The organism is Halosolutus amylolyticus (assembly GCF_023566055.1).
GTDB lineage: Archaea > Halobacteriota > Halobacteria > Halobacteriales > Natrialbaceae > Halosolutus > Halosolutus amylolyticus.
Map to the genome: position 1 here is coordinate 54185 of NZ_JALIQP010000001.1, position 57362 is coordinate 111546.

Annotated in this window: 55 protein-coding genes (2 of these 55 running past the window's edge); 41 read left to right on the forward strand and 14 right to left on the reverse strand. The window is 66.7% G+C overall.

The annotated features are described in order from the left end of the window. Positions 1–4 precede the first annotated feature (4 nt). The 3 genes from MUN73_RS00315 to MUN73_RS00325 all read left to right on the forward strand — a co-directional run bounded on the left by MUN73_RS00315 (position 5) and on the right by MUN73_RS00325 (position 3612). Positions 5–1408, forward strand: a complete 1404-nt coding sequence (locus MUN73_RS00315) for an FAD-dependent oxidoreductase (protein ID WP_250138458.1) — start codon at positions 5–7, stop codon at positions 1406–1408. A 110-nt stretch (positions 1409–1518) separates the two neighbouring features. After that, positions 1519–2838: a TIGR00341 family protein gene (locus tag MUN73_RS00320; RefSeq protein WP_250138459.1), complete on the forward strand. Its 1320-nt coding sequence runs from the start codon at positions 1519–1521 to the stop codon at positions 2836–2838. Positions 2839–3003: 165 nt separating this feature from the next. After that, entirely contained in the window at positions 3004–3612 is a 609-nt protein-coding gene (locus MUN73_RS00325; RefSeq protein ID WP_250138460.1) for a hypothetical protein, read from the forward strand. A 177-nt stretch (positions 3613–3789) separates the two neighbouring features. On the opposite strand, the gene MUN73_RS00330 is transcribed toward MUN73_RS00325, so the two are convergent. From MUN73_RS00330 to MUN73_RS00355, 7 genes are all read right to left on the reverse strand, one after another. After that, positions 3790–5889: an IucA/IucC family protein gene (locus MUN73_RS00330; protein WP_250138461.1), complete on the reverse strand. Its 2100-nt coding sequence runs from the start codon at positions 5887–5889 to the stop codon at positions 3790–3792. Positions 5890–5952: 63 nt separating this feature from the next. Further along, positions 5953–6102: a hypothetical protein gene (locus MUN73_RS00335; RefSeq protein ID WP_250138462.1), complete on the reverse strand. Its 150-nt coding sequence runs from the start codon at positions 6100–6102 to the stop codon at positions 5953–5955. An 83-nt stretch (positions 6103–6185) separates the two neighbouring features. Continuing rightward, positions 6186–6848: a MaoC family dehydratase gene (locus MUN73_RS00340; RefSeq protein ID WP_250138463.1), complete on the reverse strand. Its 663-nt coding sequence runs from the start codon at positions 6846–6848 to the stop codon at positions 6186–6188. 172 nt (positions 6849–7020) lie between these two features. Further along, positions 7021–7848 carry an alpha/beta fold hydrolase gene (locus MUN73_RS00345; RefSeq protein WP_250138464.1) on the reverse strand — a complete coding sequence of 276 codons (828 nt, stop codon included), beginning with the start codon at positions 7846–7848 and terminating at the stop codon, positions 7021–7023. Between the two features lie 129 nt (positions 7849–7977). Beyond that, a complete protein-coding gene (locus MUN73_RS00350; RefSeq protein WP_250138465.1) occupies positions 7978–9585 on the reverse strand; it encodes a uracil-xanthine permease family protein in 1608 nt (535 codons plus the stop codon). A gap of 159 nt (positions 9586–9744) precedes the next feature. Then, positions 9745–9876 (reverse strand): hypothetical protein, encoded by a 132-nt coding sequence (locus MUN73_RS22520; protein WP_265339084.1) that lies wholly within the window; start codon positions 9874–9876, stop codon positions 9745–9747. A gap of 66 nt (positions 9877–9942) precedes the next feature. Further along, positions 9943–12129 (reverse strand): ATP-binding protein, encoded by a 2187-nt coding sequence (locus MUN73_RS00355; RefSeq protein ID WP_250138466.1) that lies wholly within the window; start codon positions 12127–12129, stop codon positions 9943–9945. Between the two features lie 34 nt (positions 12130–12163). Here MUN73_RS00355 and cobN point away from each other — a divergent pair, with 34 nt between their 5' ends. Genes cobN through MUN73_RS00370 form a run of 3 tightly spaced genes read left to right on the forward strand, consistent with a single transcriptional unit; the run spans position 12164 to position 17605 of the window. Further along, on the forward strand, positions 12164–16060 hold the full coding sequence (cobN, locus tag MUN73_RS00360) for a cobaltochelatase subunit CobN (protein WP_250138467.1): 3897 nt from the start codon (positions 12164–12166) through the stop codon (positions 16058–16060). Next, on the forward strand, positions 16053–16817 hold the full coding sequence (locus MUN73_RS00365; RefSeq protein ID WP_250138468.1) for a precorrin-8X methylmutase: 765 nt from the start codon (positions 16053–16055) through the stop codon (positions 16815–16817). The genes cobN and MUN73_RS00365 overlap by 8 nt, the downstream gene beginning before the upstream one ends. Further along, on the forward strand, positions 16814–17605 hold the full coding sequence (locus MUN73_RS00370) for a cobalt-precorrin-7 (C(5))-methyltransferase (protein ID WP_250138469.1): 792 nt from the start codon (positions 16814–16816) through the stop codon (positions 17603–17605). Before MUN73_RS00365 ends, MUN73_RS00370 begins: the two co-directional genes overlap by 4 nt. A 104-nt stretch (positions 17606–17709) precedes the next feature. On the opposite strand, the gene MUN73_RS00375 is transcribed toward MUN73_RS00370, so the two are convergent. After that, positions 17710–17880 carry a hypothetical protein gene (locus MUN73_RS00375; RefSeq protein WP_250138470.1) on the reverse strand — a complete coding sequence of 57 codons (171 nt, stop codon included), beginning with the start codon at positions 17878–17880 and terminating at the stop codon, positions 17710–17712. Between the two features lie 185 nt (positions 17881–18065). On the opposite strand from MUN73_RS00375, the gene MUN73_RS00380 reads away from it, so the two are divergent. The 25 genes from MUN73_RS00380 (at position 18066) to MUN73_RS00500 (ending at position 43556) form a co-directional block, all read left to right on the forward strand. Further along, positions 18066–19373: a cobyrinic acid a,c-diamide synthase gene (locus MUN73_RS00380; RefSeq protein WP_250138471.1), complete on the forward strand. Its 1308-nt coding sequence runs from the start codon at positions 18066–18068 to the stop codon at positions 19371–19373. 145 nt (positions 19374–19518) lie between these two features. Beyond that, positions 19519–20172, forward strand: a complete 654-nt coding sequence (gene cbiT / locus MUN73_RS00385) for a precorrin-6Y C5,15-methyltransferase (decarboxylating) subunit CbiT (RefSeq protein WP_250138472.1) — start codon at positions 19519–19521, stop codon at positions 20170–20172. Further along, positions 20169–20990, forward strand: a complete 822-nt coding sequence (locus tag MUN73_RS00390) for a cobalt-factor II C(20)-methyltransferase (RefSeq protein ID WP_250138473.1) — start codon at positions 20169–20171, stop codon at positions 20988–20990. Before cbiT ends, MUN73_RS00390 begins: the two co-directional genes overlap by 4 nt. After that, positions 20987–21883 (forward strand): cobalt-precorrin-4/precorrin-4 C(11)-methyltransferase, encoded by an 897-nt coding sequence (locus MUN73_RS00395; RefSeq protein ID WP_250138474.1) that lies wholly within the window; start codon positions 20987–20989, stop codon positions 21881–21883. The genes MUN73_RS00390 and MUN73_RS00395 overlap by 4 nt, the downstream gene beginning before the upstream one ends. Before the next feature lie 117 nt (positions 21884–22000). Then, on the forward strand, positions 22001–22999 hold the full coding sequence (gene cbiG, locus MUN73_RS00400) for a cobalt-precorrin 5A hydrolase (protein ID WP_250138475.1): 999 nt from the start codon (positions 22001–22003) through the stop codon (positions 22997–22999). Next, positions 22996–23877, forward strand: coding sequence for a precorrin-3B C(17)-methyltransferase (locus MUN73_RS00405; RefSeq protein ID WP_250138476.1), 882 nt, complete (start codon positions 22996–22998; stop codon positions 23875–23877). Before cbiG ends, MUN73_RS00405 begins: the two co-directional genes overlap by 4 nt. A 9-nt stretch (positions 23878–23886) precedes the next feature. Beyond that, positions 23887–24909, forward strand: a complete 1023-nt coding sequence (cobJ, locus tag MUN73_RS00410) for a precorrin-3B C(17)-methyltransferase (protein ID WP_250138477.1) — start codon at positions 23887–23889, stop codon at positions 24907–24909. A gap of 28 nt (positions 24910–24937) precedes the next feature. After that, positions 24938–25204 (forward strand): ferredoxin, encoded by a 267-nt coding sequence (locus MUN73_RS00415; protein ID WP_250138478.1) that lies wholly within the window; start codon positions 24938–24940, stop codon positions 25202–25204. Beyond that, positions 25201–25938, forward strand: coding sequence for a cobalamin biosynthesis protein (locus MUN73_RS00420; RefSeq protein WP_250138479.1), 738 nt, complete (start codon positions 25201–25203; stop codon positions 25936–25938). The genes MUN73_RS00415 and MUN73_RS00420 overlap by 4 nt, the downstream gene beginning before the upstream one ends. A gap of 19 nt (positions 25939–25957) precedes the next feature. After that, entirely contained in the window at positions 25958–27184 is a 1227-nt protein-coding gene (locus MUN73_RS00425) for a CbiX/SirB N-terminal domain-containing protein (RefSeq protein ID WP_250138480.1), read from the forward strand. 55 nt (positions 27185–27239) lie between these two features. Then, a complete protein-coding gene (locus tag MUN73_RS00430) occupies positions 27240–27611 on the forward strand; it encodes a DUF3209 family protein (RefSeq protein WP_250138481.1) in 372 nt (123 codons plus the stop codon). 2 nt (positions 27612–27613) lie between these two features. Beyond that, positions 27614–28927, forward strand: coding sequence for an outer membrane protein assembly factor BamB family protein (locus tag MUN73_RS00435; protein ID WP_250138482.1), 1314 nt, complete (start codon positions 27614–27616; stop codon positions 28925–28927). A gap of 180 nt (positions 28928–29107) precedes the next feature. Further along, entirely contained in the window at positions 29108–30142 is a 1035-nt protein-coding gene (locus MUN73_RS00440; RefSeq protein ID WP_250138483.1) for a DNA primase, read from the forward strand. Between the two features lie 2 nt (positions 30143–30144). After that, positions 30145–30627: a hypothetical protein gene (locus MUN73_RS00445; protein ID WP_250138484.1), complete on the forward strand. Its 483-nt coding sequence runs from the start codon at positions 30145–30147 to the stop codon at positions 30625–30627. Positions 30628–30680: 53 nt separating this feature from the next. Beyond that, positions 30681–31553, forward strand: a complete 873-nt coding sequence (locus tag MUN73_RS00450) for a hypothetical protein (protein ID WP_250138485.1) — start codon at positions 30681–30683, stop codon at positions 31551–31553. A gap of 47 nt (positions 31554–31600) precedes the next feature. Beyond that, entirely contained in the window at positions 31601–32440 is an 840-nt protein-coding gene (locus tag MUN73_RS00455) for a hypothetical protein (protein ID WP_250138486.1), read from the forward strand. A 68-nt stretch (positions 32441–32508) separates the two neighbouring features. After that, a complete protein-coding gene (locus MUN73_RS00460) occupies positions 32509–32985 on the forward strand; it encodes a type III secretion system chaperone family protein (RefSeq protein WP_250138487.1) in 477 nt (158 codons plus the stop codon). 108 nt (positions 32986–33093) lie between these two features. Beyond that, positions 33094–33519 (forward strand): universal stress protein, encoded by a 426-nt coding sequence (locus tag MUN73_RS00465; protein WP_250138488.1) that lies wholly within the window; start codon positions 33094–33096, stop codon positions 33517–33519. Positions 33520–33597: 78 nt separating this feature from the next. Then, positions 33598–34098: a universal stress protein gene (locus tag MUN73_RS00470; RefSeq protein WP_250138489.1), complete on the forward strand. Its 501-nt coding sequence runs from the start codon at positions 33598–33600 to the stop codon at positions 34096–34098. Positions 34099–34230: 132 nt separating this feature from the next. Continuing rightward, positions 34231–36225 (forward strand): acetate--CoA ligase, encoded by a 1995-nt coding sequence (gene acs / locus MUN73_RS00475; RefSeq protein ID WP_250138490.1) that lies wholly within the window; start codon positions 34231–34233, stop codon positions 36223–36225. A 132-nt stretch (positions 36226–36357) separates the two neighbouring features. Beyond that, entirely contained in the window at positions 36358–38571 is a 2214-nt protein-coding gene (locus MUN73_RS00480; RefSeq protein WP_250138491.1) for a bacterio-opsin activator domain-containing protein, read from the forward strand. Positions 38572–38882: 311 nt separating this feature from the next. After that, positions 38883–40859: an acetate--CoA ligase gene (gene acs, locus MUN73_RS00485; RefSeq protein ID WP_250138492.1), complete on the forward strand. Its 1977-nt coding sequence runs from the start codon at positions 38883–38885 to the stop codon at positions 40857–40859. A gap of 55 nt (positions 40860–40914) precedes the next feature. Continuing rightward, positions 40915–41370: a DUF4212 domain-containing protein gene (locus tag MUN73_RS00490; RefSeq protein WP_250138493.1), complete on the forward strand. Its 456-nt coding sequence runs from the start codon at positions 40915–40917 to the stop codon at positions 41368–41370. Next, the gene (locus MUN73_RS00495; protein WP_250138494.1) at positions 41367–43085 is read left to right on the forward strand and encodes a VC_2705 family sodium/solute symporter; all 1719 of its coding nucleotides are present in this window, start codon (positions 41367–41369) and stop codon (positions 43083–43085) included. Before MUN73_RS00490 ends, MUN73_RS00495 begins: the two co-directional genes overlap by 4 nt. Before the next feature lie 3 nt (positions 43086–43088). After that, on the forward strand, positions 43089–43556 hold the full coding sequence (locus MUN73_RS00500; RefSeq protein WP_250138495.1) for a universal stress protein: 468 nt from the start codon (positions 43089–43091) through the stop codon (positions 43554–43556). 341 nt (positions 43557–43897) lie between these two features. On the opposite strand, the gene MUN73_RS00505 is transcribed toward MUN73_RS00500, so the two are convergent. Next, positions 43898–44116, reverse strand: a complete 219-nt coding sequence (locus MUN73_RS00505) for a DUF8119 family protein (protein ID WP_250138496.1) — start codon at positions 44114–44116, stop codon at positions 43898–43900. Between the two features lie 67 nt (positions 44117–44183). Then, the gene (locus tag MUN73_RS00510) at positions 44184–44708 is read right to left on the reverse strand and encodes a cupin domain-containing protein (protein WP_250138497.1); all 525 of its coding nucleotides are present in this window, start codon (positions 44706–44708) and stop codon (positions 44184–44186) included. 115 nt (positions 44709–44823) lie between these two features. Here MUN73_RS00510 and MUN73_RS00515 point away from each other — a divergent pair, with 115 nt between their 5' ends. Continuing rightward, entirely contained in the window at positions 44824–45384 is a 561-nt protein-coding gene (locus MUN73_RS00515) for a tRNA (cytidine(56)-2'-O)-methyltransferase (protein WP_250138498.1), read from the forward strand. A gap of 90 nt (positions 45385–45474) precedes the next feature. Next, positions 45475–46809: a Trk system potassium transporter TrkA gene (gene trkA, locus MUN73_RS00520; RefSeq protein ID WP_250138499.1), complete on the forward strand. Its 1335-nt coding sequence runs from the start codon at positions 45475–45477 to the stop codon at positions 46807–46809. Between the two features lie 54 nt (positions 46810–46863). Here the strand turns inward: trkA and MUN73_RS00525 are convergent, their stop codons facing one another. Then, a complete protein-coding gene (locus MUN73_RS00525) occupies positions 46864–47064 on the reverse strand; it encodes a hypothetical protein (RefSeq protein ID WP_250138500.1) in 201 nt (66 codons plus the stop codon). 163 nt (positions 47065–47227) lie between these two features. On the opposite strand from MUN73_RS00525, the gene MUN73_RS00530 reads away from it, so the two are divergent. Next, complete coding sequence (locus MUN73_RS00530) at positions 47228–48772, forward strand: TrkH family potassium uptake protein (protein ID WP_250139591.1); 1545 nt, start codon at positions 47228–47230, stop codon at positions 48770–48772. A 131-nt stretch (positions 48773–48903) separates the two neighbouring features. Here the strand turns inward: MUN73_RS00530 and MUN73_RS00535 are convergent, their stop codons facing one another. Together MUN73_RS00535 and MUN73_RS00540 are read right to left on the reverse strand one after the other, a co-directional pair. After that, the gene (locus tag MUN73_RS00535; protein WP_250138501.1) at positions 48904–51210 is read right to left on the reverse strand and encodes an amino acid permease; all 2307 of its coding nucleotides are present in this window, start codon (positions 51208–51210) and stop codon (positions 48904–48906) included. 285 nt (positions 51211–51495) lie between these two features. After that, on the reverse strand, positions 51496–51939 hold the full coding sequence (locus tag MUN73_RS00540) for a universal stress protein (RefSeq protein WP_250138502.1): 444 nt from the start codon (positions 51937–51939) through the stop codon (positions 51496–51498). A gap of 153 nt (positions 51940–52092) precedes the next feature. On the opposite strand from MUN73_RS00540, the gene MUN73_RS00545 reads away from it, so the two are divergent. Genes MUN73_RS00545 through MUN73_RS00555 form a run of 3 tightly spaced genes read left to right on the forward strand, consistent with a single transcriptional unit; the run spans position 52093 to position 54081 of the window. After that, complete coding sequence (locus tag MUN73_RS00545) at positions 52093–52617, forward strand: transcription factor (RefSeq protein ID WP_250138503.1); 525 nt, start codon at positions 52093–52095, stop codon at positions 52615–52617. Beyond that, positions 52617–53303, forward strand: coding sequence for a DUF2110 family protein (locus MUN73_RS00550; protein WP_250138504.1), 687 nt, complete (start codon positions 52617–52619; stop codon positions 53301–53303). Before MUN73_RS00545 ends, MUN73_RS00550 begins: the two co-directional genes overlap by 1 nt. Before the next feature lies 1 nt (position 53304). After that, on the forward strand, positions 53305–54081 hold the full coding sequence (locus MUN73_RS00555) for a DUF5803 family protein (protein WP_250138505.1): 777 nt from the start codon (positions 53305–53307) through the stop codon (positions 54079–54081). A gap of 139 nt (positions 54082–54220) precedes the next feature. Here the strand turns inward: MUN73_RS00555 and MUN73_RS00560 are convergent, their stop codons facing one another. Further along, complete coding sequence (locus tag MUN73_RS00560; protein ID WP_250138506.1) at positions 54221–54697, reverse strand: chemotaxis protein CheW; 477 nt, start codon at positions 54695–54697, stop codon at positions 54221–54223. A 178-nt stretch (positions 54698–54875) separates the two neighbouring features. Between MUN73_RS00560 and MUN73_RS00565 the strand changes: the two genes are divergently transcribed. Continuing rightward, entirely contained in the window at positions 54876–55655 is a 780-nt protein-coding gene (locus MUN73_RS00565; RefSeq protein ID WP_250138507.1) for a chemotaxis protein CheW, read from the forward strand. Positions 55656–55780: 125 nt separating this feature from the next. After that, a complete protein-coding gene (gene cheY / locus MUN73_RS00570) occupies positions 55781–56143 on the forward strand; it encodes a chemotaxis protein CheY (protein WP_250138508.1) in 363 nt (120 codons plus the stop codon). Continuing rightward, a protein-coding gene (gene cheB, locus MUN73_RS00575; protein WP_250138509.1) for a chemotaxis-specific protein-glutamate methyltransferase CheB crosses the window boundary here: on the forward strand, positions 56140–57362 show its 5' portion. It continues 1 nt past the right edge of the window; the window shows 1223 of its 1224 coding nt (coding positions 1–1223); it begins with the start codon at positions 56140–56142; its stop codon straddles the right edge of the window (only 2 of its three bases are visible, at positions 57361–57362). The genes cheY and cheB overlap by 4 nt, the downstream gene beginning before the upstream one ends. After that, positions 57356–57362: the 5' end (the start) of an Hpt domain-containing protein gene (locus tag MUN73_RS00580; protein ID WP_250138510.1), read on the forward strand. Its footprint extends 3578 nt past the window's final position; 7 of the gene's 3585 nt are visible here — the first part of the coding sequence; its start codon is at positions 57356–57358; its stop codon lies off the right edge, out of view. The genes cheB and MUN73_RS00580 overlap by 8 nt, the downstream gene beginning before the upstream one ends.

The window sequence follows — 57362 nt, forward strand, 5'->3', positions numbered from 1 at the left end:
ACCGATGACCCTCGCAACCGTTCCGCGATACGACGATCGGCTCTCCAGGGTGGGGAGGCGAGCGGTGGTCGTCGGAGCGGGGATGGCGGGTCTCGTCGCGGCCCGCGTCCTGTCGGACGCGTTCGACACGGTCACGATCGTCGACAAAGACCCGCTCCCCGACGAACCAGTCGCCCGTCGTGGGGTTCCCCAGGGCCGCCAGCCCCATCTGCTCTGGGAGGCCGGGCGGGCGACGCTGGACGACCTCTTTCCGGGCTACAGCGAGGAGTTGCTCGCGGCCGGCGGGGTATCGATCGACGGGCAGCGGGACCTCCGCCAGTACAGTCAGGGCGGCTTCCTCGCCAGCGGGACGACCCCGTTCCGGCTCTACCTGGCGACGCGACCGCTGTACGAACAGGTAGTTCGGCGACGCGTCTCTCGACTCGAGGGCGTTCACGTGCGATCCCGGTGCCGGTGTCTCGGGTACGTCACCGACGACGCGGCGACCGCCGTCCAGGGTGTAACCATCCGAAACCGAGACGGCGAACGCGAGGACCTGGCCGCAGACCTGGTCGTCGACGCCACCGGACACACGAGTCGGACGCCCACCTGGCTGGAACGTCACGGCTACGCGCCGCCGCCCATCGACGAGGTGCGTATCGATCTGGTCTACAGTACCATCGCTATCGAGCGACCCCCCAACGATCGCCGAACGATCGGCGTGCTGGCCGAGGCGCCTCGAACCCGCGGCGGCGCGGCGATGCCGGTCGAGGGCGATCGCTGGCTGGTGAACCTCCATGGCTTGCACGGCGATCGCCCGCCGACGGATCCGGCGGCGTTCACGGCGTTCGCGGCGAGCCTTCCCACGCCCGAACTGACGGCCCTCATCGAGGAGTACCCGTGGCTCTCCGAGGACGTCGACCGGTATCCGTTTCCGGCCAGCCGCCGGTACCGCTACGAGGACCTCGATCGGCTCCCCGAGGGCCTGGTCGTCACCGGCGACGCGATCGCCAGCTACAACCCGATCTACGGCCAGGGGATGTCAGTCGCTATACTCGAGGGGCTGGCGCTTCACCACGCGCTCGCAGAGGGCGGCCGGGAGGATCTCGCGCGGCGTTTTTTCCGCCGTGCCGCGGCGATCGTCGACGTCGCGTGGGCGATGGCGATCGGAGCCGACTTCGGATTCCCGCAGACGCAGGGTCGAAAGCCGCGCGGAACGGCCGTCTTGAACTGGTATCTGAAGCGGCTGTTCCGGACCGCTCAGACGGACGGCACGGTGACCGACGCGTTCGTACGGGTACTCATGATGGAAGAGCCGCCCAGTACGCTGTTGCGGCCGGGCGTGGCGTGGCGCGTCCTCGGTCCGTCCGGCAGCGTCGGGAAGCCGTTACGTGAGCGTATCACGGGTCGAAGCGACGTCGACGAGTAGGACCCCGTCTCGGCTCCCTCGTCGATGACGGATCGACGGATCGATCGATAGCAAGGATCTCATTCACTGGCCGGACGAACGTTTTTCCACGGTATCGTGGAGGTATGAGTATGCGCCTCGTGGAGATCCTGATCCCGAAACGAAAGCGCGACGCCGTCGAGGAGGTGCTGGAGGAGGAGGACATCGACTACACTCTCACCGAAGAGGAGAGTCGCAACGAGCCCTCGGTCGTCGTCACGTTTCCGCTTCCGGCGCCCGCAGTCGAATCCGTTCTCGACGACGTCCGAGAGACGGGGATCGACGAGGATTCCTACACCGTGATCGTCGAGGCGGAAACCGTCATCTCCGAACGGTTCGACGAACTCGAACAGCGATACGCCCGGAATACCGCACGTATCTCTCGCGAGGAGATGCAGGCGCAGGCGAAGGAGCTCACCCCGCGATTCAGCACGTACCTCGTCATGACGATCATGAGCGTGGTCGTCGCGACGGCCGGCCTGCTGCTCGATTCACCGGCGGTCGTCGTCGGGTCGATGGTGATCGCGCCGTTGATCGGACCCGCACTCGGTGCGAGCGTAGGTACGGTCATCAACGATCGCGCACTGTTTCGTCGGGGAATCAGGCTCCAGGCGATCGGACTCGGCGTCGGCGTCCTCACCGCCGCGGCCTTCGCCTTCGTCGTCAGGACGACGGGACTCGTCTCGCCGATGATCGACCTCTTCGCGATCTCGGAGATACAGGGCCGGTTACGGCCCGACGTGCTCTCGCTCGTCATCGCGATCGGTGCCGGCGTGGCCGGTGCGTGGACGCTCACTGCGGGGACGTCGGCCGCCCTCGTCGGCGTCATGATCGCCGCGGCGCTCGTGCCGCCCCTGGGCGTCGTCGGCATCGGTATCGCGTGGGGCCTCCCGAAGGTCACCCTCGCCGCGGGCGTCCTCGTCCTGGTCAACATCCTCACGATCAACGTCACCAGCCTCGGCGTCCTCTGGTACAAGGGGTATCGGCCGGAAAACTGGTTCCAGCAGGACGAAGCCGCCGTCGCCACGAAAAAACGCGCCGTCGTCCTCGCCGTCGCGATCGTCGTCCTCTCGGGATTTCTCGCCGGCGTGTCGTACGACACGTACCGCGCCGGGGCCTACGAGGAGGGCGTCACCGACGACGTCGCTGCCGTCCTCGATTCGCCAGCGTACGCCGACCTCACGCTCGTCGACGTCGCGATCGAATACACCGATCCGGTTCCGCCCCGCCAGCCCGAACGGGTCGTCGTCACGATCGGCCATCCGATCGGGACCGATCCGCCGCCGATCGGCGACGAGCTCCAGTCCCGAGAGAGCGTCCGCGCGGAGTCGGCGATTCACCTGCCGACCGGGCCGCTCGTCGAGTCCAACCGTGCTGAGGTGGTGGTCCACTACACCGAGATAGAGCGGTGATCAGAGTAGCCGGTACCAGCAGTATGGGTTCCTTTGGACCCGAATACCGGTGTTTGCTGGGTCAACGTTTCTGAAACAGTTTCCGGGTCGGGAGGCGTTCACTTGGACAGTGCCGGCGCCAACCTTAGATAGACCTGACTCGTACCAGGGGAGCGATTATAAATCATGAGCAATGACGAGGGACGACGGCTGGTTTCTCGTACTATCGAGGGAGTGGAAACGCTGGTCAGCACCGAATCAGGTGAGATTTTCGTCGATATCCCCGCCGCGAATTCGCGTTATATACGCGTCGAAGAAGGCCAAACGGTTCAGGAAGGGGACATTCGGTCACAGACAGCAGAAGAACTCACATCCGAATCACTCAGGAAATGGACGGTAGAGACCATCGGACCGAAGACTGTCATCGGGACGGATCAGGAAACGGGCGAACGGCGCGAATGGGATCGCGAGTCGCTCGAGCAAAAACTCGCGATCGGGAGCCTCAGCACGGTCCTCGCCGATTTCGAGCGGGTGAACGTAAGCGGAGAGACGAAACCGTCGGATCGGGAGGACCGACGTTCGGACGAGAAAGCCGTAATCGTGACCGTTTACGGAGACGATAGCCGAAAATTCACCCAAACGTACCGCCTCGTCGACGACGATGCCGTCAGCGACGAACGCCGCCTCGAATTGGTGGAATCGGACGACCGTATCGGACGGTTCGAAACTGCTCTTCAAGAGCGGTTCGAACGAGCAGTCGAACTTGCGCTACGAAGCGAAGGCTATGCGATCTGACCGCCGCTTCTTTCCACCTCGAAGTTCTCACAGTCGTTGGGACGTACTATTGCAGTATTGCACCCCTCAGTGGTTGATACGCGCGTTGTCCGAACGTAGCTGTTCGAATCGCGCGTGAAACGAGGGCGCCGACTGCTACGTACCGACGATAGTCGAACACGGTCCTGCCGTTTGCGCTCATTCGGGTCTGCCGACCCGATCCGATGACGACGATCGATCGCCGATCGGATTCGAAACCGGACTGGTCGCGTACTCGTGGCGCTTCCCCTTGAGTCGCATCGTCGTGAGCGCCTTGTGGGTCGCTGGCTCAGCGAACAGGGCTGTTTCGTCTCGATCGACCCGCTCCATCGAAACGACTCTCGACCCGCGGAGCTCCTCGAAGGCCGATCGGCAGTGATCGCGAACGATCGCCCAGCACTCGCGGGCGTCGACCGGTGTGGACTCGACAAGCGCGACGAACAGTTCAGTCAGATGATTCTGGAACAGCGCGTAGAACAGCTTCCAGTGGAGGTCCCGCTCGTCGTCGGCTTCGATATCGGAGTCGGGATAGATCTCTATCGAGAGGCCCCGTTCTGCGAGTCGCTCTTCGTGGACGCGGATCCCACCGAAATCCCGGACGAGGGTCCCGGTCGGCCGACCGTCATCGAAGACCACGTAACTGTTCTGGAGGTGCGATTCGAGCGCGATCCCGTACGCGGAGAGCAGACGGAGCTGGCCGGTGACGACGGCCGAGACGTAGGCGTCGACGAAGGCCCGCGTTGCGTCCGCGAGATCGGTCGCGTCGATCGCGTCCGCGTACCGGTCGACGGCCTCACGAACGAGCGGGTCCCCCGTCGCGGGCGAGTCGGCGACGAGCACGGCCGCTGGGACGACCCGCCCGTCGGTACCGACGAGCCGATGGGATCGGGGGTTCGATCGAACCAGTCCGGACAGGTGTCGCACGTCGTCGTAGGAGTCGCCGTCGACGTGGGGACCGCCGGGCGGATAGTAACAGGCGGCGGCGGGTTCCGAGAGGAAGCCGAGCCCGGAGAACGCCGCCGAATCGGCGATCTCGCGGAGCAGGCGCGTCACCCGCGGGCCGTTGTGGACCGCCTGCGGGGAGACCGTCCGCTCGACGTTCGTCAACTGGACGCCGATCGCGAGTTTGCAGTGGAGCGGGGCGGTGTGAGCACTGTCTTCGGCTCCCGCGTACGGGGTGACCGTGCGGAGATTGAGCAGCGGCGTCGCCGACCGGACGAAATCCGGTATCGGGACGACTGTCCCGTCCGCACGCTGGCTCTCGTACCGGTCGGGGAGCACGTGCTGGAACTGCCACGGGTGGACCGGGATTACCGCGTACTCGCTGGCGTCGGTCGGCACCGTTCGCGAAACCGCGTCGGCGAGTCCGTCGAACGTCGTATAGAGCCGATCGGTCAGCGATCGGTCGTCTATCGACGTCTCCCGCACCCGTTCGGTGTGGACGGCGACGAAGCGAACGTCGATCGAGCCGGTGAACTCGGGTGCATACGCCACTCCTGCAGTCTCGGTCATCCCGCGGCGGATCTTCGCGCTCGGGTGAAGCGGGTGGCCGTCGGTGACGAGGCGTTCGAGTGCGGCGGGAGCGTCGGCGGCGCGGAGCCGCCGGGTCACGTCCTCGGGGTCGGAGCCGGGGCCGAGAACAGTCCCGTCAGAGCCGAACGAACGGCGGTGATCGAATCGGGCCACCCGGGCCAGCGCGAGGTTCGCAGTGCTCTCGGCCAGTTCCCGCTCGATCCGATCGGCCTGCTCGACGTCGCGAAACGCCCCCGATCGCCGCAGGAGCGCCGCGAGGTCGAGCGGGTGGTCGAGGTCGTCGATCCCGGCCACCGTCAGCCGCCGGATCGGCTCGGCGAGCCGTAGCCGACCGTAGCCGTACTTCCCCTCGATTGAGGCGTACACGACCGTGGCAGCTTCCGGAAGGGACAACAGCGCGACCCGATCGCAGCCGTCGGGGACCGGGAGAGAGCCGTCCGTCCAGTTCGCATCGTCGAGCGTCGGCACCATGCGCCGCGCAATCGTCGTGGCGGCGGTCGGCCGGCACGTCTCGGGGTCGGGAAGCGCGTCGGGAGAACCACGCACTAGACCACGGAACAGCCGTCGAATGCCGATCGATCGGGCTGTGGGGAGAACTGACAGGTACGCGGTTTCGGGCGGGTCCGCGAGGTCGTTCGCGTCGGCATACCGCGTCGCAACGGCGAACGCGTCCCGTTCGGCGGCGGTTCGTAACTGCACGTCGACCGGGCCTGTGACGTCCGTCATCCGTCGGTTCCTACGGCAGGCAGGGCCAAGAACCTCGGTGACGGGGGCGGCGATCGGTTCCGCTCAGGGGTGCCACCGGAGTCCACTGTGCTCGACGGTGTATCCTCGATCGCCACACGACGGACAGCCCGTCCCGCCGCGGTCGCGATCGAGCGGGCGATCCGGAATCCGGTGCTCGAATCCGCAGGTCGAACAGACGATCGATGCGGGCACGGGCCGTGGATCGATCGGGATCGGAGTAACGCTGGGGGTGGCAGGGGCAGGGACGGTCCCGGACGAGTCGCCCGCCGACCGTGTCATTCAGCGTCGGGCGACTCGGTGATGACGACGACGGCTTCCCCGTCGATCACCGTCTCGCCCTCGTCGGTCGAGACGGTCGTCTCGAGGCGGTACTGGTCGTTGCCGAGTGCCTCGACGATCCGACAGTCGGCGGTGACTGTGTCGCCGACGGCGACTGGCGCGCGGAACTCGAGGTCCTGGGAGAGGTAGATCGTATTGCCGGGGAACCGGGCCAGCGCGGCGCTGATCGTGCCGGCGACCAGCGTGCCGTGGACGATTCGACCCTGGAACTGGGTCGCGTCGGCGTAGTCCTCGTCCAGGTGGAGGCGGTTCGTGTCGCCGCTCACTCCTGCGAACGCGGAGACGTCGGTCTCGGCGATCGGTTTGCTGAACTGGACGAAATCGCCAACTTCGAGGTCCGACACCGCAGAGACCGATCGGTCCGTCGTCCAGGTCTCGTCGCTGCAGGCGACCGACGGGACCGATACGGACTCCTCCGTGACGGGCGCGTCCGGTTCGTCGTCTTCGGCCCCGGACGTCGCTGGAGAGATCCCCATTGCCGCCAGGACGGCGTTGTTGGCCTCGACGTAGCTGTTTACGACGTGCCGTGAGATGTTCGCCCAGTGCTCGTTGATCGCCGTCGAATCGACGTCGGTGGATTGCGGTGATTGACTACTCATTGGTTTCGTCTGCTGTGGCGGATCGGTCGTCCAGAGAGCGATCGCGTGGCTGCGACACCGACTCCGTACGGGTGCCGTCAAATCGTTCCACGTCATCCTCCTTTTATTCGGCTCCAAAGCAGTTTGGACGTCTCTGCGGACGAAGACGGGGACTCTCGGCTCCGGTTCGACGCTACGCCAGGGCGAGACCCTCGAAGAACGTCGCACTCGCGGCGTTGAACGCCCGTGGCCGGTCCTGGTTGACGAGGTGTGCCGCCTCGTCGATCGTCAGCCAGGTGCCGTCGTCGATGGCCGTCGCGATCTCGCGTCCCTGTCGTTTCACCAGCGGTGCCTCGTGCTCCCCGTGGACGACGAGCGTCGGCGTCTCGACGTGCGGTAGCGCTGGTGGTTCGTACCGGTAGAGCGCATCGAACACCTTCCGGAACTCCGATCGGGAGACGTCGTCGACGCAGTCGATCGCCGCCTCGCGGACCTCGGGGGAGTGGGCCAGCCACGGCTTCCCGGTCGTCGATCGAATCGACCCGAGCATGGAGCGAAACGTCGTCTTCGGGCCGGTCATCGCCAGCGAGGTCGAGAGCATCGGCATCGGTGACAGCCCCGCCTTGAGTCCCGACGGCAGATCGACCGGCGGCATCGACTGCACCGCTCCGGCCATGATCGCACCCGCCGCCCGATCGGGGTGTCGATCGAGGAACTCCTGGACGACCATCGACCCCAGCGAGATGCCACAGAGAATCGGCTCGTCGATCGCGAGGTGGTCGAGCAACGCCTCGAGGTCGTCGGTGAAGAGTTCGATCGAGTACCGGTCCGTCGCGGTCGCGCCAGTTCGTCCGTGGCCGCGGACGTCCAGCGTGACGACCCGATAGTCGTCTGCGAAGTGACTGACCTGGCTCGCCCACGCGTCGCCGTTCATCCAGCCGCCGTGGACGAACACGATCGAGTGACCGTCACCTGCAGTCTCGTACCAGAGGCGTGCGTCGTCGCGCGGGAGTTCTGCCATTACCTCTTCTGGGGGCTGGACGGGTAAAGTACGACGGGTTGCGTACGACGCTGGTGAGAATCGCGGCGGGCAAAATCGGTGCCGAAACGCGTACGAATCGGCCGTATCGGAGCAGTTCCGGCGCCGGAATCAGCGGTCGCGTGCCGCGTCGACTTCGGCGTCGGTGCCGACCTCGTCGGCGCCGACCCAGCGGTCCCAGAACGATTCGAACTCGGCGTCGTCCTCGGTGATGCGGTCCCACTCGGCGAGGCCGCGTTCTTCGCGGGTCCCCGGGATCGTGTTGTCGAGGACGAGCGCCGCGAGACCGCCGACGGCCATCCCGGTCGAGCCGATGATGAAGATCGTGTCGACGACAGCCTGGCCCGCGGCCTCGATCCAGCCGGCGAGCGCGGTTCCGGCGACCGCCTCGACGAGCGGCGCGATCGCCCCCTCGAGACCGACGGCGTCGCGGAACGCGAGCGTGCTCTCGAAGTTGCCCATGTACGCCGGGATCGCCAGTCCGACGAAGAGGGCGAAGCCGATGATGAAGGTGTTCCGGGAGGAGTCGAGGTCGACGTGACGCAGGTTCGAGATCCCGACGGCGACGATCTGGCCGAACATGGCGATGAAGAGGCCGCCGACGATCGGGTCCGGGATCGTCGCGATCAACTGGCCGAAGTAGCCGATGAAGCCGACGAACAGCATGATGACGGCACCGAACTGGACGACGTAGCGCGAGGCGACGCCGGTCAGCCCGATCGCGCCGATGTTCTCGGAGTAGGAAGTCGAGCCGGCGGTCCCCATCACGCCCGAGAAGACGTTCATCAGCCCCTCCATTCCGATGCCGTGGTTGATCCGCTTCTCGCTGGGCGCGCCCGATCCCGAGAGGTTCGCCACGGCGTAGTAGTCACCGATGCTCTCGACGATCGAGGCCAGCACGCCGGCGAACATCCCGACGACGAAGGCGGTCGTCACCTGGGGCATCCCCCACTGGAGCGGGTAGATCGGGAGCAGCGGCCGGGTGTCCGCGACCTGTCCGAAGTCGACGTGGCCCGGATGCGTTCCGCCGATCACGCCCATGGCGGAGACCGCTGCGGCGGCGAGCCAGGCGATGACGAGCGCAAGCACGACCGGATAGAGGCGGAACGCCTTGTGCTTGACGTCGAGGTACTGCGAGAACAGGAGGATCAGGCCGAGCGTGAGGGCCAGCAGGGGCCAGCTCTGGTTCGGCGTCGTGATCTGGGGCGCGTTGAACAGCGCCAGCCCGATCAGCGCGATCGTCGGCGCGATGACGACCGGCGAGAGGAACCGACGGAGCTTTCCGACCAGTCCGAAGTACCCCATCGCGACCTCGACGAGTGCAGCGACGATAATCGCCCCCTGTAGCTGTACCAGTGCGGCCTCCCAGCCTGGTTGGCCAGAAACGCCGCCGGCGGTGACGACGCCGACGATGGCCAGCGCCGGCGCGAGCATCGAGAACGGCGCGCCCTGGACGATCGGGTACCGGTTCCCGAACGTCGTCTGGGCGAGCGTGGCGATCCCGGAGACGACGAAGAACGTCCCGACGAACCGGGCGGTCACTCCCGGCGGCATCTCCATCGCCCTGGCCAGTATCAGCGGTACCGCGATGTTGGCACCGACCATCGTCAGGTAGTGCTGGACTCCGAGGACCATCGATTCCCCCACCGGTGGCCTGTCGTCGATCCCGTACTCGATGTCGTCACCGGCCGCGTCCGTGCCGGCTGCGTCCTCTGTCATGCTCGGTCGTCGGATAACGGCCCAGGCCGCTCATAGGGGTGTTGATCCACCGTCGACGGATCGCTCGCTGGGGAGTAAATTAAACGTCGCGCACAGGAGAACCATTCGATTCGTCGGACGCGGTGACGGTCCGCGGCGGAACGGTCCCGTCGGTGTGGGTCACGAGACGACGTGCCAGACGTAGTCACAGCGATCGCACTCGAACGTCCGCTTCAGGCCGCTGTCGATCGTCTCCCGCGCGGTTTCGACGGCGGTGCTGTGCAAACAGTTCGGACAATCTACGGTACCCACGATACTGCGAACCTGCGGGTGAGGCCCTCATAATCGATCTTCCCACATAGGCAGGTTACCCGAATGTTACCGGGTCGAACGCGGCTCACGATCCGACGCCGCTCGATCGGCCGCGGCCCGAATCGTCTCCGGCGACAGCGCCGACAGCGAGACGAGTTCCCCGCCCGTCTCGCTCGCGACGAGTTCGGAGAGCCCGGCCCGCGAGTCGTCGCCCGCGTCGACGACGATCACGTGCGCGTCGTCCGTCGCGAGGGCGCGTGCCGCCCGGCGGGTCGCCTCGGTCGGACTCCCGTCGGCGACGTTCGCCCGGCCGTCAGTGACGAGGACGACGACCGTGGCGTCGGTGTCGGCGCGCTCGAGGACCCGCCGCGAGGTCTCGAGTCCCGCGGGAAGGGGCGTCCGATCGCCGGCGGGCAGGTCCTTGAGGTGGCGGGCGGCGAGCGTGACGCTGTCGGTCGGCGGCAACAGGACGTCGGCCCCGTCACCGGCGAAAGCGACGAACGCGACCCGATCGCGGTGTTCGTAGCTGTCCCGGAGCAGGTCGAGGACGACGCCCTTGGCGGTCCGCATCGCCGGCCGCATCGAGGCGCTCGCGTCGACGGCGAAGACGATCGTCACCGAGGTGTCGCCGGTTCGAACCGACTGGCGAAGATCTGCGTTCCCGACTCGTGTCTCGCCCCGGGTCGCGGCCGACCGGATCGACGCGGCGGCGTCGATCGATCCCTCGCCCGAAGCGGGTTCGGTGCGGACGCGCGCACCACGGTTGTCCGTGCTCGGCGCCGTACTCGCCCGGGATCCCGTCGCGGTCGCGCCCCCGGTGCCGTCGACGGTCGGCGTCTCGAGGTCCGGTGCCGCCGCCTCTCCGATTCCGGCCCGTTGCTGGCCGGGGACGAGCGGCTGGGCAGTTTCGTCGTCCCCGTCGTCGGGTGACTCGTCCGACTCGGAGTCCTGATCGATCGAGTCGTCCGACCCCCCGTCGCCGGCCTCGGTTGGAGACTGGTTCGCGGAGGCCGGTTGCTCTTCGCGCTCCGGTCGCTGCTCGGGACCGTCGCCGTCACTCTCGTCGCCACCACCGCCGTCGCCCGCGTCGTCGCCGTCGACACCGTCGTCCGATCCCTCGCGACCGCCGCCCTCGTCTCCGTCCTCCGGTTCTGGCTCGCTCTCGTCGTCGTCCGCGTCACCGTCGTCCTCATCACCCTCACTGTCGCCGCCGTCTGGCGACTCCTCGTCGAACCGATCCTCGAGCAGGTCGTTGAGATCCGGTTCGTCCTCGAACGGCGTGCTCCGGAGCCGATGGGGGAGCGTGTACGTCGCGGCCTCGTGGACGTCCGACTCGATGACCGTCTCACGCCCCTCGAGTGCGGCCAGCGTCGTGGCGGTCCGGGCCGTCGCGACGTCGCCGCGGTGGCCGTCGACGCCGGCCTCGAGGCAGAGTTCGGCGATCTCGGCCTTGAACTCGGCGGGGAGATCGACGTTCGCGAGGCGCTCGCGGGCTGCGGCGAGGTCCTCTCGAAGGGTTTCGACCTCGTCGGCGTACGCTGTTGCGGGGTCGGGGTCGCTCTCTGCCTCGAGCGCCCGATCGATGATCTCGACACGATCGTCGATCTCGCGACAGCCCTCGACGGCTGCCTGCAGGGCGAACCGATCGCGAAGCTGGGGCCGGAGGTCGCCCTCCTCCGGGTTCATGGTGCCGATCAGGGTGAACGACGCGGGGTGGGAGACGCTGATGCCGTCGCGTTCGACGGTATTGGTGCCGGACGCGGCGGCGTCTAAGAGCACGTCGACGAGGTGGTCGTCCAGCAGGTTGACCTCGTCGAGGTACAGGATCCCGCGGTGGGCGCGGGCGAGCAGGCCGGGATCGAACTCCGCCTCCCCTGCGAGTGCGTCCGCGACGGAGAGGGTGCCGACGACCCGATCGCGGGTCGCCCCCAGCGGGAGCGTTACGAGCGGGACGGGCCGCGTCTCGACGGCCATCTCGTCGGCGTCGCGTTCGCGGCACTCGTCACACTGCAGGTTCGGCTCGTCCGGCGAACAGCCGTACGGACAGTCGGCGACGACCCGCTGTTCGGGCAGGAGATCGACCAGCGCCCGCACGGCCGTCGACTTCGCGGTTCCTTTCTCGCCGACGATCAGGGCTCCGTCGAGGTCGGCGTTGATCGCGACGGCCAGCAACACCCGCTTCAGCTCCGCCTGTCCGACGATCGCCGGAAAGGGGAGTGACGATAGCTTTTTGCCCCCGGCGTTTGCAACCATACTTGCGTTAATACAATAGAGGTTTAAAAACTCGATGACACGGATCGGGATCTACACCGCGACGGCAAACGAACTCGGCTCGATCGGGCGGGCGGCCGAGCGTCTCGAGGACGTCGACCTGGTCGTTCGCTCGGAGAGCGACCTCGACGACGAGGCCGCGATCGAGGAGTTCGTGGACGAATTGACCGACGCCACGGCAGTGATTTGCTGGCTGCACGGGGCCGAAGACAGCATGCCCGGCTACGACTACGCGACGGGCGCGCTCGTCGACGCGGGCGTCCCGCTGATCGTCAAGTCGACGGGCGACGCCTTCGCCGTCGAGGACACGACGGTTTCCGCGGCCCACCGCGATCGAGTCTACGACTACCTCGAGAGAGGCGGGACGATCAACGTCGCGAACCTGTGTCGGTTCCTCGTGGCCGAGTACGCGGGGCGGAACCTCGCATACGACGATCCCACGGACCTGCCGACGGAGGGGGTCTACCACCCCGATCATCCGGGGATCGAGTACGAGGATCTGCTCGCGACCCACGACCCCGGGAAGCCGACCGTGGCGATCTGGTTCTACGAGTCCCACTGGACCCACGAGAACACCCGCTACGTCGATGCCCAGGTCCGGGCGCTGGAGGAACAGGGCGCGAACGCACTGCCGATCTTCTGTAATCCCGCAACCGATACCGACGAACAGGAAGACGCCGAGTGGGTCACCGACAACTGGCTCGTAGACGACGCGGGCGAGCCGATCGTCGACGCCGTCCTCTCCTCGTTCATGTTCTCGCTCTCGATGGACGAGCGCGGCCGGAGCGCAAGCGGGGAGGGCGACTCCGCGGAGGACGTCTTCCTCGATCGACTCGGCGTGCCGGTCCTCCAGACGGTGACGACGATGCGATCGCGATCGCGCTACGAAGCCAGCGACACGGGCGTGATGGGGTTCGAACTCGCCCTCTCGGTCGCCCTGCCGGAGTTCGACGGCAACGTGATCACCCACCCGATCTCGGGGAAAGAACGCACCGACGACGAGGCCGGCATCGGCAGCGCGCCGAAACACCACTTCTCGATCGAGGATCGGATCGACCACGCGACCCGTCTCGCGGTCAACTGGGCGACACTGCGCCACACGCCCAACGAGGACAAGCGGGTCGCCGTCGTCCTGCACAACTACCCGCCGAGCGACGACGGGATCGGGACCGCGTTCGGCCTCGACAGTCCGGAATCGACCGTAAATCTGCTCGCGGAACTCGAGGCCCGAAACTACGATCTCGGCGGTGCGATGCCGGACAGCGGCCAGTCCCTCGTCGAAACGCTCACCTCGCAACTGACCCTCGACGATCGCTGGGTCGCCCCCGAGGACGTCCGCGACCGATCGGTCGACGTCGTCTCGCCCGACACCTACGCGGCGTGGTTCGACGAAGCCGACGATCGATTCAAAGAGAACGTGATCGAGGAGTGGGGCGAGGTTCCGGATCGGCCCTTCGCGATCCCAGGCGTCGAGTTCGGCAACGTCCTCGTCACCGTCCAGCCCCCGCGCGGGTTCGGGATGGATCCCTCGAAAGTCTATCACGACTCCGATCTCCAGCCGCCACACGACTACTACGCCTTCTACGGCTGGCTCCGAAACGAGTTCGAAGCCGACGCCGTCGTCCACCTGGGGACCCACGGGAGCCTCGAGTGGCTCCCCGGCAAGACCGTCGGGCTGAACGGCGCGAGCGCGCCCGACCAGCTGGTCGACGACCTCCCGAACGTCTACCCCTACATCGTCAACAACCCCGGCGAGGGAACCCAGGCCAAGCGCCGATCGTACGCCGCGATCGTGGACTACCTCACGCCCGTCATGCGATCGGCGGGCACGTACGACGAACTCGCGGACCTCGAGGACCTCGCGAACCAGTACCGGGAGGCCGGGATGGAGGACGCCCGCGCCGACGACGGTAAGCACCTCGAGACCCTGATTCGGGAGGCCGTCGAGGATCTCGACCTTGCGGTCGAACTCGGGATCGCGGGCACGATCGACGAGAAAGCCGACGTCCGTGGGCCGGACGAAGCCGGCTCCACGCTGGCCGAAGGTGCAGTCGATGGGGACGAGGTCGGGATTGACGACCTCGTCGAGCGGATCCACGACTACCTCACCGACGTCAAGACGACCCAGATCCGGCTGGGACTGCATACGATGTCCGAGCCGCCTGCCGGCGATCGGCTCGTCGAGTACCTCGTCGCGCTCACCCGACTCGAGAACCCCGGCGCGCCGAGCCTGCGCGAGAGCGTGGCCGGCGCACTCGGCGTCGACTACGAGCGGATGCTCGACGCGCCAGGTGAGTACGACGCGGCCCTGGGAATGACTTACGCCGAGGCCGCGGACGTGGTCCACGAGACCAGTATGGACCTCGTGGAGACGCTGGCCGAACACGGCTTCGACGTCCCCGAATCAGAACGTGAAGCGGGACCCGACGACGAGGTGAACATGAACCTGCTCGTCGTCGACCTCGAGACGATCGGCGACGCCAGGGCCAGGTCGGGCGCTCACGACGATCTTCGGGAGGTCCTCGCGTACATCTGTGAGGAGGCCCAGCCCCGCGTCCAGGGAGCCGAAGAGGAGATCCCCAGAACCGCGGACGCCCTCTCGGGCGAGTACGTGCCGCCGGGCGGGTCCGGTGCACCGACCCGTGGCGGCGTCGACCTCCTGCCGACCGCGCGGAACTTCTACACGCTCGACCCGCGCAAGGTACCGGCGAAGGCCGCCTGGCAGGTCGGCAGCGAGGTCGCGGAGGGGGTACTCGATCGCCACCTGTCCGAGCACGACGAGTACCCCGAAGAGATCGGCGTCGTCGCGTGGGGGACCCCGACCGTCCGCACCCGCGGCGAGACGATCGCCCAGGTGCTCGCGACGATGGGCGTCGAACCGCAGTGGACCGACGCCGGGCGGATCGACGACGTCGAACCGATCCCGATCGAGGAACTCGGCCGACCACGAGTCGACGTGACGACCCGCGTCTCCGGGCTCTTTCGGGACGCGTTCCCGGCCGCGGCGGGCGTCATCCACGACGCGGTCGACACCGTGGTCGACCTCGACGAACCCCACGACGTGAACTACGTCAAGAAGCACGTCGAGGAAGTAACGGAGGAACTGCAGGACGAGGCGGGACTCGACGAATTCGACGCCCGCGATGCCGCGAAACACCGCGTCTTCACGACGAAACCCGGCGGGTACGGCGCCGGGACTAACAAGGCCGTCGACGAGGGGAACTGGGACGATCGCTCCGACCTCGCGTCGGTCTACGTCCAGTGGGGCGGCTACGCGATGGGCTCCAGAGGGCGAGTTTCGGAGGCCCACGACGCCTTCGAGCGCCGCCTCTCGAGCGTCGACGCGACGGTCAAGATCGAGGACACGATGGAACAGGACGAGTTCGACTCCTCGGACTGGTACGCCTTCCACGGCGGGTTCATCTCCGCCGTCTCCGAAATCTCGGGCGCGGAACCCGCCTCCTACGTCGGCGACTCCTCGGACCCGGACAACGTCGACGTCTACACGAACGAGGAGAAGGTCCGCAAGGCGATGCGATCGCGCGTTCTCAACCCCGACTGGCTCGAGTCGATGGAAGAACACGGCTACAAGGGTGCCGGCGACCTGTCGACGACGGTCGACGTGACGCTCGGGTGGGACGCGACGACCGGCGTCGTGAGCGACACCCTCTGGGAGGAGGTCGCGGAGAAGTTCGCCTTCGACGAGGACCGCCAGGACTGGATGCGCGAGGTCAACCCGTGGGCGCTCGAGTCCATCACGGACACCCTGCTCGAGGCGATCGAGCGCGACCTGTGGGGGGCCGACGACGAGACCGTCGACCGGTTGCGGGACCTGAACCTCGAGGTCGAGGGCGATCTGGAGGCGCGGACGACCAACGAGGCTGTCGGCGCGGAGGTGACGACCGATGACTGACGGCGGCCAGGGGTTCGACAGCGAGTACGCCGACCTCGGCGCGACGACGCAGAACGCGATGGACATCGCCGAGACGAGCATGGACATCGTTAGGCAGTTCGTCCCCGACGAGACGCTCGCGGATCGGATCCGCCAGAAGTCGGTCCACTCGATGGGCGACATCGAGTTCCAGCACCTGCTCCGTTTTACGGGCGCGGACGACCGCGGCGACGACGATGACGCCCCCGTCCGTGCCGGCGCGCGGGCCGTCCTCGACGAGGCGGCTGTCATCACCGACATCACGATGGTGAAAGCCGGCGTCACGGGACGAGGCCATACCTGCGACGTGTCGAAGGCGATCGGCCACGGAACGGAACTCGCCGCGGAGACCGGAATGACCCGGACCGCCGCGGCGATGCTCGAACTCGATCGCGAGGACGCCTTCGAGGGAGCGATCGTGACGATCGGGAACGCGCCGACGGCGGCGCTGGCGCTGGCGGACTGCATCGAACAGGGCACGAGACCGGCGGTCGTCGTCGCGAACCCGGTCGGCTTCGTCAAGGCCGAGGAGAGCCGCGAGCGGATTCGCGAGGTCAGCGAGGCCTGCGGCGTACCGGCGATCACGCACGTCGGCCGCCGCGGCGGGAGCGGTCTCGCCGCCGCGTTGACGAACGAACTGATCCACGTCGCGAAAGATCACCGTGCCGGCGAACTCGAGGCCGACCTCGTGTTCGACGTCGATGGCCACGCGCTCGAGGGCGGCGGGGCAGAGGAATGAGCGACGACTACGACCTCGACAGCGGGCCGGATCCGGCGACGTTCGCGGCCGTCGATCCGGAACCCGCGATCGACGCCGATGCCGACGATCCCGTCTTCGTCGTCGGCGTCGGTCCTGGGAATCCGGCGTTTCTCACCCCTCGCGGCGAGCGGGCGATCCGCGAGGCGGACGTCGTCGTCGGCTTCACCACCGTCGTCGAGTTCGTCGAAGACGAGACGGACGCCGATCTGCTCACCTGCGGGTACAAAGACGAGGCCGACGCACTCCAGGAGTTCGGCGACCGTGTCGCCGCTGGCGAGTCGGGGACCGCGGTCGCGATGGGCGATCCCAACCACTCGGGCTACCAGTTCGTCGGGAAGGTCCAGGACGCAGTCGAACGTGAGAATCCCGAGATTCCCGTTCGCGTCGTCCCCGGCATCTCCTCGCTCCAGGTGGCTGCCAGTCGCGCCCGGACGCCGATGGAGGACACCGAGTTCGTCACGCTCCACAAGAGCGGCGATCTGGAGGCCGACATGGACAGGCTCGCGGGGGCGGTCGACGATCGCCACCTGCTCGTCCTCCCGCGGCCGTACGATCGGATGCCGGGCGACGTTGCGGCGTTCCTGCTCGACCACGGCGCGGACCCCGGTCTCGAGGCGCTGGTGCTCGAGAAGCTGACCCACGACGACGAGGAGATCCACCGGTTCACGCTGGCTGAACTGGCCGCACACGCCGGCGGAGACGGGCCGGAGGAGACGCCGTTTTCCGATCTGGTCGTGCTCGCGGTTCGACAGCCGGTCGCACCGTAGCGCGTCAACGATCGGGGACCAGTCGCGATCGGTGTGACCGATCGGGACACAGACGTCCCCGAGACATCTCTGGGGCACTCGAGCGGCGTCGTGAAAAACTGTCGTCAGGACTCGTCCTGGCTGTGTTCGCTGAGGACGGTCGCGATGGTCTGGGAGACCTCTTCGATCGCGACGGCGTTGGTCTTCCGGAGGTCGTCCCGATCCTGTGCCGCTCCGAGGTGCCGCAACGCTTCCCGGAGGTGGTACTCGGTATCGTGGTCGGTTTCCCCGGTCATGGCGGAGATGCACGTAACCGATTCGAACGGGTAAGCGTCTCGGTGGTGGTCGCGGCGTCGACGATCGGCGGCACCGATGGATTCAAGCCTACTTGTCGTAACTCAAGTACAATGGTTGATTCCAGCAGGACCACCCTGTTCGAACGGATCGCAACGGGGCTCGAGCGGTTCCCGTGGAGGGATCGATGAGGGGGTTCGTCCTCGGCGGCGTCAGCTCCGGCGTCGGCAAAACGGTCGCGACGCTCGCGGTTATCCAGGCTCTCGAGGACGCCGGCCACGACGTCCAGCCCGCCAAAGCGGGGCCGGACTTCATCGACCCCAGCCACCACGAGGCGATCGCTGGACGGCCCTCTCGAACCCTCGACCTGTGGCTCGCGGGCGAGGACGGCCTGCGGCGTAACTACGCCCGCGGCGAGGGGAATATCTGTGTCGTCGAAGGCGTCATGGGCCTGTACGACGGCGACGGGTCGAGCACCGCGATGGTCGCCGAGGCGCTCGGCCTCCCCGTGGTGCTGATCGTCGACGCCGCGGCGGGGATGGAGAGCGTCGCCGCGACGGCCCTCGGGTTCCGGGAGTACGCCGACCGGATCGGCCGCGAGGTCGACGTTGCGGGCGTCGTCGCCCAGCGCGCCCACGGCGGCCGCCACGAGGAGGGGATCCGCGAGGCGTTGCCGTCCGAAATCGAGTACTTCGGGCGGATTCCGCCGAACGACGACCTCGAGATTCCCGACCGCCACCTCGGTCTCGAGATGGGCGACGAGGCGGCGCTGCCCCGGGAAGCGCTTCGGGAAGCTGCCGACTCGCTCGTAACCGAACGGCTCGTCGAGGCGGCGAGCGAGGCCGAACAGCCCGTGGCGTCGGCGGCCGAGCCCGATCCCGTCGACGCCACGGTCGCGGTCGCCAGCGACGCCGCCTTCTGCTTCCGGTATCCGGCGACGATCGAGCGCTTCCGCGAGCGGGCCGAACTGATCACGTTCTCGCCGACCGCGGGCGATCCCGTGCCCGACTGCGACGGCGTCTACCTGCCCGGCGGGTACCCCGAACTGCACGCCGAAGACCTCGAATCGGCGGGGACGCTCGCGGAACTCGGCGATCGGGCCAGCGAGGGACTCCCCGTCCTCGGCGAGTGCGGCGGCCTGATGGCCATGAGCCAGACGCTGACGACCGCGGCGGGCGATCGGCACGAGATGGCCGCCATTTTGCCGGCCGACGTGCGGATGCACGATCGGTACCGGGCGCTCGATCACGTCGAACTCGAGGCGACCCGCGGAACGCTGACCGCCCGCACCGGGGAGTCGATCCGTGGCCACGAATTCCACTACTCCAGCGCCGATGTCGACGGCGACGCCCGGTTCGCCTTCGAGACGGTCCGCGGCGACGGCATCGACGGCGATCACGACGGCCTGACCGAGTACGCGTCGCTCGGCACCTACGCCCACGTCCACCCGGAGAGCGGCGCGTTCGATCGCTTTCTGGAAACGATCGCACGCTAAAGACGATCGTACCCTAAACGCGGTTTCCCGATCTATCGCCAGCGGTGCACAACAATACTTGTTTTACTCCAAGCACAACTTGGCAATCGTAGTTGTTCTACACCAACCAAAATTGTTTTAGGCCAGGGCTCTGTTCCACCGGGTGATGCCACCCATCGCGCTTCCACACGACGCGAAGGCCGGGCCGACCAAGCCTGAGGTCCGCGCCGTCGTGCAGTCGAAACTCGCACTCGCGGCCGACGATCACGTCGCGGAGGTCGGCTCCTGTACGGGAGCCATCACGATCGAATCCGCACGGCGAGCGGGGCGGGTAACCGCGCTCGAACGAAAGCCAGAGCGCCTCGAGACGACCGAGCGAAACCTCGCGGCGAACGCCGAGACGGTGCGGGCCGACGTCGAGTTACGGAACGCGGAAGCGCCCGCGGGCCTCCCCGACGACGCCGACGCGCTCTTTCTCGGCGGAAGCCGCAACTTCGAGGCCGTGCTCGACCACGCGGTCGAGACGAACGTCGATCGGATCGTGATGAACGTCTCGCGGCTCGAGGTCGCGGGGAAGGCGACCGAGGCGTTCCGCGAGCGCGGCCTGCTCGAGGAGGTCGTCCAGTTCCAGGTGAGCCACGGCTACGAACTCGCCGGCGCGACGAGTTTCGACGCGGACAACCCGGTGTACATGCTGGTCGGGAGCGCGACGGCCGACGAAGGAGACGAGACCGCCGAGGACGGGGAACCGATCGCCGCCGACGGCGGTCGGGTCACGGCGTCCGGAACCGCGATCGATACCGGAGGGGCGGATCGATGACCCTCTACGGCGTCGGACTCGGACCGGGCGAGGCCGATCTCGTCACCGTTCGCGGGAAACGGATCCTCGAGGGCGCGGACGTGGTCTACTCGCCGGGCCGCCTCTCGCGGACCGTGGCGCTCGAACACGTCGACGAGTCGGCGATCGGCGACCTGGAGTTCCCGATGACGAAAGACGAGGAGACGCTTCGGTCAGCGTGGAAGGAGGCCGCCGCCGAGATCGCCCCGAACGCGCGCGAGGGCGACGTCGCGTTCGTCACGCTCGGCGATCCGAACGTCTACTCGACGTTCGGCCACCTGCGCCGGACGATCGACGCCTTCCACGCCGACGTCGACTTGGAGATCGTCCCCGGAGTCAGCGCCGTCACCGCCTTCGCGACCGCGCTCGGCGTCGAGATCGAGGCCGGCGCGGGACTCTCCCTGCGCGAGGCCGCGAACGGTGCGAGTCCCACGGGCCCCGATCGGCTGATCCTGTTCAAAGTCACCGACGCGCCGGCGACCCACGAGGGACTCGTCGAGGCCGGCTACGAGGTGACCTACGGCCGCCGACTGTTCATGGAACAGGGCGAGACGATCGTCACGGACGACCCGGCGGCGATCGACGAGCGGGATTACTACACGCTCGCCTACGCCGAGAAGGCGGATCTCGACGTGGAGCGGGCGACGGCCGCGTTCGAGACCGACGACGAATCGGGTTCGGAGGAGGGATCGACGGGCGGTGAGCCCGTTGCTGATGGCGGTCGCGAAGTGAGCGACGGACTCGCCGCGCGCGAGCGCGCAGAGGGCTGTGAAGGCGGCGACTGTGGGGGGCACCGATGACCGACGACAGGGGGACCGATCCGCAGGACGCGATCGACTCCCGGGGCGACCGCCGGCGCGAGGAACTCGACGATCGGATCTTCGAGCACAGCGCCGGCGACGACCAGGAGGGGATCCCCTTCGTCGGTGCCGGCCCCGGGAACCCCCGGCTGCTGACCGTCGCGGGAAGGGAACTCCTCGAGGAGGCCGACCTCGTCGTCCACGCGGGGTCGCTGGTGAACAGCGAACTCCTGGACGAGTACTGCGACCACGCCGAACTCGTCAACTCGGTCGGCAAGGACCTCGAAGAACTGATCCCGCTGATGCGGGATGCCTACGAGGAGGACCGGAACGTCGTGCGACTGCACAGCGGCGATCCGGCCATCTACGGGGCTGCACTCGAGCAGATGGACGCGCTGGAACACGAGGGCGTCCCGACCTACTTCGTCCCGGGGGTCACGTCCGCGTTCGCCGCGAGCGCGACGCTTCGGACCCAGTTGACGCTCAACGAGGTCTCGAACCACGTCGCCTTCACACGGCCCCAGGGCAAGACCCTGAGCCCGGAGGAAGACCACATCTCCGACTTTGTCGAGATGGGCGACGTGACGACCTGCATCTACCTCGGGACCCACGCGGTCCGCGACACGATGGATCGACTGCTTGAGGACGGCCACGACCCCGAGACGCCGGTCGCGGTGATCTACCACGCGTCGTGGCCGGACGAGGACGTGATCGTCGGCTCGATCGGGGACATCGCGGACAGAGTCGAGGAAGCGGGTTACCGCGCCTCGGCGCTGGTCGTCATCGGCGACGCGGTCACGGGAGCGGGCTACGAACGCTCCTATCTCTACGGCGACTGGGCGAATCGGAGTTCGCCGGAGAACGCGAGCAAGAGTGAGGGAGGTGACGACTAGCATGCGCTGGCGTAGTCACCGCGAACACGGCGAGAGCCCCCACTTCGGTCGAGTCGGTGGACTGGACGGGGCTGTGGAACGTGGACGGGACAATTTCGATGCGATGGAGGTCGGACAATGAGTTCAGAGACCGAGAACACGGATACGACGGGCGATACTGGATCGGATTCCGACGGTGGCCACTGTTCGACGCCGGATTCGGACGGCGAAGTCGCGGAGGAGATCGCGATCGTCTCCTTCGGCCGGAAGATGGACACCGCCGAGGAGATCAAGGAGGAACTCGCGGATCGCTACGAGGCGATCGAGATCCTCGAGTACCACGGCGAGGTCTTCGAGGACCACTGGGGCGAGTACGACTGCTTCGTCGGCCTGATGGCCTCGGGGATCGCGATGCGCAAGACGGCCCACCTGCTCGACGACAAGTGGGAGGACCCCGCGATCTGCGTCGTCGACGAGGAACTCACCTGGGCGATCCCGATCACGGGCGGCCACCACGGCGCGAACCAGGTCGCACAGGACCTGGCGACGATGGGTGCCGTCCCGGCGATGACCACCGCCTCGGAAGCCGCGGGCAAGCAGGGCGTCGAGTCCCGTGCGAAGGCGATGGACGCCCACGTCGTCAACGGCGACTCGACGGTCAAGACGAACCTCGCCGTGCTGGACGACGACCTCGGTCCCGTGGCGCGACTCGACGGCCCGCGAGCCGTCCTCGTCGGCGACGACGTGACGGTCCTCAAGCGCAACGAGCAGGAGGGGTGCGTCCTCGGCACGGGGAGCGTCTCCGGTGCGAGCACGGACGCGTTCCTCGCCGCGTGGGACGAAGCGCTCGATCGAACCGAGTACGACCTCGAGGACGTCGAGTTCGTGGGGACCGCGACCCGGAAAGAAGACGAGGACGGACTGCTCGAGGCTGCCCGGGAACTCGATCTGGGCGTGGTCACCTTCGACAAGGAGACCCTGCTCGACCACGAGGGGCCGACCCCCTCCAGATCGAAGGAGTTGATCGGCTGGCCCGGCGTCTCCGAGGCCTCGGCGATCGCCGGCGGGGCCGAGCAGGAACTCGTCCTCGAGAAACTCAGCTACGAGAACGAGGTCACGGTGGCGATCGGCCGATGAGCGGGAGCGAGACCGAACCCACGGACGCGACGGCCGGCGGCACCCCCGACGACCACGGCACCCTCTACGTCGTCGGCATCGGACCGGGTCTGCCGGACCACATGACCGTGAAGGCAAAGCGGGTCATCGAATCGGCGGACGTCGTCATCGCCTCGAGTCTCTACCAGGCGTTCCTGCGCGAGGACGGCACGCTCCCCCCGGAGGAGGCAGTCGACGAGGACGGGATCGCGACCCGAGGAGACGGGTTCGAACAGGAGATCGTCCGATCGACGATGGGGCGACAGATCGAACTCGCCCGCGCGGCGTTCGACTACGTCCGCGAGGGGAAAGACGTCGCGCACGTCTCCGGCGGTGACCCGTCGGTCTACGGCAAGTCCGATCTCGTCTTCACGATGGCCGAGGAGGAGGACGCGACGGACGTGCCGATCGAGATCGTTCCCGGCCTGACCGCGGCGCTGGGCGGGGCGGCCAACGTCGGCGCACCGCTGTGCAACGACTTCTGTACCGTCTCGCTGTCGGACAAGTGGCGCGGCTGGGACGAGATCGAGGAGAAACTGCGCGCGGCGGCGATCTCGGACTTCGTGATCGTCCTGTACAACTGCTGGCGCAACTACGAACGGGCCGTCGAGATCGTCCGCGAAGAACGCACCGACGACGCCTACGTGGCGATCGTCAACGACGCCGGCCGCGCGGACGCCGGCCGCAACGGCGAGAGCGAGTTCGTCACGACCCTCGGCGAGGCCGCCGACCACGATGACAGAGTGTCGGGAATGGGCACCTCGCTGATCATCGGCACCCACGAGACCGAAACCTGGCGCAACGACGATCGAACGTACCTGGTCACCCCGCGCGGCGGGCGTGACGTCGACGATTTCTGACCAACAGCCATGAGCACGGACACCGACGCAGACGCCGACGACGAATCGACCTCGAAGTGTGGTGCGACGACCGAAACCGAGACCGACGCCTCGTCTTCGGAGTCGAAGTGCGGCGCCTCTTCGAGCACCGCGGACGACTCGAGTAGCAAATGCGGCGCTTCGAGTTCCTCGTCATCCTCGGGCAAGTGTGGCGCCTCGAGTTCGGACGACGAATCTCACGAACAGGAGGTCGGCGCGACGATCGAGGACTTCGACGCGGACCCCGGCCAGTTGACGGCCGTCGGGCTCGGCCCCGGTCACCCGGAGGGGATGACCGAGCGCGCCAAGACCGCCCTGCTCGAGGCCGACCACATCGTCGGCTACACGACCTACATCGAACTCGTTCCGGACGAGATCACCGAGAGGGCCGACGAGATCTACGACACGCCGATGTGCGGCGAAGTCTCCCGGACCGAGGAGGCGATCGATCGCGCGCTCGCGGGCAACGACGTCGCCATCGTCGGCAGCGGCGATCCGAACGTCTACGCGCTCGCGGGGCTGGCACTCGAGATTCTCGAGTCCAAGGGTGCGACGGCGTCGATGGTCGAGTTCGACGTGGTGCCGGGCGTCCCGGCGGCCCAGTCCTGTGCGGCCCGGCTCGGCGCACCGCTGGTGAACGACACCGTCTCGGTCTCGCTGTCGGATCACCTCGTCCCGATGCCCGAGATCGAGTCGCGACTGCACGCGGTCGCGAGCGAGAACTTCACGATCACGATCTACAACCCCTGGAGTCGCAAGCGTCGGGAGAACTTCGAGAAGGCCTGCGAGATCCTGCTGACGCATCGCGATCCCGACACGCCGGTCGGCATCGTTCACGGCGCCGGCCGCGAGGACGAGCAGGTGCTGATCACCGAACTCGGCGAACTCGAAGCCCTCGGCGAGCACGAGATCGTCGACATGACGACGACGATCGTCGTCGGCACCGAGGACACCTACGTCTGGGACGATCGGATGGTCACACCGCGTGGCTACGAGACGAAGTACGACTACTGAGACGACTGCCGACCACCGACACACTACTATGCCACGATACGAAGTCACCATCGAGAAGGACGCCTGTGACGGCATCTTCGCCTGCCTGACCCGGGATCCGCGGTTCGTCGAAGGCGACGACGGCCTCGCGACGATCGACCCCGGCGCAGACCCGGTGTACGACTGCGAGGGCGCGGTCACGGACACCGCGGAGCGCGTCGTTGCGACGTTCGACGACGATCGGATCGACGAGGCGAGACGGGCCGCGGCGGCGTGTCCGACAGACGCGATCGTCGTCGAGGAGGTGGCCGAATGAGCGACGCGGAGTCGCCGATCGACGACGAGGTGACCGGAATCGAGATCCAGGTGCCGGCCGACCCCCTCGCGGGACATCCCGCGACGGCCTACTTCTGGGGCCACGTCGCCGGAAGCGGGACGGTCAGCGACGCGGGCATCGACGTCGTCACGAACGACGAGGCGTCCGCGCAGGTGCTCGCGGCGATCGCGGGCGGTGAACTCGAGCACCGGACGATCAGTCGCGAGTACGCTCACGACGCGTCGATCACACGGACCGAGGACGAGTACACGCTCTCGATCGAGGCCGGGGACGCCGATGGCGAGGACGACGCGCACCTCCTCGGACGACGCGGGGCGATCGGCCTCCCCGTCGACGGCCGCGGTAACTACCGATTCGGCGCGTTCTCGGCGTACGATCGGGAACTGCTCCGGGGTCTGCTCGAGGGCTGTGGAACGATCTGTTTCAAGTCCTCGAGCGCCAGTGTGGGAATCTCGTTCGTCCACGACGATCGGGACCTGCTCGCGTTCGTGCAGGATTCGATCGCCGACTGTCCGGTCGACGCACCCCTGGGCGATCTCTCCGAGACGTCTTCGGGCGGCTACTGGTTCGGCGTCGACGACGACGCCGCGCCCGCGTTCGGCACCTGGCTCTACGAGGACTGCGAGGAGACCGGCCTGTTCGCCCCGAGTCGCCGACGCAAACTCGAACGGAGCCTCGAACAGGCCGCGGCGTACGACGATCCCCAGCAGTAACCCACGCACACGAAATACGATGAGCACACCTGACGACACCCCGTCCACGACGGCCTTCGACGACGAGGCGGTCCTCCTGGTGGGACACGGCTCCCGCCGGGAGAAGTCGAACGAGCAGGTCCGGGACCTGGCGGCCGACCTCGAGTCCCGACTGGGGATTCCGGTCGACGCGGCGTTCCTCGAACTCGCGGAGCCGGCGATCGACGAGGCGTTCGCCGAACTCGCGACGATCGTCTCGCGGGTTACGGTCGTCCACTGTTCGCTGTTCGCCGCGAGCCACGTCAAGAACGACGTCCCGCTGGCGATCGAACAGGCCCGCGCGGCCCACGACGTCGAGATCGCCAACGGCTCCCACCTGGGGATTCACCCGGCGATCGTCGACCTGCTCGACGATCGGGCCGCCGCGGTCGAGCGCGAACTCGGCGTCGACCGGGGGACCGACGACGTCGCCGTCGTCCTCTGCGGGCGCGGGTCGAGCGATCCGGACGCCAACGGCGACGTCCACAAACTGGCCCGGTTGCTGTACGAGGGGCGGGCGTTCGATCGCGTGGAGGCCTCGTTCGTCGGCGTCACGGAGCCGACGCTGGAGGAGTCCCTTCACGGACTCTCGAAACACCGGCCGGACGCGGTCGTCGTCCTGCCGTACATGCTCGGGGACGGCGTCCTCACCCAGCGGGTTCGGGACTGGACCGCAGCGTTCGACGACGAGTATCCCTACGTCGATGCGCTGGCGGGCGACCCGCTCGGGACCGACTCGCGGCTGCTCGACGTCTTCGCCGATCGGTGGCAGGAGGCCCGGACGGGTAGCGTCGAGATGTCCTGTGATACCTGCAAGTACAAGGTCGACCTCGAGGGCTACGAGGAGGACGTCGGCGGCGCACGGGCGATGCTCCGCGCGCTCGCCCACCAGGGGGCCCACGCCGATCGGGACGACGTCGACGACGAGCCACACAGTCACGACGGGCCCGCGAAACACGTCGCGGTGTGTACGAACCGGACCTGTGCCGAGATGGGGTCCCCAGCGGTAATCGAACGGCTTCGCCAGGCGGCCCGCGACTCCGACCACTGCGACGCCCGGATCACCCGATCGTCCTGTCTCGGCCGCTGCGGTGACGGCCCGATGGTCGCCGTCTATCCCGACGGGATCTGGTACGGCGACGTCGACCGCAACGACGCCGAGCGGATCGTCACCGACCACCTCGATCGCGATCGGATCGTCAGCGACCTCGTCGATCGGACGCTGTAGGAGTTGCATCGCTCGCCGAACACACGACTGCCGACACGACTCACCACGCACCACCATGAGCTGTCACGAAATCGAAGCGCTACGACTCGGACTGATGACCGTCCTCGGCGTCGGGGACGAGAGCACCCGCGACCACGCGGCGAAAGAACTCGATGGCCATCTGGAGGGACCGATCGAGGGACTCGCGAACGCCGAGAGCCTCGCCGAACTCCAGCGCCACCTCGACGCGGCGCTGGTCGACCTGGAGGAGGAGGTCGCGACGATGGATCGCGAGGATCCGGCCTACGACTACACCCGCGGCCGTCTGCTCGAGGTTCGTAACGCCGAGCGGGCGGTCCAGCGACTCACTGCGCAGGGAGAGAGCATCGTCGACGGCCTCGGCGAGGCGCACGACACCCTCCACGAAACGTTCCCCGTAGAGGAGTGAGAATGGCGAGTTCCGAATCCGACACCGGCGCACGAGCCGATCGGAACGGCGAGTTCCGGCAACTCAGCCTCGGCGAGATCGAGGCCGCGCGGAGTCGCCACACGTGGACTCGATCGGCCGTCCACGTCACCGGCGACCTCGTCCTCGCGGGACGGTGGGACGGCACCGTTACCGCGTTCGACGCCGACTCGCTCGAGACGCGGTGGACGGCTTCCCACCCGGATCACGCGGTCGGGATCGCGACGCTCGAGGACGGAACCGGGACGGGAAGCGGCACCGACGCCGACGCGATCGTCGTCGCCGGTCGCGGCGAGACGGGGACGATTGCGGCCTACAACGCCGAAACCGGGGCTAAGCAGTGGCGCTACGACACCGCGGCCGACGTCGGCGACCCCGTCAGGGACTCCGTCTTCTACCTGCCGTACGTCGTCGCGATCGAGGCCGGCGACACGGACGCGGGCGACGAACGGCTCTACGCCGCGGCCCGCCGGTACGAACGGGACGGTGATGTTCGGCGCTGGTACAGCACCGTCCTCGCGTTCGACGCCGACGGCACCGTTCGCTGGCGGTACGAGACCGACGCCTCGCCGATCGCGATCGACCTCGCCCCCGACGGAGACCGACTGGCAGTCGGCTACAACCGCTGTCTGGGTGACCACGATCACGGCCTCGTCGTCCTCGACGCGGCGACCGGCGACCCGAAGTGGACGTGGGATCCCGGGACGCCGGGCGATCGGCGCGTCGGCGACGTCTCGTTCGACGGCGATCGACTCGCCGTCGCGAGCCACGGGGACAAGCGCGGCTACCTGCTCGGGCCGGGCGGTGCCGAGCGCTGGTGGGTCGACCTCGCGGTCGAGACCGAGATCGACGGGGAGACGCTGTACGCCTACCCGAATCACGTCTCCGCGAGCGACGGTCGCGTCGCGTTCGTGACCGGCAACACCTACGCCGAAGAGAGCCGCGAGACCGAGAATCGGCACCCGAACGAACACCGCGTTACGGTCGTCGACGCCGCGGGCGATCCCGTGTGGGACGACGCGGTCCGTGGCTTCGTCCACGGACTCGCCGCTGCCGACGGGACGATCGTCGCGCCCTGCGCGCAGAACTTCCGGGTCCGGGATCCCGGGACCCACGCCATCCGCTGGTTCGATCGCGAGACGGGCACCGGCGGCGTCGAGGGGTTCGACGGGATCGCGACCGCGGCCGCCGTCGCGGACGGGACGATCGCCGCCATCGAGGAACCCGTCGAGTACCACGACGAGAGTGAGACGCGCGGCGAGTACGCCGTTCACGTCGGATCGGTCGACGGGTGCTGACTCGTTCGATCGACGCCGAGGTCCGGTCTCGAACGTCGATCCGTCGCTCTGTCGATCGTCGTCGGTACTGACAGTCGCACACGCAAGGGCAACCCCCACAACGCTGTCTCCCGTCTGTATTTTCGAATAATGACAGCGGGACCAGAAACTGATACCAGCGACGAGTGTTCGGATCCCGTAGTGGTCGGATCCACCTCGAGCCGTCCCGACGGGGTCGATCGACGGGCCCAGCCGTCCCGACGGGTGATGACCGACGGCGGGCAGGCACAGGCCGAACCCGAGGCGGACGACGAGAGCGAGGCAGACACCGAAGAGGAAGCCGAGGACGATGGTGAAGCTGACGCCGGAGAAGAGACAGAAGGGGCCGAAGAGGAGGCTGAAGCGGAGCCAGCAGAGGTCGAAGAGGAGTCGGAAGGGGTCGAAGAGGAGCCAGCAGAGGCCGAGGAAGACGAAGCTGAAGAAGAAGACGAAGAGGGACTGGACGTAACCGGAGACCTCGTCGAAGACGATCGCGCGGAGGGGCACGCCGACGACGCCGAAACCGTGTACGAGGGTGACGACGCCTCCGGCGTCCTGCACCTCGATCTCGACGGCCTGTTCCTGGACCTGCTCGGGCTCGAGGTCAACCTGAACCCGGTCACCCTCGACGTCTCGGCCCGGCCCGGGGGTGGCAATTTACTCGGGAACTTGCTGTCCGCGGTGACGGGCCTGCTGGACGGCCCGGGTGCGCTGCTGGACAAGGTGACGTCGCTGCTGGGGAAGCCACTGGAGTGGCTCGGTTCCCTGACGGACAAGCTGAAGTCGATACTCGGCAAGCCGAAGGAGTGGCTCGGCTCCCTGTCGGAGCGGGTAAAGAGCGGGCTCAGCGATCTGGTCCGTAAACCCGGAGCCTTCCTCAGGAGTCTCTTCGGTCGTGGTGAGGCGGAGGATATCGAAGAAGGAGCGGCAGAAGAACCGGTCGGCGAAGAGGAAGGGGAAGAAGCGGAGGCCGAACCCGGACGAATCGCCTCGGCGGTCCAGTGGGTCCGATCGACACTGTCGGGCGCGGCGGGCTGGCTGAAGGAGAAACTCGTCGGTCTCGTCCCGGGACTCCCGGTAGAGGAGGTCATCGCGACGATCGTTCGGAGCGTGATCCAGCAACTCCTCGAGCAACTCGAACCGGAAGGTGAACGCGACGAAGCGGACGCACAGGAGGGCGCACCAGCGGAAGCATAACAATGAGTCAGGAAACCGAATCGATGACCCAGCGGATCGACTACGAATCGATCACCGAGAACATCAACCTCGACGAGTTGATCGAGGGAACCCAGTGGGAGGACCAGATCGACGAGGACGAACCCCTCGGAGAGGCACTCGGTGCGATGATCGGCGCAGTTATCGGCCGAAAGCTCGGCGAGACCCTCGGTCGATCGATCGGACATCTCGTCGTCGAGGAACTCTTCGGGAAGAAAGACGAGGCGGAGGAAGAAGAAGCCGCCGAGGAAGCGGAGAAAGAAGAAGCAGTCGAGGAAGCGGAGGAAGAGGAAGCCGTCGAGGAAGCAGAAGAAGCGGCCGACGAAGAAGGGACCGAGGAGGCAGAGGACGAAGAGACAGAAGGCGAGGGTGAAGAAGCGGAAGCCGAGGCGGACGAAGACACTGCCGACGAGAGTGAGGAAGCCGAGGCAGAAGACGACGGCGACGACAGTGACGAGGAGGGCTAAACCCGTGACGACGACTCGTTCCATCGACGATCGATCGACGCGAGGTGACGCGGATGAGTGACGATTCCGGGCTGACGGAGGCCGTCACCACCGAGGTCACGAATCAGGTCGGCGTTGCCGAACTGCTCGGCGACGGCGATATCGAGGACGAGATCGACGGCGACGAGATCGGGGCGGCAGTCGGCCGCCGGTTCGGCGAGCGGATCGGTCGGGAACTGGGCGGTTCGATCGGCCGCGAGGTCCACGAGGCGCTCGCGCAGGGTGTCGAGGAAGAGAAGGACCTCTCGGAGCTTCGATCCGACGTCACGTCGGGAGTCAAGGAGGGGTTCGGTGACGCCCTGGACGAACTCGGCGGGCGGGAGGCCCTCGAATCGCTGGCCGGGTCGGTCACCGACGGGGGTCGACTGGGAGGGATACTCGATCGCGACGAGTCCGCAGGCGAGTCGGCGATCGAAGATGAGGAAGCGCCAGAGGAGGACGAAACGGCGGAGGAAGATGAGGAAGCGCCAGAGGAGGACGAAACGGCGGAGGAAGATGAGGAAGCGCCAGAGGAGGACGAAACGGCGGAAGAAGAGGATGAAGCGGCAGAGAAAGACGAATCGTCAGAGGAAGAGGAGGAAGCGCCAGAAGAAGAGGAGGCGGCTGAGAAGGCTGACGAGGACGAATCCGATTCCGAACCGTCGGCCGAAGACCTCGAGGATCTCAGGCGGGAGACGCTGGCGGACTTCCTCGGGGTGATGTCCTACCAGGACCTCCAGTCGATCGCCAAGGACGTCGACGTCAAGGCGAACCTGAGTCGGGAGGAGATGACCGACGAGATCATCGAGACGGTGACGAGCGACGACGAGGCGTCGGCAGGTGAGGACGGCGAGTCGACGGGCGACGATGGGGAGTCTGCGGACGAAGCGACCCAGGAAGCGGAGTGACCGCCACGATCGACGACGATCGAGGGACGACGGGAGCAAGCACACACATGAGCGAGAATCTATCCGAACGAGTCGACGAACTGCTGACCGAGGCCGACGCCGCGAGCGGGGCAGCCCTCTCTCGCGGGGGCGAGGACTCGGGAGATCCATCGATCGGCGAGACCGCCCGGGAAGCGAGCGAGATCGTCGACTCGGCCGATCCGCAGGACCTGCTCGCCGCAGTCGGCCTCGACACGCTTCCCGACGGCTCCGAACCGGACACGATCCCCGACGCGATCGCGCGAGGTGACCCGGAGCGGGTGGCCGATCTCGAGCGGGTACTGCACCTCGCGAACCTGGCCGATCGAACCGGCGACGGCGAGCTCGACGACGCGGTCGGGAGCCTCAGGGAAGCGATCGAGTCAGGAGACGGGACGGGGGAGTCGTCAAAGAGCGAGGCCGGGGACGAGTCCAGCGACGAAGCCGAGGCGGAGGCGGAGTCCGAGGGCGAACCCGGGCCCGGAGACGAGGATACGGACGATCTCGAGGACCGGATCCGATCGACCCTGTCCGATCGGGTGGCCGACTTCGGCGACGACGTCTCGTCGCTCCAGGAGCAACTGGAAGCGGCGGTTGGCGAGGCGTCCAGTGACGAAACTGACGAGGCGGCGACAGCGGACGACGAGGTCGAGGAGACGACGGCCGAAGCGGAGGAACCCGCAGACGCCGAGTCCGCGGACGAAAACGGCCTTCTCGGGACCGACGAGGACGGCCTTCTCGGCGCGGACCAGGGCCTGCGGAGCGGGTCGAGCGAGTCCTCCAGACACTCCACGATGGCGCCGCCGCCGTCCGAGCGAGCGGACATGCGCGCCGTCAGGCGCCACTCGACGATGCCGAAGAAGAACTGAGGAGTCCGATCGCGACGGCAGGATAGCGCGCGCTGAAGCCTTATCCTCCCATCAGTCGTGGCACCCCTATGTCGAGACACGTCAGCGAGAAACAGGTCCGCGACTGGCTGGACGACACGGCGATCAGGGACGTCACGCGCCACGCGGACGAGGACACCGAGTTCAACTTCCAGATCGAACTCTCGCGGCTGCCGGTACACGTTATCAAAGAGGAGCCGTTCGCCCCGATTCGGATCGTCGGTCGAAGCGGGTTCGACACCGATCGCGCGAAGGATCTGCTCCGGGACGATCGACGCCGGAGCGAATTGCTGGAGTACGTCGGGCCGATGCTCGCGTCGACGCCGGGGTTCTACACGTTCCTCGACCCCGAGGGCGCTGCCTGTCAGTTACGGGACGCGGAGACGGTACAGGTCGAGTACCGGATCTATCCCGACGGGGCGAGTCAGCAGCGGTTGATGGACGGCGTCATGTCGATCGCGACGAGCATGCGGTACGTCCAGAACGTCGTTGCGGCAGTGTCGGCGGGCGAGGAAACCGACGCCTAGGGGACTTCGACCGAGCGAACACCAGACTACTGGCTCGTTGCGGGTCGATCGGGAGCGTCGCCACGATCGGGTGAGGGAGTTTAGTGCCGGGGCCCCCTCTCGTCGGGTATGTACGACGGGATCCTCGTCGCCACGGACGGCAGCGACGCCGCGATGGACGCGACCGAGCACGCGATCGACCTCGCGAAGGAGTTCGATGCCTCGCTCTCCAGCATCGCCGTCGTCGAGACCCGGACGACCTACGACAACGCGATCGTCGACCCCGAGGAAGCAGAACGCGCGCTTCGCGAGCAGGCCGAGGAATCGATCGCGGCCGTCGAGGCCGCCGCCAGCGACGCGGGCATCGACGTCGAGACGACGATTCGATCGGGCGTTCCCCACGAGGAGGTCGTCGACTACGCGGCCGAACGCGGCGTCGACGTGGTCGTCGTCGGTGCGGAGGGACGATCGAACCTCAGGCGGGCACTGCTCGGGAGTACCGTCGACGGCGTCGTCAGGTTCGCCGATCGACCGGTGCTCGTCGTTGGAAATTGAAAACTGATTTTACATTTATAAATTCGTTCGAGAGGGGGAGGGCGAACATTTACGACCGTTCTCGTTAGAGATAACGCCATGACACTCCTCGTCCCCTTCGACGGCTCGGAACTGGCGACGAACGCGCTCGAGAAAGCGTCGACCTTCGGCGACCTGCTCGACGAAGACGTCGTCGTGCTGACGGTGATCCCCGACGACGCGGACTACGCCGTGGAACGGGGCTGGATCACGCAGGGCGAACCGTTCGCGTCGGAGCGGATCGAGTCGGGACTTCGATCGCGGGCCGAGGAGGTCGCACCGGAGGCGACGGTCCGGGTCGAGCGAGTCAGTTCCGACGAACCGACGGCGACGGCGACGACGAACGTCGTCCGTGAGATCCGACGCGTCGCCGCGGAGGTCGAGGCCTCCGTCGTGTTCATCGGCTCCGAAAACGCCGGGTCGGTGATCGCCCCGCAGTCGAGCGTCGGGAGCCCCGTCGCGAACGACCACCGGTACGACGTCTACGTCGTTCGCCGCCCCTCCGACGAGATCGACCCCGACGAAATCTCGGACATCGACTCGACGAGGGACCAGTTCTAGCGGTCGACGAACGGGTTCGGTGAACGCGCCCGGTCGGTCGAGGCGTTCGACGGTCACGCCGCGGACCGGGTGCCGATTTCGCATCGCTGGAGGAACGTTTATTCGTCTGACCGTCCTCGATTCGCACGACACATGGACGATCGGAACGGGTGGGGACGGGAGCGACCCGCCCCCACCGGGTCGCCTCGAAATCCGTCCCCGTCGTTCGTCGATCAGGCGAACGTGACGGACGACCGGATCCACGAGGAGTTCGACGAACCGGCAGGCTGGGAGCGGGCTGCCGATCTACTTACCTGGGACGAGCCCTACGGCACCGTCCTCGAGGACGAGGACGCCCCGTTCTACCGCTGGTTCACCGGCGGCGAACTCAACGCGTCGTACAACTGTCTCGACCGGCACATCGAGGCCGGCCGGAAGACCCACACCGCCATCAGGTGGGAGGGCAAGCGCGGCGAACGCGAGACCTACACCTACCAGGACCTGTTCGTCGAGGTCAACGAACTCGCGGCGGCACTGGGGGAACTCGGCGTCGGCGAGGACGACGTCGTGACGATCTACTTGCCGATGATCCCGGAACTCCCGATCGCGATGCTAGCCTGTGCCCGGATCGGGGCCCCTCACAGCGTCGTCTTCGCCGGGCTGTCGGCGGACGCGCTCGCCACCCGGATGGACGCCGCCGACAGCGAGTACCTGCTCACCTGCGACGGCTATTACCGCCGCGGCGACGCGTTCAACCAGAAGAGCAAGGTCGACAACGCCCGGATCGCGCTCGACCACGACGTCCAGACGGTCGTCGTCGATCGACTCGGCGACGACCTCCCCCACGTGCTCGGCGACGGCGAACGTGACTACCACGACCTCTGCGCGGAGTTCACCGGCGAGACCGTCGAACCGGTGTCCCGCGACGCCGAGGACATGCTGTTCCTGATGTACACCTCCGGGACGACCGGCGAGCCGAAAGGCGTCGTCCACAGTACGGGCGGCTACCTCGCCCACGTCGCCTGGACGAGCCACGCCGTCCTGGACGTCAAACCCGAAGACACCTACTGGTGTGCGGCCGACATCGGCTGGATCACGGGTCACTCCTACATCGTCTACGGACCGCTGGCACTCGGCACGACGACCGTGATGTACGAGGGGACTCCCGACTACCCCGATCGGGACCGCCTCTGGGAGATCGTCGATCGGAACGCCGTCGACGTGTTCTACACCGCACCGACGGCGATCCGGGCGTTCATGAAGTGGGGCGAGGAGTATCCCGCAGGGCACGACCTCTCCTCGCTGCGGCTTCTCGGCACCGTCGGGGAACCGATCAGTCCGCGGCCGTGGGAGTGGTACTACGAACACATCGGGGACGAGGAGTGCCCGATCGTCGATACGTGGTGGCAGACCGAGACGGGAGCGATCACGGTCTCGACGCTCCCCGGCATCGACGAGATGAGACCCGGCGCTGCGGGGCCAGCCCTGCCGGGGATCGACGCCCGGGTCGTCGACGATTCAGGGACGGAGGTCGAACCGGGCGAACCCGGCTACCTCGTCCTCGCCAGGCCGTGGCCGGGGATGGCCCGGACGCTGTACGACGGCGACGATCGGTTCATCGAGGAGTACTGGACCCGGTTCTCGGACCCCGAGGCGGACCGGTGGTGGTACGAGAGCGGCGACGCGGCCCGGATCGACGAGGACGGCTACATCACCGTGCTGGGCCGGGTCGACGACGTGATCAACGTGTCGGGACGACGGCTGAGCACGATGGAGATCGAGTCCGCGATCGCCGGCGTCGACGGCGTGGCCGAGGCCGCCGTCGTCGGTCGCACGAGCGGGGCCGGCGACACCGAAATTTGCGCGTACGTGAGCACCGAGAGCGGCTACGACTCCGACCCGACGGTCCGCCGATCGATTTTTGATAACATCGAGTCCACGATCGGAACGATCGCCCGGCCCGCGGCGGTAGTGTTCACCCCCGAACTCCCCAAGACGCGATCGGGGAAGATCATGCGCCGCCTGCTCGAGGACGTCGCGAACGGCGAGGAACTGGGCGACACGAGCGCGCTCCGGAATCCGGAGATCGTCGGCGAGATCCAGGCCGAGATCGGCAACGAGGGCGACGAGGACGTTCGCCCCCCGTAACGTTTCGCTATTTCTACGCTGACGAAACGACTTCCCCGCGATCGACTGCGTCGTATCCGGGAATATCCAGTGAACGGTGACGACAGGCGATACAGTTATGTTCGCGTCGCCAGAACGAGCGAACCAGACGCTATGAGTCTCGAGGGGACTACGGGGGTCGTGCTCGGACGCCGGGAGTACGAGTCCCTCCTCGACGCCGCGGAGACCTACCGAGAGGCGCTGGTGATCCGGCTCTGTGGGGACGTCGGACTCCGGCCGGCCGAACTGACGCGGCTCACGATCGGCGACGTCGAGCAGGTGCGGATCGATCCGCCGCGGTACCTGGTACGGGTGCCGACCGGCGACGACGCCGGGGGTCGAACCGCGTACCTGCCGACCCGCGTCGAGCGCGAACTGAAGCGGTACGCCCGCAGTAACGACCTCTCGTCCGACGATCGGATCTTCACCGTGACGCCGCGACGCCTCCAGATGCTGGTGTCGGACGTCGCCGATCGGGCGAGCGACCTGTTCGACGATCCCGGCCTCGCCGACGTCTCCACGAGCAACCTCCGGCAGTACTTCGCCCACACGGCGCTGGTCGACCACGACGTGAACCCCCGCGTCGTCAAGAGTGCGGGCGGCTGGCGCAGTTTCGAAGCCCTCGAGTCCTACCTGCCCGAGCCGACGGATACCGAGATCGTCGAGGCATTCGACGCCGTCGAAGGGCCGTCGCGGCCTCGCTCCGGGGACCATCGGTCCGGTCCCGCGGTGAGCGACGACAGCGTCGTTCGGCTGTTACTGGCCGCCAGCGACCGCTACGCTCTCGTGCGCCTCGACGCCGACGGCTACGTCGAGCGGTGGAACCGCAGCGCGGCCGCGATGTTCGGCTACCGGGCTGGCGAGATCGTCGGCACCCACGTCTCGGCGTTCTACACCGACGACGCCGTCGAGGACGGGGTTCCGGAGCGGACGCTCTCGACGGCGCTCGACGAATCGGGCTACGAAACCGACGGCTGGCGCGTCCACAAGGACGGCTCGCAGTTCCGCGCGACCGAAACCGTCTCGCCGCTCCGGGACGACCAGGGTCACCACCGCGGGTTCGCCGTCTTCGTCCGCGACGCGACGGCCGTCCACGAGGAACTCGAGGGCGTGCGCGAGCGCCGGGACGAACTCGATCGGCTCTACGCGGTCTCCCAGCGACACCGGGCCGTGACCGACGCGTTGCTCGAATCGACCGATCACGAGGAGGTCGAGACGGCCACGTGTGCCGCACTCACCGACGGACGGGCCTACGAGTTCGCCTGGATCGACCGGGCGACCATGTCGGATCGCCGCCGGAAGTGGCGCGCCTCCAGCGGGATCGACCCCGGCGCGGTCGAACGGGTCGTTCCGGACGAGTGGCGCGGGGACGGTTCGGGCACTGGGGTCGACCGATCGGACCCGGCGATCACCGGCGAGACCGAGGGCGGAGCGGTGACCGTCGCTGACGACGTCGGGGCGACGCTCGACGACGACGCGTTCGCGGGGGCCGTCGCGAGAGTCCCCCTCGGCTACGGCGACACCGTCTACGGAACGCTCGCGGTCGCGACCGAGCGACCGGGGGCGTTCGAAGACGACGAGCGGGCGTGGCTCGAGACGATCGGCCGACAGGTCGGCTACGCGATCGCCGCGATCCGCCGGCGGAACCTCCTGCTGTCCGATCGCGTGATCGAACTCGAGATCGCCTGCCGCGACGATCGATCGTTCTTCGTCGACGCCTCGCGCAAACTCGGCTGTCGGTTCGAACTCGACTCGCTGGTCTCGATCGAGGAGTCGACGCAGCTCTACTACGTCTGGCTCGAGGGGGCGTCGCCGTCCGACGTCTTCGACCTCGCCGACGCTGCTCCCGGAATCGAGGACTGTCGGCTGATCGAGACCGACGAGGACGGCTGGCGCGTCGAGTTCGTCATCGAGAGTTCCTGTCCGATCGTCACGCTCACCGAGTACGGGGTGACCGTCCACGAGGCGGTCTTCGAGGGCGGGTCGGCGACGATTACCGGCGACTGCGCGGCCGACGCCGACGTCCGGACGATCCTCGACGGGCTTCGCTCCACGTTCCCGGACTCCGAACTGCTGGGGAAACGCGAGGCCGAGCGAACCGTCCAGACGGCCCGCGAGTTCCGGGAAGGACTCGAGGATCGCCTGACAGATCGCCAGGAGGCCGCGCTCCGGGCGGCCTATTTCGGCGGCTACTACGACTGGCCCCGGGAGAGCACGGCCGAGGAAGTCGCCGACGCGATGGGGGTTTCCTCCCCGACACTGCACAACCACCTGCGGAAGGGGCAACACGAGTTGCTCCGGACGTTCTTCGACGATCCGGACGAGTAGCGTCTATCGGGCGAACGGTCGTCGACGATCCGGACGGGGACTGTCCGGAGCGATCGTGATCGACCCGGTGCTAGGTCTCTAGATGTTCCGTCCGAACCGTTCGAGATCGCGGACGGTCCGCCACGCAGTCGACACGATCCGTCCAGTGATGGTCCGTCGCGCCGTCGATAACACGGAAAAACGGGCGTCGGAACCGGCTATCATGTCTTAAAACAGTCAATATATGCTAGATACTCCTCCGAGAATCGAGTCGATTTTGTACAACTAGAGGCCGGCTTTACTAAGTGGGTACTCGATTGGTTGGCTGTACCATGTCACAGGACAATGCCGATCTCGAGGCACGACTCGAGGAGCAAGAGGCGTTCGAACCTCCAGAGTCGTTCGTCGAGCAGGCAAACGTCACTGATCCGGGGGTATACGACGAGTTCGAGGAGAACTGGCCGGAGTGCTGGGAACGAGCAGCCGATCTGCTCTCGTGGGACGAGGCGTACGACACCGTCCTGGAGGACGGGAACGCGCCGTTCTACGAGTGGTTCACCGGCGGCGAACTCAACGCGTCGTACAACTGTCTCGACCGCCACGTCGAGGACGGTGCGGGCGACAGCGTGGCGATCGAGTGGGAGGGTGAACTCGGCGAGACGCGCACCTACACCTACGAGGAACTGCTAGACGAGGTCGAGGACTTCGCGGCGACCCTTCGGGACCTCGGCGTCGAGGAGGACGACGTCGTCACGCTGTACATGCCGATGATTCCCGAGTTGCCGATCGCGATGCTGGCCTGTGCCCGCATCGGCGCGCCGCACTCGGTCGTCTTCGCCGGCTTCTCGGCGGACGCGCTCGCCACGCGGATGAACTCGGCCGACAGCGAGTACCTCGTCACCTGCGACGGCTACTACCGCCGCGGCGACGCGCTCGATCACATCTCGAAGGCCAACGAGGGTCTCGAGGGCGTCGAGCACGAGGTCTCCGACGTCGTGGTCGTCGATCGGCTGGGTGACGACCTCGAGCACGACCTCGCGGACAACCAGCACGACTACGACGAGCTGGTGGCCGACCACGAGGGGTCGTCGGTCGAGCCGGTCTCGCGGGACGCCGAGGACATGCTGTTCCTGATGTACACCTCCGGGACGACCGGCAAGCCGAAAGGTGTCAAGCACACCACCGGCGGCTACCTCGCGTACACGGCCTGGACGAGCCACGCCGTGCTGGACATCGAAGCCGATGACACCTACTGGTGTTCGGCGGACATCGGCTGGATCACCGGCCACTCCTACATCGTCTACGGGCCGCTCGCGCTGGGCACGACATCGGTGATGTACGAGGGAACGCCGGACTACCCCGACAAGGATCGCCTGTGGGAGATCGTCGAGAAGAACGAGGTCGACATCTTCTACACCGCGCCAACGGCGATCCGGGCGTTCATGAAGTGGGGCGAGGAGTACACGCAGAACCACGACCTCTCCTCGCTGCGACTGCTCGGCACCGTCGGGGAGCCGATCAACCCGCGCGCCTGGAAGTGGTACTACAAGCACATCGGCAACGAGGAGTGCCCGATCGTCGACACCTGGTGGCAGACCGAGACCGGGGGCATGATGATCACCACCCTGCCGGGGATCAACACCATGAAACCGGGCTCCGCGGGGCCGCCGCTACCGGGAATCGACGCGCGCGTCGTCAACGCGCAGGGTGAGGAGGTCGACGCCGGGCAGGCCGGCTACGTCACGGTCAACAACCCGTGGCCGGGCATGCTCCGGACGCTGTACAACAACGACGATCGGTTCATCGAGGAGTACTGGAGCGAGTACTCCGACGAGGAGGCCGACGAGTGGGTCTACTTCCCCGAGGACGGGGCCAAGATCGACGATGACGGCTTCATTACGGTCCTGGGTCGGGTCGACGACGTGCTCAACGTCTCCGGCCACCGGCTCGGCACGATGGAGATCGAGTCGGCCGTCGTCGGCGTCGAGGGGATCGCCGAAGCCGCCGTCGTCGGCGGCGACCACGAGGTCAAGGGCGAGGCGGTCTACGTCTACGCGATCCCCGAAGACGGCTACGAAGGCAACGAGGAACTCGAGGAGCAGGCCGTCGAAGGCATCCTCGACTCGATCGGGCCAATCGCCAAGCCCGAGGAAGTGATCTTCACGCCCGAACTGCCCAAGACGCGATCGGGCAAGATCATGCGCCGGCTGCTCGAGGACATCGCGAGCGGCAACGAACTCGGGAACACGTCGACGCTGCGGAATCCGGACGTCGTCGACGATATCGCCGAGCAGGTCGCGGGCGAGTAATCACCCCGACATATTTATAAGAGAGACACAGACAGTAAACATCACGGTTCAACACATGACAGACAATAACAGTCACAATACGAGCGACGAATCGAACGAACTCCAGACGGACGGAGGCGTCTCGGAAGTCGAGCGGGAGAAGCAAATCGACTATCTGGACGTCGAGATCAACCTGCTGAAACCGGCGACCCCGTTCATGCAGGACCACAATCGAATCATCTTACGGGGGTTCGCGATCTGGGCGGTGATCGTCTTCGGACCGATCACGTTGACGCGGCTCGCACCGGACGTGATGACGTCGACGATGCCGGTACTCGGCTTCCCGCTTCACTACTTCCTGATCGCGATCGGCGGACCGGGCGGCGCGCTCCTGCTGTCGGTCTGGTACGTCCGCAAGCGCGATCACATCGACGAAAAATACGATATCGAACAGTTCGCCGGAGCCGATCTGGAACGGACTGACACCAGCGGTCAGGAGCCGACCGCGACCGACGGGGGTGCCGAGAAATGAGCGGGCTCGCCGCGGCTGACGCCCTCGCGATCGCGGGGGACGTGTTCGTGCCGCTCCAGGCGGACGAGGCGTTGCTTCCGGAGGGGCTGGATATCGGCTTCAAGCCGGTACCTGCGATCATCGTCATCGCGATGATGGGGCTGTTCCTGGCGGCCGGGGTCTTCTACAAGGTCGCCGACACGGCCGATATGTGGGTCGCCGGTCGCTCGATCGGCAACGTCGAAAACGGGATGGCGATCGGCGCCAACTGGATGTCGGCCGCCTCCTACCTGGGGATGGCCGCACTCATCGCCTTATCAGGCGTCTACGGGCTGGCGTTCGTCGTCGGCTGGACGACCGGTTACTTCATCCTGCTCATCTTCCTGGCCGCGCAGATGCGCCGGTTCGGGAAGTACACCGCGCCCGACTTCGTCGGCGACCGGTTCAACTCGGACGCCGCGCGTGCGATCGCCGCGATCACGACGTTCCTGATCGGGTTCGTCTACGCGCTCGGCCAGGCACGCGGGATGGGTCTGGTTGGCCTCTACATCCTCGGAGACCCCGGCCTTCCGGGTCTGAGCGGGTACCAGGGGATGATGGTCATCTTCATGGTCATCACGATCGCGTACCTCGCGCTGTCGGGGATGCTCGGCGCGACCAAGACGATGGTCATCCAGTACGTCATCCTCATCAGCGCGTTCCTGATCGGGTTACTGGTGACTGGCTACGCCTCGGGCTACTCGACGATACTACCACAGCTCGAGTACGGGATGCTGATCAACGAACTCAGCGCCGAGTTCTCCGATCCGTTCGCGGGCGGGAGCTACTACCTGTGGATCGCGACGGCGTTCAGCCTGATCTTCGGGACCTGCGGCCTGCCCCACGTGCTGGTCCGGTTCTACACTGTCGAGAACGAGCGAATCGCCCGCTGGTCGTGCACCTGGGGGCTGTTCTTCATCTGTCTACTGTACCTGTCGGCACCCGCGTACGCGGCGTTCGGTACCGACCTCTACAGCGACGGGGTTCGCGCGGCGTACGGCGATCCCGGAATGAGCGCAGAAGCCGGTGACGTCATCGTCGTGCTGGCGACGCAACTGGCCGGGCTGCCGACCTGGCTCGTCGGCTTCGTCGCGGCGGGCGGCATCGCCGCGGCGGTCGCGACGGTCGCCGGTCTGTTCATCGCCGGCTCCTCGGCGATCTCGCACGACATCTACGCAAACATCATCAACCCCGACGCTACCCAGCGCCAGCAGGTCCTCGTCGGCCGTCTGAGCATCGTGGCCCTGGGCGTGCTGACGATCATCTTCGCGCTGGACCCCACGGCACCGATCGCCGCGCTGGTCTCGTTCGCGTTCTCGCTCGCGGCCATCGTCCTGTTCCCGATGTTCTTCCTCGGGCTCTGGTGGGAGAACACGAACCGGCAGGGCGCGCTCGCGGGCATGACCACCGGACTGATCGTCTGGCTCATCCCGATGTTCAACGAGGGCCACTTCGGTCCCGGCTTCGGAAACGAGTTCCTCGCGACGTGGATGCCCGCGATCGGCTCCGGCCTGGTCGGCGTGCCGATCGTCTTCGCCGTCACCATCGCCGTCTCGCTGGTCACCGACGAACCGCCGCTCGAGACCAAGCAGATGGTCCGGCAGTGTCACAGCCCGGAACCGATGCCAAAAGACAAGACGGCGGCCGACGTCGTCGCCGAGAAGAACAGCGGTGGACCGAGCCCTGCGGACGACTGATCCATGTACGAACGCATACTCATCCCGACGGACGGAAGTGACGTAGCGGAACTGGCGGTCGAGCACGCGCTCGACATCGCCGCGCAGTACGACGCCGAGGTGCACGCGCTGTACGTCGTCGACACCGACGCGGTCGCGTACAGCCTGGGCGCAGAACAGGTCGATCGGATCAGACAGGGTAACTTCCAGGGCATGACCGAACTCCGCGAGGACGCGGAAGCCGCAACCGGCTACGTCCGCGAGCAGGCGCACGAGCGCGGACTCACGGTCGTCGAACACACCTCCGGAGGACAGCCCCACGATTTGATCGCCGACTACGCCAGCGACAATGACATCGATCTCGTCGTCATGGGAAGCCACGGTCGCTCCGGCGTGAGACGCGCGCTGCTCGGGAGCGTCACCGAACGGACGCTCCGATCGACGACGGTCCCCGTACTCGTCGTCGACGCGCGAGCGGACGAGGTCAAATAGCGGACTCGCGTTCATCGCACGAATAGCCGACGACCACTGTTTTTTCGCCGCCACGTCGATCAGCGACGGTGGCGCCGATTCGGACACCGCCTCGTATCAGAATCGTCCCAATAGGTACAGGCTGTTCGAAGCGAATGCCACGGGGCTTGACGCGGTTCGGGTTGGGCATCGAAGCGGCGCTCGACGCCACCGATCGCCTCGAGAGCGACACCGACGCCGATCCCGGGTTGGATCGTCTGCTATCGGCCCTCCCGGACGGACGGGTCGCGGTCGCGAGCGTCTTCGAACCGATCGACGAATTCTCCGACCGACCCGGGTCTGCGGTTCCTCGCGACGGCTCGTTACTCCTGGTTCGCCCTCGCCAGCTTGAGACTCATGAAGAAGCCGTAGTACGCGACGATTCCAGCGAGCATGAACATGTAGTACGCCCACCTCGGCCCGTCGACCAGCGTGAAGAAGACGTCGACCGCCGTTACCCAGAGGATCGCGAACATCAGGTCGGTGAGGATCCCCCACCGCTCCTCTCGGGCGGTTTCGAGCCACTCGGCGATGCCACTCATCGATCGATCACCCGCTGAACCCCGGTTTCGCCCATCGACTACGAGTTTTTCCGGCACCTGAAAAAGCCTATCGGCGCTCTCGATCGAGGCTCCCCTCGGACGAGTCCTCGTCCCAGTACTCGACGTCGTCGTCGATTCGATAGTACCCCTCGAGCGATCGTTCGTCCCGCCCGCCGGGCGGGGAGCCGACGTAGACGCCGAACTTCTCCATCTCCGGGTAGACGGTGATATCGGGTTCGATCATCGTCGAGATCATCAGGTACCGGAGCGGGTCGTCGCCGTCGTTGACGACCCGGTGGCCGCCGCTCTCGTCCGCCGGCAGGGTCACGTAGTCCCCCGCCCGAAGCGGCTCTTCGCCATCCGCGGCCCGGAGCCGTCCCTCGCCCGCCAGCACGTACAGCGCCTCCTCGTTGGCCGTGTGGTAGTGGTAGGGCCACGATCGACTCCCCGGCGGCAGTTCGTAGAGGCTACAGCCGAGGTCGTCGGCGTCGACCGCGTTCGCGAGTTCTTTGCGCCGAAAGGCGGTCTCGCCGTCCGTCTCGTCGCGATCGTACTCGTCCCAGTCGAGGGCGGATTCGTTGATCTTCTCCATAGTACATAGCATGGGAGAGGGGCCCAATAACGGTCGGTGTCAGCCTGGCCACCGGTCCCCCGGAGTCGGGGTGCAAAACGAAATCCCCTAACCTCCCGCCCCAGTGGGTACCCTCATGCAGGAGTTTCCCGAGGTCGCCGTCCTTCGACTCGGCCACCGCCCCGGCCGGGACGAGCGGATGACGACCCACGTCGGACTGACCGCGCGAGCGCTCGGGGCCGATCGAGCCGTCTTCCCCGACAACGCGGGCCAGTCCCACGAGACCGTCGCGGACATCACCGATCGGTTCGGCGGCCCGTTCGACGTCGAACTGACGGCGTCGCCGAAGGCGCTCATCCGAAACTGGGACGGCCGGATCGTCCACCTCACGATGTACGGCGAGCGCGTCCAGGACGTCGAGGGCGAGATCCGATCGGCCCACCACGACGACGAGGACCCGCTCCTGGTCGTCGTCGGGGCGGAGAAGGTCTCCTTCGACGTCTACGAGGCGGCCGACTGGAACGTCGGCGTCACCAACCAGCCCCACTCCGAGGTGGCCGGCCTCGCGGTCTTCCTCGATCGACTCTTCGAGGGTCGGGAACTGGACCGCGAGTGGGTAGACGCCGATCGGCGCGTGATCCCGATGGAGACCGGCAAACGGGTCGAGTCGGCCGACGCGGACGACGACGGGGAGTAGCGCCCCCTCTTAAGCCATACAGTGATCGTGCGTAACGTATATCCTCCCGCTACGAAAACATCCACCAATAATGATTCGTGAGGGATCGCCGTGCGCGTGATCGTCGTCGGTGCCGGCGAGGTCGGGCGCACGATCGCCGCCAACCTCGAGGACTCCCACGACGTCGTGATCGTCGATCAGGACGGCGACGTCGTCGACGAGCTGACCTACTCGCTCGACGTCCTGGCGGTCGAAGGGGACGGGACGGACATCGAGACGCTCGAGGAGGCGAACATCGAGTCTGCCGGGCTGGTCATCGCGTGCACGGACGACGACGAGACCAACCTCGTCGTCTGTGGGGCCGCAAAGACCAGGAGCGACGCGTTCACGATCGCCCGCGTCAAGCGCCGCACCCTGCTCGAGACCTGGCAGGGCTCCCAGGGCGCGTTCGGCGTGGACTTCATGGCCTGTACGGACCTGCTGACCGCCCAGGCGATCTTCCGGATTTCGGGCCTGGCCGCGGCCCAGGACGTCGAGATGTTCGCCGGCGGGCTCGTCCGGATGGCCGAGTTCGACATCGGATCGGGGAGCCCCGTCGCTGACAAGACCGTTCGCGAGGCCGACCAGTACGACTCGCTGACGTTCGCCGGCATCTTCCGCGACGGGGAGATGATGGTCGCGACCGGCGAAACGATGATGCGCGCCGGCGACAGGGTGGTCGTGATCGGTAGTCCCGACTCCGTCAGTGGGTTCGCCACCGACATTGCCACGGCCGAGACGAACGGGTCCAAGGAAGTCGTCATCGTCGGGGCCAGCGAGATCGGCTTCCAGGTCGCCCGACTGTTCGACGAACAGGGCAACCGACCGCGACTGATCGAACGGGATCCCGATCGCGCCCGGGAGGTCGCCGAGAAACTGCCGAACACGATGGTGATGGAAAGCGACGCGACGGACGCGGAGTTTCTGGCCCGCGAGCACGTCGACGAGGCCGACATCGTCGTCGCCGCCCTCGACAGCGACGAGAAGAACCTGCTCGTCTCGCTTCTTGCCCGTCGTCTCGGCGTCGATCGGACCGTCGCCGTCATCGAACACCCCGAGTACGCGGACGTCTTCGAGACCGTCGGAATCGACGTGGCGGTCAACCCGCGCGAGGAGACCGCCGAGGAGATCGTCCGCTTTACCCGCGCCGACCACACCGAGAAGGTGGCCATGCTCGAACACGATCGCGCCGAGGTGATCGAGATCGAGGCGAACATCAACAGCGTCCTGACGGGCCGACCGATCGCCGAGGCGACCGCCGACCTGCCCGACGGTGTCGTGATCGGGGCGATCTCCCGCGGCGGCGAACTGGTGACGCCCCGCGGGACGACGGTCGTCGAATCGGGCGACCACGTCGTGCTCTTCGTCGACGCGAGAGTCCTCGACGACGTCATCGACCTCATCTAACCCGGTTATCGCGTCACCGCCGACTCGGTCGCCGTCGCATCGGCGGTGACGCGATCAGCGCCGCCACTCCCTGTTCTGTCCCGTCTCCCGTTTGGCTCTCTCGACCGATCGCTCGAGGATTCTGTCGACTGCCCACAGCACCCAGACGAGCACCAGGAGACCGAACGCGACCATCTCGATCCGGACGATCGTCCCGTGCCAGACGGTCAGGATGGCGGCCATCAGTCCGATCGAGATGACGACGACCCCGAACACGTCGAAAAACGTTCGTGGATCGCGAACACTGGGCAGACGGACGGGCATTCGAGGATTTCTACGAGACGAAGCCCTTTAGTCGTCTCCCCGAGTCGTCTGTCGACAGGATGACGGGCGTGCGATCGTCGGACGAGTTGACGAGTAGCCGGTCTGCGGGGTGGGACTGATGGTACGGATCGACTGGCGGGCGAGCGTCGCACTCACAGGGACGATCCTGAAGTATCTCGCGCTGACGATGGTCGTCCCGCTAGTCGTCGCGCTCGTCTACGTGGAAGAGAGACAACTCCTCGTGTTCGGGCTGACGATCGCGTTCACGATCGCGCTCGGACTCGCCCTCGAACGACTCGATCCGGAGCCGGATCTCCAGCCGCGAGAGGCGATGCTGGTGGTGGCGATCTCCTGGCTCGCCGTCGCGATCGTCGGAGCGGTCCCGTACGTCCTGGCGGGATATGGAACCGCGTCGACCCTCTCACACCCGGTCAACGCCCTCTTCGAGTCGATGTCCGGGTTCACGACCACCGGGGCGACCGTCCTCGGCGAGATTTCGACCGAGCGCCACTCCCACGCGATCATGATGTGGCGCCAGCTCACCCAGTGGCTGGGCGGGATGGGGATCATCGTCCTGATGATCGCCATCCTCCCCGAACTGGCGGTCAACGGGGCGCAGTTGATTCGCGCCGAGGCACCCGGACCGGAACTCCAGAAACTCACGCCGAAGATCGCCGAAACCGCGCGGATCCTCTGGCTCGTTTACTTCGGCTTTACCGTCCTGTTGATCAGTCTGCTGTACGGGCTCCACCTCCTCGGGCTCGCCCCGGAGATGACGTTCTACAACGCGGTCGCCCACGGCTTTACGACCCTGCCGACCGGCGGGTTCTCCCCGGAGGCCGACAGCATCGCCGCGTTCACGGCGATCGTCCAGTGGGTCATCATCCCGTTCATCGTCGTCGCGGGGACGAACTTCGCGCTGTTCTGGTACCTGCTCCGGGGCGAACCGCGGCGCTTCCTCCGGAACACGGAGTTTCGAACCTACGCCGGTGCGATCGCAGTCCTGACTGGGATCCTCGGCGCGCTCCTCTACAGTGGGGCGGCGCCGGCACTGGGGGCGCTCGGCGGGACCACCGAAGGAACGATCGAACCGGCACTCAGACAGGCCACGTTCCAGATCGTCTCGCTGCTGAACTCGACGGGATTCGCGACGAGCGACTTCGCGGAGTGGGAGACGCACGCCCAGGTTCTGCTCCTATTCACGATGTTCATCGGGGGGAGCGCCGGGTCGACCGGCGGCGGCGTCAAGGTCATCCGCTGGTTGATCGTCCTGAAGGTCGCCCACCGGGAACTGTTCACCGCCGCCCACCCCGAGGCCGTCCGGCCGATCAGGCTCGGCGGCTACGTGGTCGACGAGGACGCCGTTCGAGGGGTCCTCGGATTCACGTTCATTTACTTCCTCATCTTCGGACTCTCGACGGTCCTGATCGCGCTAGACGCCGCCCGCGTCGGTTACGAGTTGACCGCCCTGGAGGCGATCAGCGCGAGCATCGCGACGATCGGGAACATCGGACCGGGCTTTGGCTCGCTGGGTCCGTTCGGAAGTTACCTCGAGTTTCCGTACACGTCCAAACTCCTGATGATCTTTCTCATGTGGATCGGCCGCCTCGAGATCATCCCCGCGCTCGTCGTGTTCACCGGGGCGTTCTGGCGGCGGTAATCGCGAGATCGTCTCGTCCAGCGTACCACGACGAACAGGGGCGACACGCCGGATCGCCGGTCCGACGACGGCTTCGAAGCGATTCGTAGAATACGAGCAAGCACGCCCTCTCCGACCCGTCGAGGGCGTTCCTACGCTTTCGTCCGGGGTTCGTTCTCCGGTTCGTTCCGTTCCGGGGTGCGATCGCGGGAGCCGAAAATCCGTTCCCTGAAGCCGCGCTTGTGTTGCGTCTCGGCGAGCAGGACCGAGCACTCGACGTCGTCCAGCACGTCGAGGACGAGCGAGCCGCGGACCAGTCGCGAGAGCAGCCCCTTCTCGGTCGCGCCGATGATTAGCAGCGTCGCGTCCGTCGCCGCCTCCGCGATACGGGTCTCGACGTCGCCAGACTCGACGCGGAGGGTCGCGTCCGCCAGGCCGTGGTCGGCCGCCCACTCGTTCAGGAACGCCTCTCCGGCGTCGGTGTCGTCCGCGACGTGAAGGAGAGTCACCTCGGCGTCGAACTCATCGCCGAGCGTCTCCGCGACTGCCGCCGAGAGCGCCGAGTCCGGACCGCCCGCGGTCGGGACGAGGATGCGCGACGGGTCGAAGCCGCGATCCTTGAAGACGAGGAAGTCGCAGGGCAGGTTGTGCGCGAGTTCGTCGATCGCGGACTCCGCGCGACCGGACGAGTGGTGGTCTTCTCCCCACCCCATCACGGTCATGTCCGCGTCGAAGGTCGTCGCGGCGTCGAACACCTCCTCGAACGTCCGGTGTGAGAGGATCACGTGCGTTTCCACGTCGACGTCGAGGGTCTCGGCGTCCGCTTTTGCGGTCTCGAGCAGTTCGTTGGCGGCGTCGTACGCGCCCCGATCGCGGGCCGCCGCCAGCGACGTCTGGTCGGGCACGTTCGCGATGTTGACCGCGACGACGGTGCCGTCACGCTCTTTCGCGATTGCCGACGCGAGCGTGATGAGGTGTTTCTCCGTGGCCGGGTTCGCCAGCGGCACCATCACGCGGTAGGTGCTCTTTTCGGGCTGGACGGACGTCGCCGCGGAGACGGCCGCGTCGGGCATCTCCTCGGAGCGATCGAGGATCCACGTCCCCAGCACGCCGCGCGTTTCCACCTTCTCGCGGGCGTACAAGAGGTACCAGAGCAGGGCGAATACGACGAGTCCGGCCGAAAGGAGGATGATCCTCGGCTCGATGTACGCGATCAGCGCGAACGACGATACCGTCCCGATTATCGGGACGATCGGGTAGAGCGGGACCTCGAAGTCGGGGTCGTACCCCTCGACCTCCGACTCGCGCATCACGATCAGCGCGAGGTTGAGCAGTCCGTAAACGATGAGGTGGAGCACGGACCCCATCGTCGAGAGCGACTCGACGCCCCCGGCGACGAGGAACACGAGGATGAGCGCGCCGGTGAGCGCGATCGACTTGTAGGGCGTCCCGAACCGCTTGTGGATCTCGTTGAGTTTCGGGGTGACGATCTTCTCGCGCCCCATCGCGAAGTTGATCCGCGACGACGAGAGGATCGACGCGTTCGCCGAGGAGGCGGTCGCGAGCAGCCCGCCGATCAGCAGCATGCCGGCGCCGACGACGCCCAGCGAGTAGCCGAACACCTCGTAGTTGCCGAACAGCAGGCGGGCGGCGTCGACGACCGCGGTCTCGTTGTTGGCGACGAGGTCGTTCGGTACCGCCGCGAGCAATACGAGGAGAAACAGCGCGTACACGACCGTAACGATGACGACCGAGCCGAGGACCGCGAGCGGGAGGTTCCGCCCGGGGTTCTTGATCTCCTCGGCGACCGAGGTGATCTGGACGAACCCGAGATACGAGACGAAGATGATCCCCGTGACCGGGAGCACCTGGCTCGTCGTGCCCGGCGGCGCGAGCGGCCGTAGCGACTCCATGTCGGCGTTCAACAGCCCGACGACGGTGAAGACGGCGAGAATGCCCAGAAGCGACATGACGATGACGATCTGGAGCCCGCCCGTCTCCTTCGCGCCGAAGTAGTTGACCGCGATGAAAAGGAGGGCGCCCGCGAGTCCGATCACCTGCGCCGCCTCCAGCGTCAGCGGGCCGAGCCCAACCGATCCGAGCCCGACCAGCGCGTTGACGTACTCGCCGAAGCCGTACATGTAGAACGCGGAGGCGAACGCGAGCCCGAGCCAGTTCGCCCACCCCGCGACGGACCCGAACATGGGTCCGAGCGCGCGGTTCACGTAGAAGTACGCGCCGCCGGACTTGGGCATCGCCGTCCCGAGTTCGGAGGCGGACAGCGCGGTAAAGAGTGCGATGACCCCGCCGAGGACGAACGTCGCCGCGGCGAGCGGCCCGGCCCGTGCGACTGCCGTCCCCGGAAGGACGAAAATGCCGGCACCGATCATCGTCCCGATCCCGATCGTCAGCGCGGCGAGCGGGCCGAGGTCCTTCGCGAGTTCTTCTTCAGTACTCATTCCCGCTCACCACGCGAGAAATCGCCCGGCAGGCGCTCGTGCACTGTTCTGAACTGGCCGCCCTGACCCCGGTCGTCTTACGATCTCGTGGCGACGACTAGCGGTATCCATCTTCGAAGTCAACATATCTATTCGATAGGCGAAGTGAATTTGAACCTTTTGCATTTGCTATTCCAGAGAATCGCCCGATTTTCGTCGGCACGAATCGACGCGGGATCGGCGGCACATCGATCGGGGGTGAGAAACGAGACCCGATGCCCGATCGCGGGTCGCCTCTCGGCGGACTCAGTCCTCGCCACCGTCGGTCTGGGGGAGCGCGACGACGGGCCGATCGGCCTGTGTGACGAGCTTCAGCGTGAGATCGCCGGAGAGGAACCGGGCGAGGCGGCCACCCTCGCGTGCCCGGTACGCGATCGCGCTCGCGTCGACCTCGTCTGCGGCCGCGAAGATCGACTTGGCGACGTTCCTGCCGTACGCGACGTGGTCGTCGGCGTCGGGGAACACCTCCCGGACGGCGGCGAAGGCGTCCGCGGCCAGTTCTTCGGACTGTTCGACCGGGGTCTTGTCCGGCACGCCCTCGCCCTTCTCGACGACGTGGAGTGCCGTGACGCGGTCCGGGTCGTACGGCTCGAGCGCGCGGGCCGTCACCCTGGCGTCGGCCTCGTGTGCGACGGGAACGAGAACGTGTGCGAGCAGATCGCGTGTTGGCGTCTCCGCTGGCTGGTCCATACCGAATAGAGGCGAACGACTGTCAAAACGGTTTGGTGATTCGAGTCGTCGAGTGAGTCGAGGGCTGACTGGCCCCCGATCGAGCGAGCGCTCCGCCGTTGTGGGCGGGGCAGTTGACAAGACTTAATGGCTGGATGGCGTTATAGATAGCTAATGGCTTTTGAGGACCTGCTCGAGGATCCGGTCATCCAGAAGTACTTGCACGAGCTCGTCGGTCCCAAGGGGATGCCCGTCGCGGCGGCACCGCCGGACGGGGAAGTGACCGACGAGGAACTCGCGGAGGAACTCGACCTCGAGTTGAACGACGTGCGCCGGGCGCTGTTTATCCTCTACGAGAACGACCTGGCGACGTACCGTCGGCTCCGGGACGAGGATTCGGGGTGGCTCACCTACCTCTGGACCTTCGAGTACGACAACATCCCGGAGAATCTCGAGGAGGAGATGTACCGGCTCCACGAGGCCCTGGAGGACCGCCGGGAGTACGAGCGCAACCACGAGTTCTACCTCTGTGAGATCTGCTCGATCCGGTTCGAGTTCGGCGAGGCGATGGACTTCGGCTTCGAGTGTCCGGAGTGTGGCTCGCCGGTCGAATCGATGGACAACGACCGACTCGTCAATGCGATGGACGATCGACTCGAGGCGCTCGAGGACGAACTCAACATCGACGCGGGAGCCTGATGGTCGTACTCGCAACCAAACTGTACGTGGAGGGTGACGCCCGCGACCGGGCGCTGGATTCGCTCCGATCGCTCGTCGACAACGAGATCGGGGACCTCGACGTCGACTTCGACATCGGCGTTCGCCACGACGACTTCCCGTCGGTGACGATCGAGGGCGACGACGCGGTCGTCGCACGAAACGTCCTGCGGGAGGAGTTCGGCGAGATCGTCCCCGATCTCGAGGCCGGCGAGACCTACGTCGGAACTCTCGAATCGTGGGACGACGACGGGTTCGTCCTCGACGCCGGACAGGGTGAGGGGGTCCGGATTCCGTCGGCCGAACTCGGGCTGGGCCCGGGATCCCCCGAACAGATCCGCGAGCGCTACGGCCTGGTCCAGCACCTGCCGTTGCGGTTCGTCTACGAGGCTCCGGACGCGGACGGGCGGAGCCGACTCGCCGACGACGAGGTCGATCGGCTCTACGAGTGGACCCGCGGGACCGGCCGGCTCAACGTCAACAGCGCCACACGAGCGGAGGTACGGGCCACGCTCAACCGGGCCGGACACGCCCAGGACTACGTCACCGTCGAACGGCTCGGGCTGCTCGAACAGAGCGTGATCTGCACCGAGGGCACCGATCCGCCGGGACTGCTGGCGAGCGTCGGCGAGTACCTCCCCGCGGAACTGCGCTGTGTCGTTCCCTAGTATGAATCGACGGCTCGTTCTCGCGATCCTCGCGGTCGCGCTCCTCACGATGGGAGCCGGCTGTTCGGCGATCTTCGGCGGCATCTCCGACGAGGAACTCGATCGCGAACAGGAGTACGACGATCTCAGGGACAGCGACGCCGACGTGGCGATCGACATCGAGGGCGGGAGCCTGATCGGTGACGGCGAGTTCCGCGCGGTGTACGACCTCAACGACACCGAGGAACTCTCGCTGTACCGATCGACGTTCTATCGCGACGAGGCGCTCGACATCCACAGCGTCCGGTACTGGTACCCCAACGGGACGGAACTGAACGGCTCGGAACTCGACGTCGACCAGGGCCGATCGAGCACGGACGTCGTCGTGCCGGACGGCAACGGCACCCTCGCGTTCTCGGGGTCGGCAGGCGGCAAGACCTTCCGTCTTCCGGCGTACGTGACGGGATCGTACGAGGTGACTCTCCCGGAAGACCACCGGACGTCGAACTTCCTGTTCGGCGACGTCAATCCGGGCGGCTTCGAGCGCGAGACGGTCGACGGCAACCGGGAGCGGCTGGTCTGGGACGAGGTCGACAGTACGATCTCACTCAGGTTCTATCACGCCAGGGACATTACGCTGTTCGCCGGGCTCGTGGGGACGGTCGTCCTGCTCGGTGGCGTCGGGATCGGGTACTATTACCGGAAAGTCAAACGGCTTCGCGAACAGCGAGCGGAGATGGGGGTAGATGTCGACCTCGATGACGACGACGACGGCGGCCCACCGCCGGGCTTGCGGTAACGTCGCGACGCGGTCGTCTTCTGATTTGCTCCCTCTCGGCCCCGACACGTCCCTCTCTCGTGCGGAGTGCTGTCCGTCAGTTCCGGCGCACCCGCGACCGACCTGCGGTTCCGCCGGGAACTCGGTACAGCGGTCCGTATCAGGCGTGAATCGTCCGCTCGTCGAGCCAGACGACCGCGCTGTCGTCGATTTCGATCCGTCCGCGCACGTACCGGGTCCCCGTGGCGATTCGCGTTGGCTCGAGGGCGGCCGTTCGCACCGTCTCCGTGGTGCCGACCTCGTCGACGAGCCAGCCGTAGTAGGTGTCCCCATCGTCCGGGGGAGTGAAAACGAGGAGTTTCGGCTCGTCGACCCGGTCTCCGGGCCGCATCGTCGACGTGAACACCCGGGGAAGATCGATGACCCGAACTCGTTCGCCGGCGACGGTGACGGTGCCGGCGTTCCACGGGTCAGCGGCGGACGTGAGCGTCTCCTCACCGTTGACGCCGAGAACGGACGCGACGGCGTCGGCCGCGACGCAGTAGCTCGTCGCGTCGAGTTCGAACGTCAGAACAGTAACGTCATCTGATACGTCTCCGTCATCGCCGCCGTCACGCGGATTCGAAACCGACGTCATCCGATACGCTCGGTGCCCACAGCAAAAAATAAGTCTTGTGTGTTCGGCTACCGGTCCGGACGCGGGATCGCCGCCAGGTCGCCAGTCCCGGACGGATCGGTCGATCGGTTCCGTCAGCGTCCGTGACGGTGTCGGCAGTCAACGTTTTATTGGTGGAATGTGATACACGAACAGGAACATGGCCCCGGATCTGCCCGAAAAGCTTCTCGGAATTACTATCGACGACGCTGACGAGCAACGAGAGGAGTCGGACAGTTCGGCCGACGAGGAGGCACGACGCTGGTTCGTCTTCGTCGGCCTCGGTGAACACCGACTCGCACTCCCGGTCGACGAGGTGAAGACGATCACGGAGGCCCCGACGGACCTGACGCGGGTCCCCCGATCGCCGGCGGCGATCGAGGGGGTGACGGATCTCCGGGGCGACATCACTGCGGTCGTCGATCCACGCGTCCACTTTCCCGTGACGGACGATGAGTCGGAGCGCAACCGGTTGCTGGTCTTCGATCGCCCGGCCGATCAGCAGTCGGCGGGGATCCGGATCGACGACGTGATTGGCGTCGAAGCCGTCCCGGAACGGGACGTCCTCGACGAGAACGCCATCGAGGAGCGTGACCTGTCGGGCGACGCGCTCGAGCACCCGCTCGTCGTCGCGATCGTCGAACAGGAGCGCGAACCGGACCGTACTGCGGGGAGCGTCGTCGCGACGGCCGACGGGGAGAGCGGCGTCGATACCGGGGCCTCGAGCGGACCGGGCGGTGTGGCCGCGCTGGCGCGGGGTCGATCGATCGGAAGCGGCCTCGACTCGATCGGTGAGACGTTCGATATCGACGCCGACGAGGAGGTCGACGACGCGGCGGAGTCGGAGGACGAGACCACGGAGATCGTCGTCGAGGCGACCGCAGTGATCGACGTCGACAAACTGCTGTTAGCGTCGGGACACGGCGCAAACGGCCCGTAGACACGATCTCAGATGTCGGGGTCTGAGGCGTCTCTCACAGCCGTATTCGGCGTTTATCATTACTGATAATCGAGAGACAGCATTTATGGTAGTTGTATTTCTATCAGCGGTTGGTGTACTACTGAATGTCGACAGGGGTGCTCATCGTGGACGACTCTCATTTTATGCGGAATTTGCTCCGACAGATCCTAGAACAGGATTACCGCATTCTCGGAGAGGCGTCCAACGGCGCTGAAGCAGTCAAACTGTACAAAGAATACGATCCGGACATCGTAATGATGGACATCGTGATGCCGAAATGCAACGGCATCAAGGCCACCGCGGCGATCAAGAAACTCGACCCCAATGCGCGCGTCATCATGTGTACGAGCGTCGGCCAGCGGGAGAAGATGAAACTCGCCGTGAAAGCTGGCGCGGACGGCTACGTCACGAAACCGTTCGAAGAACCCAGCGTCAGAAAGGCCCTCTCCGACGTCGTCGCTGCATGACGGGAGTACTCGTTGTCGACGACTCGCAGTTCATGCGGACAGTCATCGGCAACGCGCTCTCCGACGCTGGCTACGACGTCGAAACGGCATCGAACGGCGCGGAAGCGATCGACGCCGTCGCGGAGTACGATCCCGACGTCGTGACGATGGACGTCGAGATGCCCGAACTGGGCGGGATCGAGGCCGTCGAGCGGATCATGGCGACGAATCCGACGCTGATTCTCATGCTCAGTGCGTACACGGAATCCGGCACGGAAGCCACGCTCGACGCGCTGGAACGCGGCGCCGTGGAGTTCCTCCACAAGCCGGACCCCAGCAATCCGGGATCGAAGAACATCGCACACCTCGCCGAGGAGGTCGTCGAGACGGTCGACGAACTCGCCGACGCGGACGTCTCCTCGCTCGCGCTCGCCCGGGCTGCCGCGGCCGTCCACTCGACGAGCAGTGCGACGGATGCCGTGAGCAACCGGTCGGCCACGCCCGCGGCGGGCCCCGTCACCGAATCCGGGACGGCGACGGCCTCGCCGGGAGCCGGTCCGACACCGGCACCCGGAGCAGGTGCCGATCCGGACGCGGCAGGCGAGGACGAGGCGATCGAACCGGTCTCGATCGACGACGAACCCGACGCCGATCCGACGATCGTGATCGGTGCGTCGACCGGCGGGCCGAAGATCGTCGAACGACTCTTCACGCGGCTCCCGGCGGCGCTGGGCGCGACGGTCCTCGTCGTCCAGCACATGCCCGTGGGCTTTACCGGCCGGTTCGCCGATCGACTCGACTCGCTGAGCGAGTACGACGTCCGTGAAGCGTCGGACGGCGATCGGATCGGTCCCGGCGAGGCGGCGGTCGCACCCGGCGATCACCACCTCGAGGTGGCACGGGCTACCGACGGGAGCCTCGTCCTCCGACTGGACGACGGGCCGCGGATTCACGGCGTTCGGCCGGCGATCGACGTGACGATGGAGACCGCCGCCGAGGCTGTCGCCGACCCGCTCTGTGGCGTCGTGTTGACCGGCATGGGTCGTGACGGGGCCGGCGGTATCGAGGCGATTTCGGCCGCCGGCGGCCACACCATCGCCCAGGACGAGGCGACGAGTCCGGTCTTTGGCATCCCCTGTCAGGCGATCGAAACGGGTTGTATCGACGAGGTTGCCCCCGCAAGCGAGATCGTCGACGAGATCGTCGACGCGTTTGCAACGGACGGTGAGAACGATGACTG

Coding starts and splice junctions, on each gene's coding strand:
- MUN73_RS00315 (WP_250138458.1), top strand. CDS start 5: ATGACCCTCGCAACCGTTCCGCGATACGACGATCGGCTCTCCAGGGTG.
- MUN73_RS00320 (WP_250138459.1), top strand. CDS start 1,519: ATGCGCCTCGTGGAGATCCTGATCCCGAAACGAAAGCGCGACGCCGTC.
- MUN73_RS00325 (WP_250138460.1), top strand. CDS start 3,004: ATGAGCAATGACGAGGGACGACGGCTGGTTTCTCGTACTATCGAGGGA.
- MUN73_RS00330 (WP_250138461.1), bottom strand. CDS start 5,889: ATGACGGACGTCACAGGCCCGGTCGACGTGCAGTTACGAACCGCCGCC.
- MUN73_RS00340 (WP_250138463.1), bottom strand. CDS start 6,848: ATGAGTAGTCAATCACCGCAATCCACCGACGTCGATTCGACGGCGATC.
- MUN73_RS00345 (WP_250138464.1), bottom strand. CDS start 7,848: ATGGCAGAACTCCCGCGCGACGACGCACGCCTCTGGTACGAGACTGCA.
- MUN73_RS00350 (WP_250138465.1), bottom strand. CDS start 9,585: ATGACAGAGGACGCAGCCGGCACGGACGCGGCCGGTGACGACATCGAG.
- MUN73_RS00355 (WP_250138466.1), bottom strand. CDS start 12,129: ATGGTTGCAAACGCCGGGGGCAAAAAGCTATCGTCACTCCCCTTTCCG.
- cobN (WP_250138467.1), top strand. CDS start 12,164: ATGACACGGATCGGGATCTACACCGCGACGGCAAACGAACTCGGCTCG.
- MUN73_RS00365 (WP_250138468.1), top strand. CDS start 16,053: ATGACTGACGGCGGCCAGGGGTTCGACAGCGAGTACGCCGACCTCGGC.
- MUN73_RS00370 (WP_250138469.1), top strand. CDS start 16,814: ATGAGCGACGACTACGACCTCGACAGCGGGCCGGATCCGGCGACGTTC.
- MUN73_RS00375 (WP_250138470.1), bottom strand. CDS start 17,880: ATGACCGGGGAAACCGACCACGATACCGAGTACCACCTCCGGGAAGCG.
- MUN73_RS00380 (WP_250138471.1), top strand. CDS start 18,066: ATGAGGGGGTTCGTCCTCGGCGGCGTCAGCTCCGGCGTCGGCAAAACG.
- cbiT (WP_250138472.1), top strand. CDS start 19,519: ATGCCACCCATCGCGCTTCCACACGACGCGAAGGCCGGGCCGACCAAG.
- MUN73_RS00390 (WP_250138473.1), top strand. CDS start 20,169: ATGACCCTCTACGGCGTCGGACTCGGACCGGGCGAGGCCGATCTCGTC.
- MUN73_RS00395 (WP_250138474.1), top strand. CDS start 20,987: ATGACCGACGACAGGGGGACCGATCCGCAGGACGCGATCGACTCCCGG.
- cbiG (WP_250138475.1), top strand. CDS start 22,001: ATGAGTTCAGAGACCGAGAACACGGATACGACGGGCGATACTGGATCG.
- MUN73_RS00405 (WP_250138476.1), top strand. CDS start 22,996: ATGAGCGGGAGCGAGACCGAACCCACGGACGCGACGGCCGGCGGCACC.
- cobJ (WP_250138477.1), top strand. CDS start 23,887: ATGAGCACGGACACCGACGCAGACGCCGACGACGAATCGACCTCGAAG.
- MUN73_RS00415 (WP_250138478.1), top strand. CDS start 24,938: ATGCCACGATACGAAGTCACCATCGAGAAGGACGCCTGTGACGGCATC.
- MUN73_RS00420 (WP_250138479.1), top strand. CDS start 25,201: ATGAGCGACGCGGAGTCGCCGATCGACGACGAGGTGACCGGAATCGAG.
- MUN73_RS00425 (WP_250138480.1), top strand. CDS start 25,958: ATGAGCACACCTGACGACACCCCGTCCACGACGGCCTTCGACGACGAG.
- MUN73_RS00430 (WP_250138481.1), top strand. CDS start 27,240: ATGAGCTGTCACGAAATCGAAGCGCTACGACTCGGACTGATGACCGTC.
- MUN73_RS00435 (WP_250138482.1), top strand. CDS start 27,614: ATGGCGAGTTCCGAATCCGACACCGGCGCACGAGCCGATCGGAACGGC.
- MUN73_RS00445 (WP_250138484.1), top strand. CDS start 30,145: ATGAGTCAGGAAACCGAATCGATGACCCAGCGGATCGACTACGAATCG.
- MUN73_RS00450 (WP_250138485.1), top strand. CDS start 30,681: ATGAGTGACGATTCCGGGCTGACGGAGGCCGTCACCACCGAGGTCACG.
- MUN73_RS00455 (WP_250138486.1), top strand. CDS start 31,601: ATGAGCGAGAATCTATCCGAACGAGTCGACGAACTGCTGACCGAGGCC.
- MUN73_RS00460 (WP_250138487.1), top strand. CDS start 32,509: ATGTCGAGACACGTCAGCGAGAAACAGGTCCGCGACTGGCTGGACGAC.
- MUN73_RS00465 (WP_250138488.1), top strand. CDS start 33,094: ATGTACGACGGGATCCTCGTCGCCACGGACGGCAGCGACGCCGCGATG.
- MUN73_RS00470 (WP_250138489.1), top strand. CDS start 33,598: ATGACACTCCTCGTCCCCTTCGACGGCTCGGAACTGGCGACGAACGCG.
- acs (WP_250138490.1), top strand. CDS start 34,231: ATGGACGATCGGAACGGGTGGGGACGGGAGCGACCCGCCCCCACCGGG.
- MUN73_RS00480 (WP_250138491.1), top strand. CDS start 36,358: ATGAGTCTCGAGGGGACTACGGGGGTCGTGCTCGGACGCCGGGAGTAC.
- acs (WP_250138492.1), top strand. CDS start 38,883: ATGTCACAGGACAATGCCGATCTCGAGGCACGACTCGAGGAGCAAGAG.
- MUN73_RS00490 (WP_250138493.1), top strand. CDS start 40,915: ATGACAGACAATAACAGTCACAATACGAGCGACGAATCGAACGAACTC.
- MUN73_RS00495 (WP_250138494.1), top strand. CDS start 41,367: ATGAGCGGGCTCGCCGCGGCTGACGCCCTCGCGATCGCGGGGGACGTG.
- MUN73_RS00500 (WP_250138495.1), top strand. CDS start 43,089: ATGTACGAACGCATACTCATCCCGACGGACGGAAGTGACGTAGCGGAA.
- MUN73_RS00505 (WP_250138496.1), bottom strand. CDS start 44,116: ATGAGTGGCATCGCCGAGTGGCTCGAAACCGCCCGAGAGGAGCGGTGG.
- MUN73_RS00510 (WP_250138497.1), bottom strand. CDS start 44,708: ATGGAGAAGATCAACGAATCCGCCCTCGACTGGGACGAGTACGATCGC.
- MUN73_RS00515 (WP_250138498.1), top strand. CDS start 44,824: ATGCAGGAGTTTCCCGAGGTCGCCGTCCTTCGACTCGGCCACCGCCCC.
- MUN73_RS00535 (WP_250138501.1), bottom strand. CDS start 51,210: ATGAGTACTGAAGAAGAACTCGCGAAGGACCTCGGCCCGCTCGCCGCG.
- MUN73_RS00540 (WP_250138502.1), bottom strand. CDS start 51,939: ATGGACCAGCCAGCGGAGACGCCAACACGCGATCTGCTCGCACACGTT.
- MUN73_RS00545 (WP_250138503.1), top strand. CDS start 52,093: ATGGCTTTTGAGGACCTGCTCGAGGATCCGGTCATCCAGAAGTACTTG.
- MUN73_RS00550 (WP_250138504.1), top strand. CDS start 52,617: ATGGTCGTACTCGCAACCAAACTGTACGTGGAGGGTGACGCCCGCGAC.
- MUN73_RS00555 (WP_250138505.1), top strand. CDS start 53,305: ATGAATCGACGGCTCGTTCTCGCGATCCTCGCGGTCGCGCTCCTCACG.
- MUN73_RS00560 (WP_250138506.1), bottom strand. CDS start 54,697: ATGACGTCGGTTTCGAATCCGCGTGACGGCGGCGATGACGGAGACGTA.
- MUN73_RS00565 (WP_250138507.1), top strand. CDS start 54,876: ATGGCCCCGGATCTGCCCGAAAAGCTTCTCGGAATTACTATCGACGAC.
- cheY (WP_250138508.1), top strand. CDS start 55,781: ATGTCGACAGGGGTGCTCATCGTGGACGACTCTCATTTTATGCGGAAT.